Consider the following 56,659-nt stretch of genomic DNA (forward strand, 5'->3'; position numbering starts at 1 on the left):
ACACCCTCCAGCTCCAGGCCAACTACCAAGACGTCCCCCAGAACCTCATCTCCGCCATCGTCGAGGCGAACCACACCCGCAAGGACTTCGTGGCCGCGGACATCCTCGCGAGGAACCCGCGGGTCGTCGGCATCCACCGCCTGGTGATGAAGGCCGGCTCCGACAACTTCCGCGAGTCCTCGGTGCAGGGCGTGATGAAGAGGTTGAAGGCGAAGGGCATCGAGGTCCTGGTGTACGAGCCCGAGCTGCGCGCGTCGACGTTCTTCGGATCCGAGGTGCTGCACGACCTCGCCGATCTCAAGGAGCGCGCCGACGTCATCGTCGCGAACCGGCGCACCCCCGAGCTGGCCGACGTCGCCGACAAGGTCTACACCCGCGATCTGTTCGGCAGCTGCTAGACACCCGACGCGATTCAGCCGGCCGCCCGGCGTCGATGGCTAAGTTCGGGTGTGTGGAAGCCGAGTGACAACCAGGAGCCGCGCTGGCTCCCGGGCGGTCCACGACCCACGATCGATCAACCCGCACCGACTCACTCGAAGGACAAGCGTGTCGACTCTGCACGGCTCCAGCATCCTGGTCACCGGAGGCACCGGCTCCTTCGGCAAGGCGTTCATCCGCTACGCCCTGGACAACCTCGATCCGCGTCGCCTGATCGTCTTCAGCCGCGACGAGCTCAAGCAGTACGAGGCCCGTCAGCTGTTCAACGACGACCCGCGGCTGCGCTGGTTCATCGGCGACGTCCGGGACCGTGAGCGCCTGACCCGCGCCATGCACGACGTCGACTACGTCGTCCACGCCGCGGCGCTGAAGCAGGTCGACACCGGCGAGTACAACCCGTTCGAGTTCATCAAGACCAACGTCCTGGGCAGCCAGAACGTCGTCGAGGCCTCGATCGACGCCGGCGTGAAGAAGGTCGTCGCGCTGTCCACCGACAAGGCGTCCTCGCCGATCAACCTGTACGGCGCGACGAAGCTGACCGCCGACAAGATCTTCATCCTCGGCAACAACTACGCCGCCTCGTACCCGACCCGCTTCGCGGTCGTCCGGTACGGCAACGTCACCGGATCTCGCGGCTCGATCATCCCCAAGTGGAAGGCGATGGCCGAGCGCGGGGAAAAGCTCCCGATCACCGATCTTCGGTGCACCCGGTTCCTCATCACGCTGCCGCAGGCCGTGCAGATGGTCGTGGACACGTTCGACCTCATGCAGGGCGGCGAGCTCCTCGTCCCCCACATCCCGTCGCACAAGGTCGTCGACCTGGCCCGCGCGGTGGTGCCGGACGCCGAGTTCGTCGACATCGGGCTGCGCCCGGGCGAGAAGCTCCACGAAGAGATGATCAGCCCCGACGAGGGCCGCCGCGCGGTCGTCATCCAGGGCGGCAAGTACTACCTCATCGAGCCCGAGATGGCCGGCTGGGGCTATCAGCCGCTCACCGACGCGGTCCCGGTGCCCGACGGCTTCCACTGCGCCTCGGACAAGAACGACATCTGGTGGGGCGTCGACGAGCTGCGCGAGATCCTCGCCTCCGGCATCTGACCGGCGGTCGACACCAGCGTGAGGATCCTCATCACCGGGGCCGCCGGCCTGCTGGGCCGGGCGGCTGCGCTCGACCTGTCAGCGGATCACGCCGTCACCGCGTGGACCCACCGGCGCCCGGTCGAGCTGCCCGGCGTCCGGGAGGTGCAGGCCGACCTCACCGACCCGGCGTCGATCGTGACGGCGTGGCGCGCTGCGCCGCCCGACCTGGTCATCAACGCCGCCGCGGTGGCGACCCTCGAGGCCAGCGCACAGGACCCGGCGCTCGCCCAGCGGATCAATGCGGACGCGGCCGGCGAGATCGCCGCGCTGGCGCACGCGTCGGGCGCGAAGATGGTCCAGATCTCCACCGACGCGGTCTTCGACGGCACCAGGGGCGGCTACCTCGAGACCGACGCTACCGGCCCCCGCAGCGTGTACGCCGCGACCAAGCTCGCCGGCGAGGTCGCCTGTCTCGCCGCGAACCCCGCGACCCTCGTGGCCCGGGTGAACTTCTTCGGCTGGAGCGCGACGGGCAGCCGCAGCCTCGCCGAGTTCTTCCACCACGCCCTGAGCCGGGGCGAGCAGGTCAGCGGCTTCGAGGACGTGTGGTTCACCTCGCTCTATCAGCGAGACCTCATCGAGCTGATCGTGCAGGCTGCTGGGCACGACCTCGCCGGGGTCTTCCACGCCGCCTCGTCCGATCGCCTGACCAAGCTCGCGTTCGGCCGGCTGATCGCCGAGGTGTTCGGCTACGACCCGGACCTCGTCCGGCCGGCATCCGTGACGACCCTCGGCACGGACGTCGCCCGCAACCACCGGCTCGACCTCGACTCGAGCGCTCTCGCCGCCGCCCTCGGCCGCACCCTGCCCACCTTCCGCGCCGGCATCGTCAGGATGTACGAAGATCGTGCCTCCGGCTATCGATCGCTGGTCCGCTCCCACCCAGGAGGATCCCTGTGAGCTTCATGATTGGCGACCGCCTCATCGGTCCCGACCAGCCGACCTACTTCATCGCCGACATCGCCGCCAACCACGACGGGAGCCTGGCGCGCGCCAAGGAGCTGATCATGCTCGCCGCCGAGGCGGGCGCCGACGCCGCGAAGTTCCAGAACTTCAGCGCGACCAAGATCGTCTCCGACTACGGCTTCCGCTCGCTCGGCGGCCAGCAGTCGCACCAGGCCAACTGGAAGAAGCCGGTCACCGAGGTGTACGCGGACGCCTCGATCCCCGATGACTGGACACCCGAGCTCAAGGCGACCTGCGACGAGGCCGGGATCGACTACTTCTCGGCACCGTACGACCTCGAGGCGATCGACATGCTCGACCCGTACGTGCCGGCCTTCAAGGTCGGCTCCGGTGACATCACCTGGATCGAGTCGATCGAGGCGATGGCGCGCAAGGGCAAGCCGGTCCTCATCGCCACCGGCGCCGCGAACCTCGCCGAGGTCATCACGGCCGTCGACGCGGCCACCGCGATCAACCAGCAGATCTGCGTGATGCAGTGCAACACCAACTACACCGGCTCCTCGGAGAACCTGAGGCACATCAACCTCAACGTGCTGCACACCTACCGCGGCCTCTTCCCCGGTGCCGTCCTCGGTCTCTCCGACCACACCGCCGGAAGCGTGACCGTGCTGGGCGCGATCGCCCTCGGCGCCCGGATGGTGGAGAAGCACTTCACCGACGACACCGGCCGCGAGGGGCCCGACCACGGGTTCTCCATGGATCCCGCGTCGTGGCGGGCGATGGTCGACACCGCCCGCGATCTGGAGGCCGCCCTCGGCTCGACCCGCAAGCAGGTCGAGCCCAACGAGCAGCAGACCGTCGTGCTGCAGCGGCGCTGCCTGCGCTTCGCCCGCGACATCCCCGCCGGTACGCCGATCACCGAGGCCGACGTCGAGATCCTGCGGCCGGCCGTGCCGGGCGGCCTCCTGCCGAGCGACCTGCGGAGCGTGCTCGGCCGGTCCGTCCGGGCCGACGTCGTCTTCGGCCAGGAGATCCGCTGGGCCGACCTGGCCTGACGGAGGACCGTTGGCACGCATCACCTACGTCTCGCGATCCAGCGGTGCTCACGACCGTCGCTGGATCGCTCTGCTGAGCTCGGCCGGGCACGTCGTCCGCGATCTCGGCGGCCGCATCGACGTCGAGGAGATCCGGGCCAGCCCGGCCGACCTCATCGTCGCCGGTCCGGTGACCGACGCCCTGCCGGCGGCGGTCGAGGCCGCCGTGGCGCCCGTGCTGGCGATGGTCTGGGCGTTCGACCTGCTGGTGGAGGCGCGCGACGAGGCGGTGCGCGCCCGTACGGTCGAGGCCTTGCGGCGCGCGGCCGGCGTCCACGTGGACTGTGCCGCGATGCATGCGCTCGTCGCCGGCCTCGGCGTCGAGGAGCGGCGCATCTCGCAGGCCCCGTGGGGCATCGACACCGCGTTCTTCGCTCCGGGCGACGACGCGCTGCGCGTGGCGACGCCGTTCACCGTGCTGTCGACGCGCGCCTGGGAGCCGCTGTACCGGATCGACCTGGTGCTCGACGCGTTCGCCCGTGCGCGGCGCAGCGTCCCGGAGATGCGCCTGGTGCTCGCCGGCAGCGGCAGCCTCGGGCCTGAGCTGCGTGCCCGGGCCGGCGCCCCGGACCTGGCCGGGAGCGTGCGCATCGTCGGACGCCTGACGCCGGGCGAGCTGCTCGAGCGCCTCCACCACGCGGACGCGTACGTCTCCGCGGCCCAGAGCGACGGCACGTCGCTCTCCGCCCTCGAGGCGCTGAGCTGCGGCGTCCCGGTCGTCGCGCCCGCGGTCGGCGGGAATCCCGAGTGGATCAGCTCGGGCCTGCAGGGTCGGCTCTTCGCCGCGGACGATGAGGCATCGCTGGCCGACGCGCTCCTCGACCTGCGCACGGACCCGCACCTCCACGCCGCCGCCGAGCGACGCGGGTCGATCCTCGAGCGCGCCGACGGGACCCGGAACGGACAGGTCTTCCTCGACGCGGTCGAGGAGCTCCTGCACCCGCGCTAGCCCTGCTACCAGGCGGTCCAGCCGCCGTCGACGGCCAGCGTGCTGCCGGTGACATAGGAGGCACCCCGGGAGGCGAGGTAGACCACCGCGGCGGCGATCTCGTCGGGAGACCCGATGCGACGCAGCATGGTGCGGTCGGCGAGACGCTCGATGAAGGCGGGGTCCTCCTGCGCGAGCAGCGCGGGGAACGGCCCCGGGGCGATGGCGTTCGCGCGGATGCCGAGGGGGCCGAGCTCCGCGGCGGCGTAGCGGGTCAGCTGCAGGAGCGCGGCCTTCGCGGCTCCGTAGAACGGCGGGTTGCGGCCCTCCTCGGTGGCGTAGAGATGCGGCAGCGGCGCGACGATGCCGTACATCGACGAGATGTTCACGATGCTCGGGGTGCCGCCGGCCGCACGGGCCGCGACCAGCCCGTCGCGGGCCGCCTCGATGCCGCGGTGCGCGGCCGTGATCGCGAGGTCGAACGCCTCGGTGTAGTCGGCGGTCGTCGAGGTCCGCAGCGACCCGCCGCGGCCGATGTTCGCGTTGTTGACGAGGAGGTCGATGCGACCGAAGCGGGCCGAGACCTCGCCGATGACCTGGGGCCAGGAGTCCGTCATGACGTCGGCGGCCTCGGCGTGCACGTCGCCGGGCATCGACGCCATCTCGGCCTCGAGCCGCTGGCGATCGCGCGCCACGCCGACGACCGTCGCACCGTGCTCGGCGAGAGCCCGGGTCATCGGCCTGCCCAGCCAGCCGGAGGCCCCCGACACGATCGCCACGGTGCCCGTCAGGTCGAAGAGGGTGCTCATGCTGTGACCCATCGGCTGGGATCGAGGAGATCGATGGAAGGTTCGGGCAGACGTGTGCGGACGAGCTCCTGCTCGTCGGGGCGCAACGGCTCCCGGCGCGCGAGATCCGCGGTGTCGCGGACCTGGGCCGGCGTCTCGGCGCCGACCACCACGGAGCTCACCCAGCGGTGTCCGAGGACGTACGCGAGGGCCAGATCCGCCCGCGAGGACCGGCCGAGGGCGACGACCAGCTCGTCGACGATCCGCATCGTCTCGGCGACGTCGACGCCGGCGTTCGCCGGCCAGCGCGCCTGCGCGCCGCCGGTGAGCAGACCCTGGAGGTAGGCGCTCCGGACGGTGATCAGGAGGTCGGGGCGGGCGGCGAGGCCGTCCTGGACGGCCGGCGCCAGCCAGCGCCGATCCAGCAGGTTGAACGGGAGCTGGACGTAGCCCAGCTCGGGGTCGCCGAGCACCGCGAGGAGCTCGTCGGGGGCCGACAGCGAGATGCCGATGCGCCGGGCCCGCCCGGCGCGCCTGGCCTCGACCAGCGCGTCACGTACGCCCGGGCGGCTCCAGTCCGCGGCCCGGTGCACGAGGAGAGCGTCGACGCCGTCGAGGTCGAGAGCACGCAGCGACTCGGCGATCGAGGCCTCGGCGGCCGCGCGCCCCCAGCCGGGGTCGGCGTCCGTCGGGACCTCATCGAGCGGGCGCAGCTTGGTGACCACACCCAGCTGCTCGGACAGCCCGCGGCGCAGCGCGCCGCCGACCCGTGCCTCGCTCTCGCCGTAGACGCGGGCGGTGTCGACGTGCGAGACACCCGATGCGGCCGCCGCCTGGAGCACCGCCCGGGCCTCATCGGCGTCCGGCATCCCGGAGGTGTTCGCGGCACCGTACGGAAGGCCGAGCTGGACCGCGCCCAGGATGACCACGGACTGCCTCAGCTCGTCGCCGCCCCGGGTTGCGAGGCGCGGTCGAGGCCCCTCCAGGGCGGCCAGCCGATCGCAGAGATCCACCCACGACACCTCGACCGGCGCCTCCACAGCGCCGAGGACCCGCGACGCGCGGACGAAGTCGTCGAACGTGTCGATGGTCGAGCGCAGGCCGCGCCAGGCCGGGCGCTGCACCGGCGGCTCGAGCTGCCGGTCGGAGAGGTGGGAGCGGATCCACGGGGTGACGTGCTCGCGCTCGTACGGCGTGCGTGCCTCACGGTCGGCAGCGCGCAGCGCCGAGACCAGGAAGGCCTCGGCGGCGACGCCGTACGGCACGTCGAGCTCGGCCGAGCCGCCGATCCGGGCGTACGGCGCCTCAGCCGTGACCTGCCCGGCGAGGTGGTCGACGAGGGCACCGTCGGGGAAGACGTTGTCCGCGGTGAGGCGGACCACGACGTCGTCGTCCGCCAGGTCGTGCGTGGCACCGATGAAGCGGGCGAGCGGGTCGTGCAGCGAGCCGCGGACCACCCGGACGCCCGCGCTCGCGACCGTGCTCGCCAGCACGTCGTCATCGGGATGGGCGCTGGTCGCGACCACGGTGTCGGTGCCGGTGTTCGCGGCCCGCCGGGCGGCGAGGACGACCACGGGCATCCCGGCCAGCGACAGCATGCCCTTGGCCGGGAGGCGCGAGGAGCTCAGGCGCGACTGCAGGACCACACGGGTAGCCACCTGCGCTCACCGCTCCCCGTCGTGGGACCCGTGACCGGGGGCCGCCTCGAGACCGAGGCTGGCGGCGAGTCGGCGCGCGACCCGCTCACCCCACGCGCGCTGGTCAGCAGTGACCCCCACCCGCACCGCGCGCCTGATCACGTCGTCGACCTGCTCGGCGAGCGTCGCCTGCCGGGCCGGGCTCGCCAGATCGGCGCGCGCCGCCCGGGCCAGGCGCTCGCGCAGCGCCTCGTCCGCGGCGAGACGCTCGATGGCGTCCGCGAGCCCGTCCACGTCGCCGGGCGCGAAGGCCACCCCGGTCTCGCCGTCGCGCATGTACTCGCTGGGCCCGGCGACGTCGGCGTACACGATCGGCACGTCGAACGCGGCCGCCTCGAACGGCACCCGCCCGAAGGCCTCGGCGGTCGACGGCACGATCACCGCGTCCAGGCCGGAGAACATCCGCTCGCGGCTCGGCTCGAAGCCGGCGAAGTGGATGAGGTCGGTGGCGCCGCGCCCGCGCACGGCGCTCTCGAGGCTGCGCCGGGCCTCCGAGAGGCCGCCACCGAAGAGCATCACCCGGATCGGCACGCCCCGTGAGCGCAGCGCGACCGCGGCCTCGAGCATCGTCGTCTGGTCCTTGCCGGAGCGGATGTCGGCGACGACGCCGACGGTGAAGACCTCGGCGCGGCGCCGCGTCCACGAGTCGCGCTCCGCGGTGGCGCCCGGGATGACCGGCGCCGGGTGCACCACGGTGGCGCGCTCGGGGTGTCCGGGGAAGAAGTACTCCCGGACGCAGGCAGAGTTGGTGATCACCTCGGCCGCCGAGGCACCGAGCACCGCGCCCACCTCGGCCGGCGGGCCGGGCAGCACGAGACCGAGGTCGATGTCGCCGAACTCGCGGACGTACCAGACGTGCGGGATCCCGACGAGCGCCGCAGCGATGGCGCCCTGCGGGGTGAGGGCGCACTGGGTCAGCACGACGTCGGGGCGGCGCCGGCGCAGCTCCTGGACCAGGAGCGGCTGGGCCGGGCCCAGGTCGTCGACGCACAGCGGATCCGAGACCGGGACCGGGGGCTCCGCCGGCCGGCGGTACCAGACCGGCAGCGGGTCGACGAGCGTCACCGAGCCGCCGACCTCGTGCAGCAGATCACCCAGTCCGCGGTCGTACGGGAACACGGTGTCGACCATGTGGCCTTGGCGGATCAGCGCCTCAGTCATCTCCGCGTGGGAGCGCTGGCCGCCGAGCATGCCGCCCCACTGGGTGACGACGGTGACGGTCGCTGCCCCCTTCTTGCGGACGGCGTAGAGGTGCCCGAGGGGAGCGCCCGGCTCGCGCACCTCCTCCCAGCGTGCGGTGTCGTCGGCGATCGCGTAGAGCCGGAATCCGGCGGTGAGGAGACCCTTCTGCACGCCGGCGTCGACGTCGGTCCACAGGACGCGCAGGTCCGGGCCCGCGAGTGCCTCGATCCCGGGGACGGGCCGCCCGAGGAGCACCGTCTTGCGGCTCCCCTGCGTCTGGTCGAGGTCGCTGATCCGTACGTCCGGCGGCACGACCTCGCCCAGCCAGCCGAGCCAGCCCAGCAGATCGCTCCCGTCGCCCGTCAGCACCAGGTGATCGGCGTCCTGGGCGACGGTGGCGAGCAGGGCGGAGACATAGGCCGGGCGCTCGCCCGCCAGCATCTCGTCCAGGTCGCGTGTCGTGATCGAGCGCGCCGGCGCCTGCGGGTGCCAGCGCCAGGACAACTGGCGCTCCGTCCCCTGCGGCGACCCCGGCAGCTCCTCGACGCGGACCCGGCCGCCGGTGTGCTGCCTGAAGAAGTCGTACACGTTGTCGCGGTGCCCCGCGCGGCCGGCATGGAAGAGGTCGTCGGCGGGACGCAGCGAGATGATCTGCACCTCCGGGAGATCGGCGAAGATCAGCGGGAGGTTCGCCATCAACGACGTCTGCAGGCCCATCACCGCCACCGGCACGACGCCGAGCTCGAGCGTCGCCACCTCGAACGGCACGTCGAACTCGCGCACCTCGACCTCCGCGCGCAGCAGGTCGAGCTTCTGCGCCGGCTCGCGCCGGTGCGGTGCGTAGATCACGCGGCATCCCGGGAAGCGGGCGCGCGCGGCGTCGATGACCTCGAACGCGATGCGCAGGTCGTGGCCGGGCGACACGTCCGACCCCGGCACGGTGAACGGCGAGCCCAGGACGACGACCAGGTCCGGGTCCACCCGCAGGTCGGCGATCCGGGCGCGGACGTGGGCGTAGTCGTTGCGCACGATGACGTCCTGGGGGGCCGCCTTGATCGCCTGCCAGTAGGCGGTGAAGAGCGTGACGCCGCGGGGCATCCGGTTGTCCGGCAGAGGGCTCGATCGCCACTCCTCCTCCAGGAGGCGCTCCCCCTCGGTGCCGGGCCGGCGGTCGATGAGGAGCGTCGCCGCGCCGTCGTCGACGACGGTGATCTGATCGGGCCGCAGCCGCAGCAGCCGCGCGATCTGGAAGGCGGTGGTGATCCGGAAGTCGCCGACGACGAGCCGCTCCACCGGACGGCCGAGGGCGCCGATGTGCAGCAGGATCTCGGAGAAGACCTCGGCCTGCCAGTGCGGGGTGCCCTTGGCCCAGCCGTCGGTCGCGCGGACGTGGACCGCCGTCCCCGGCAGCTGCGCGAGCAGGGTGCGGATCTGCGGGATCGTCTTCTCGGGCGAGACGCCGTCCCCGATGAGGACCAGATCGACGGTGGTGCCGGTGGCCTGCGCGTACTCGATGAGGTTCAGCGCCTGCAGGGGCGAGGCGATCATCGCGACGGTGGCCGGCCCGGCGCTGGTCGCGCCCTCAGTCTTCACCGGGCGAGTATAGGAGTCGCGATCGCCTAGGATCCGCCCATGGACACCGAGGCGCGCGTGGCATCTCTCGAGGCCCGCCTGGACGCATTGGCGCAGCGTCTCGAGGCCTCGGAGAACGAGGCGCGCACCCTGAGGCGGGTGGTGGCGATGTCGTCCACCCGGTGGCTGCACTGGATCCGCCTGGAGCGTGCGGCGCAGGCCCAGGAGGAGCAGGGCGGGTGGCCCGCGTCGAGCGCCGAGTGGAACGAGCGCCGCACCGCGTACTGGACCGACGTGGCCCTCCAGTCCGGGCTGGTCGCGCTGGGCAGCCTGCGGGTCAACGACGAGTCGCTCTTCAACCCGAACGTCACCGTCGGCGACGACTTCCACACCAACGGCCTGTTCGTGCACGGCGCCGGCGAGGTGCGCATCGGCGCCCACTTCCACAGCGGGCCGCACTGCCACATCCTCACCGAGTCGCACCACTACGAGGGCGAGGCCCTCCCCTACGACGCCGAGCGGATCCTCACCACCGTCACGATCGGCGACAACGTGTGGCTCGGCACCGGCGTGATGATCCTGCCGGGCGTCACCATCGGCGACGGGGCGATCATCCAGGCCGGCAGCGTCGTCGTGCGGGACATCGCGCCGTTGGCGATCGCAGGCGGCAGCCCGGCGGTGCCGTTCGCCGCCCGCGACGCGGCGCACTACGAGCGGCTGGCCGGCCCGGGCGACCGCGGCTGAGCCTCAGCCGATCGGGACGACGATCTCCTCCCACTCGGGCAGTGCGAAGAAGTCCGCCACCTTGTGGGAGGTCGTGCTGAAGTACGCATCCGGGTAGACCGCGATCTTGCGTGCCAGCGCGGTGTGGACCAGATCGCACAGGCCGCTGCGCAGGCTGATGAAGGTGCCGGCGTGCTCGACGGCGCCGACCATCTGGGAGAGCGGTACACGCAGTGGGCGGGTGCCCGGCAGCGGCTGCTCGGCGCCGGCGACGTTCGTGTAGACCGTCCGGCCGGCGGCGGCGTGCTCGGCGACGAGGCCCTCCCAGAAGGCGAGCGGCGGCGGGACCACGCTCTTGGCGTACGGCGCGATGATCACCGAGGTGCCCTGCGGGATGCCGTCGGTGTTCTCGAAGGCGTCGAGGTAGGCCGGGACGGCCGGTCGCGCGGTGACGTCGAGGCCGTAGACGACCGAGCGGTAGTAGTCGAACAGGGTGAGGGACTCGCCCTGGAAGATCAGCGGGGAGCCGGAGCGGTCGGGCGTGAAGCCGATCGTGTACGCGGTGTCGTCGCTGAGCAGCACCGCGCGGATCAGGTCCTCCATCTCCTGGTAGGTGAGCACGGCCGCGGTGTCGACCCCGGAGAGCCGGACCACCTGCTCCGAGCCGCGCCCGACGACCACCGCGGCGGCCTGCTCGATGCCGTTCTCCGCGCAGAACGCGGGCAGGTAGGACATCAGCCAGTAGACGTCCCCCAGTCCGTTGAAGGGGCACAGCACCAGGTGCTGTCGCGGGAACCGGGCCCGGATGTCGGCGAGCAACGAGGCGCCGTAGCTCGCCCGCGCCTTGACGACGTGCTCCTCCTCGGCGGTCGGCAGCATGGTGTGGACGTCACTGCCGACGATGCGCAGGATCTCGCCCTCGAAGCCGAGCGCGCGCAGCTGGTCACGCATCACCTCGAAGTGCGGCGAGGAGATGAGCACGACCGTCCGGGTGTCGGCGCAGGTCGCGATGAAGTCGGGCTCGAGCACCGGGACGCCGTCGAACGAGGCGCCCTGCTTCATCGGGTTGTTGTCCAGGTACGCCCGGACGGCCACCCCACCCTCGGCGAGGTGGCGCTGGATCGCGGCGGTCGCGTTCGAGTGCCCGAAGAGCAGGACGGTCGCACCGTCGAGCAGGTGGATGCGCAGCAGCCGGTCGACGGCCTCGCGCAGGTCGGCGCTCACGGCTCAGGCGTCTTCCGCGCAGCTCATGATGTAGCCGTGGATGTGCGCGCCGGCGGTGCCGTCGGCGTGGGTGGTGAATGCCGCGAAGAACTCCTCCTGCCCGGGCACGATGCCGCCGTTCTCGGAGACCTTGCGCCGCAGGTAGGTGAGCGCGCCCTCGTGCAGCAGCCGCTCGGGGCGGGCGAAGCGCCGGACCTCGGGGTGGACCCAGCCGTCCGGCACCCAGTCGTCCGGCATCGGGGTGCCCGACGCGTCGTCGGTCGGCACGTGGCTCTCGAGGTTGACGATCGGCTTGCCGGTGAGCCCGAAGAGGCCCATCACCGAGCTCCACTGGCCGTAGTAGGCGTGCGCGTGGTGGATGGCGCGCTGCAGGTCGTGGCTGGTGTCGACGATGACCCGCGACATGCCTTTGGCGCGCGAGACGAGCGCGTCGTACGACGGCGCGAGGTCGGGCGCCATGCTGTCGATCGTGGCCCGCTCCAGCGGGTGCGGGCGCCACCACAGCACGAGGTCCTCGTGCTTCATCACGGCGTCCAGGACGCTGTCGAGCTTGGCCAGCATCTCGGCGCGATCGCGCAGGAGACCGTTGATCGACGTCAGCTGGAGGATGACGGTGCGGCCGGCGATCTTGTCGGACCATGCGGGCGGCAGCGCGCCACCGGCCGTACGGACGTAGTCGAACTTCGGCGATCCGAGCGGCACGATCTTGTTGCTCGACCACTGCTTGATGGCGCGCTGGGCGAACGCCTCGCTCTGGTAGATCACCTTGTCGAAGTGCTCGAAGCTGGGGTGCTGGTCGAAGTGCTCGCCGACGGGGGCCTGGGTCGACCAGTAGGGCACGTAGACCAGCTGGCCGCAATGCGGGCGCAGCCGGTCGGAGTAGTAGTCGGGGTGGACGCTGGTGACGGTGTTGAACCCGTCGTACGGGTTGTGCACGTAGACGACGTCGGGGTGCACGGCCGCGATGTCGAACGTCCGGTGGTCGACGACCGGGACCTCGGCGGGCAGGTCCTTGTCGTGCAGGCGCCACTCCTTGAGCGTGCGCTCGGGGGTGAGCTCGGCGAACGGGATCGGCACGACGATCGCCTCGCAGCGCGGGTCGGCGTCGGCGGCCTGCCAGATGGTGTGCAGGCTGTCCCACATCGAGGCGTTGTAGGGCAGGAAGACGACGGTGTACGTCACCTCGACAGCCTGCAGCTCCGCCTTCAGCTCCTGGACACGCGCGACGACGTCCGCCCCGCTGCCGCGGCCGTCGAGGAGGGCGCCGAGGGCGATCGCGACCGCCTCGGTGCGCGGGGCGATCTCGGGGTCGCCGAACAGCGGCAGGGCCTCGGCGATCTCACCGACCATCCGCGGCACGGCGTCGGGTCCGAGGTGCTCGCACTGGCGCGCGCCGTCGAGGACCGCGTCCACGATCTCCAGCAGCTGCTGCCGCACTCTGTTCTTCACGCCGTCCGCCCGCTCTCCATCACAGCTTCACACATGCCGGGTCGATGGGGTCGTCCCACACCAGCCCGTCCTTCCAGTGGTAGGCGCCGCGCAGCGTCTCCCCCGTACGGTCGTACTCGCCCTGCCGCCACTCGACCAGGCCGGCGTGCATGAAGAAGGTGTCGTCGAGGTAGAACGACTCCAGCACCGCCTCGCCGCTCAGCCGGAGGTGGTCGAAGACCATGTCGATGTTCTCCAGCTGCGGGTCGATGCCGCGTGGCACGTCGACATCGCTGCCGGCCTTGCGGCGGCCGATGAGGCCGGCCGGGGCGGCGGCGATCGTGGCACGCATGTCGGCCGGGTCGAGCGCCTCGACCAGGCCGACGTAGTCGGCCGACATCCGGGTGAAGGCGACGCCGAAGGACCAGTGGTTCTCGTAGGTCCGGTAGAAGTCGAGCGAGACGGTGTCGGCGTCGTGGGCATGGGCCCACTCCTCGACGCCGGCCAGGCGCGCCCTGATCATCGCGGGGTCGTGCAGGAAGAGCGTGTCGTCGGCGTCGATGCCCCAGAACTCCTCGAGTCCCTCGGCGGCGGCGTGCTCGAACGACGTCATGTGCGCGGCGCCCGCGTTGCGCCAGCGCGGGGCGACCTTGTCGTGCAGCAGCTCGGCCATCCGCGGCGAGGACGGCACGACGGCCTCGTACTCGAGCTCGGCGGGGACCCAGGCGGCGATGTCGTCGGCGTCCCAGTCGCACAGCAGGAAGACGCGCGCACCGGTGCCGGCCCAGGTCTGCGCCCAGAAGCGCAGGCACCGGGTCGTCACGGTCGTACGCCGGTTGATCTTGAGGTAGCAGGCGCTCAGCACGACAGCACCGCCTCGACGACCGCCAGGTCGAGAGCACTGGTGATCCGCAGGTTCATCGGGGTGCTCGGCACGACCGACGGCCTGACGCCGCCGATGGCGCACAGCTGAGCCGGGTCGTGGCTGGCGACGCCGTTGTTCTGCGCCCAGGTGTAGAGGTCGAGGATGGTGGCGAGCCGGAAGGTCTGCGGGTAGCGCGCCGTGTGCAGCTCGCGGCGCGGCGGGACCCGGTGGATCTGGGTGGTGCCGGTCTCGGCCCACACCACGCTGTCGGCGAACGGCTCGGCGCTGACCGCGGCCCGGCGCTCGCGCGCGGTGGCGATGTTCGCCGAGATCAGCGCGGCATCGATGGCCGGGCGAGCCGCCTGGTGGATGAGGACGATGCCCTCGTCGCCGACGATCGTGTGCAGCTCGCGCAGTCCGCGCAGGATCGAGTCGCCGGCGCTGGGACCGCCCACGATGACGGCGCGGACCGGGGCCTCGTCGCTCTGGGCGAGCGCCGTGACCGCGGCGGCGCGCTCCGTCGAGGTGACGATGACGATCGCCTCGACGTCCGGGTGGGCGGTGAAGTGCTCCAGGGTGTGCGCGAGCACGGGACGCCCGGCGAGCTCCTCGAGCACGAGGTCCTCGGCGGCGTCGGCGAGCAGGAGCGCGGCGACCGCGGTCACAGCGCGCCGTCGATCCGGACGGCGACCGCCGGCGCGGTGTCACGCGGCGTGCTGATCGCGAGTGCGGTGACCAGGCCCGAGGGCTTGGCGTCGTTGACCACGATCCGCTCCCCGTACGGGGCGCCGAGGATCAGGTGGTCGTACCGGATGCCGTGCTCGGCGAGGAAGGCCTCGGTCTTCTCGCGGTGGTCCTCGGTGCGGGCGGTCACCAGGACCACCATGTCACCGGCGGGGATCTGGTCGAGGAGCTCGGTGGCGCCGTCGAGCAGCGTGTCGGCACCGTCGAGCAGGTGCCCGTTGTGCTTCACCAGGGTGCCGTCGAGGTCGAGGAACCAGGTGTGGCCGAGCGGGGAGAGGACCAGCTGCGTGATCGGCTGGGCCATCAGCGCGGCTCCGGGATGCGGGCGCTGTCGAGGCGAGCGCCGATCGCACCACCGGGGTGGTTCAGGTGCAATGTGCCGATCTCCACCCCGAGGCCCTCGACCAGCTCCATCGCGAGGTGCTGGAGGACGAGGAGGTTCAGCACCGTGGAGTTGTTGGGGAGGATGTCCCAGGCATCACCCTCGTGCTCGAGCTCGAGGATCACCCGCTGCGGCACCTCGCGGTAGAGCGTGCTCTCGCGGCTGAAGGAGAGCAGCCAGATCGAGCAGCGCCGGCCCTGGGCCTTGAGCAGGTCGACCAGGTGCACCGACTCGCAGGTCTCGCCGCTCTTGCTGAGCACGACGACCAGGTCGCCGTCGCGGACCATGCCGAGGTCGCCGTGGACGGCCGAGTTGGTGTGCATGAAGGCGGCCTGGATGCCGACGGAGTTGAGCGTGCCGACGACCTTCTCGCAGATCGGGACGTTCTTGCCCAGACCCGAGAAGATCAGCTTGCCGCCGGCGGCGATGGTGGCGAGTGCGTCGGCCTTGAGGCCCTCGAACTCGTCGTCGCGCACCGAGTCGAGCGCGTCGCCGAGCAGTCGCATCGTCGCGTCGAACCGCTTCATCCCAGTGCCTCCTCGAGGTGGTACAGGCCGTTGTAGAAGGCACCGCAGACCGAGTCGTAGTCCTGCCAGGCGTACGTCGTCAGCGAGAGCCAGATGACCGCGTGCAGCAGCTTGATCGTGCGGGGATCGGCACCACTGAGCGCGAAGAAGTCGTCCTCGAGCTCCTCCCAGCGGTTCGAGACGATGTCGAGGGTGACGTCGTGCTCGCCGATGCCGAGGCGGAACTCACGCAGGTTGAATCGGTCGTAGTTCCCGACCACTGAGTAAAAGAGCTTCGCCCAGTCGTAGTTGGGGTCGCCGTACAGCTTGGTGTGGCCGAAGTAGCCGCGCGGGTCGATCAGCACCGGCTCGGTGCCGTCGCGCAGCATCAGGTTGGAGAAGGTGCAGTCGCCGTGGATGAAGGCGAAGCTCTCGCACGCGACGGCGTCGAGCGCCCGCTCGAGCTCGCCCTGGTGGAAGAAGACGTTGCGGCACACCCGGCCGTTCACGGTGATGGTGGGCTGGTCGGCGAACGGCACCAGGTCACGGATCCTGGCGAGCCGCGCCATCGTCTTGGCGAAGTACGCGTCCTTGAGGCTGAAGGAGTCGGCCGGCACCCTCTCGAGGGCGTGCAGCTCCTTCAGGGCGTCGACGAGCCGGGCGAGGATCCCGCGCTTGTCCGCCAGCGACAGGTCGCCGTACTCGTACACGTTGCCACCGTGGATCCGCTCCAGGGTGAGGGGATCGGTGCCGTAGACGGTCGGGACGTTCGTGAGGCCGCGGGCGGCGACGTACTCGTACCAGGCGCGCTCGTCGGCGGCGAGGGCGCGGCCCTGCTCGTCGATGCCCTCCTTGACCACCCGGTCCTCGGTGAGGGTCATCCGGTTGAAGGGGCGCACCTTCTCCTGCGGCAGCGCCTCGTACTCGGCCAGCAGGCCGAACTCGCGGGTGCCGGCCAGGCCGAGCTCGGAGAAGGTGAGGCCGCGCTGCTGCATCCAGCGCACCAGCTCGCCGCTCTCCGGGACACCCTCGAGGACCGTACGGTCCCGCAGGACGAAGAGGCCGGCGACGCCGTGCTCGGCCGAGCGCTCCTCGGCGAAGACGCCGTCGGTGTAGCTCCAGCGGCACTCGAACGTCTGCGAGATGCCGATGTGGTCGGCCGCCGCCTTCGGCAGCTCGAACGTCGTCGGCAGGATCAGGTCGGACCACACCAGCATGAAGGGTGCGGTCGGCGGGAGGAGCTCCAGCGCCTGGGCGACGCCGCCGCAGGTGCCGGTGCCCGAGGCGTCGACCACCTGATACTCGACCTCGGCGAAGCTGGCGAGGTACTTGCGCAGCACGTCCCCGTGATGGTCGGCGATCACGATGAACCGCTTGTCCGGGAACTGCCGGAAGAGGTGGAACAGCATCGGCAGGTTCTCGACCGGCACCAGGGCCTTCGGCTTGTTGGCGGTCAGATGACCGAGCCGGGTGCCCTTGCCGCCGGCCTGGATCACGATGTGATCCACCGTCATCACGGCTTCGAAGTCGGGGGATACGCGCGCTGCAACCACGTCTGACCATCGGCTCCTCTCAAGGAGACGTGAGGGTTCCGTGGCCGCCGTGGCACTCGTCAGAAATAAATCCGTGGTGTGACTAAGGCCGCCTCGGACAGGGCCGATCAGTCTCTCCGCAAGGCCCACGGACGGGCCCCAAGAACCCGGCTTGAATCCAGGAAGGAATCACCATGAGCCTCCGCATCAACACCAACGTCGACTCCCTGACCGCCTACCGCAACCTCAACGGCACGCAGTCCTCGATGTCGACCTCCATCGAGCGCCTCTCCTCCGGTCTGCGCATCAACAAGGCCGCCGACGACGCCGCCGGCCTCGCGATCAGCCAGGGTCTCACCGCCCAGATCAACGGTCTCGGCCAGGCCGTCCGCAACGCTCAGGACGGCATCAACGTCGTTCAGACCGCTGACGGCGCCCTCACCGAGGTCCAGTCGATCCTGCAGCGCTCGCGTCAGCTCGTCGTCCAGGGTGCGAACGACTCCAACGACTCGTACGCCAAGACGAACATCACCACCGAGCTCAAGCAGCTCTCCTCCGAGCTCGACCGGATCAAGAACACCACCGAGTTCAACGGTAAGAAGCTGCTCGACGGCTCGGCTGACCTGTTCTTCCAGGTGGGCTCCAACTCGAAGACCAAGCAGGCCGGCAACCAGATCGAGGTCAGCATCACCGACGACCTCGGCGGCTCCACGCTGCTCGGCGCGGCCGCGTCCCTCTCGGGCACCGACACCGCCGGCCAGTGGTCCAACGCGCTGGACGACCTGGACACCTCGCTGCGCTCGGTCTCCACCCTGCGAGCCAACCTGGGTGCCTACCAGAACCGCTTCCAGCACACCATCAACAACCTGTCGGTCACCCAGACCAACCTGCAGGCGTCCAACTCCGCCATCCTCGACACGGACATGGCGCAGGAGATGAGCAACTACTCCCGCACCCAGATCCTGTCGCAGGCCGGCACCTCGATGCTCAAGCAGGCCAACCAGGCTGCCCAGAGCGTCCTCTCGCTGCTCGGCTGATCCTCGGCCTGAGCGATCAGGCCGCGTAACACCTAGCAACACTGCATCACCACGTTCGGTGCCGGTGGAGCCTTCCACGGCCCCACCGGCACCGAACGTGTTTCACCGACCTAGGAGTTGTCCCGATGCCCGCGATCCAGTTCAGTGGCCTGAGCGGCCTCGACACCAGCGCCATCATCAAGCAGCTGATGGCGGCGGAGTCGGTCCCCCAGACCAAGCTCAAGAACACGGTCGCCCAGGAGCAGGCCCAGGTCAGCGCTCTCAAGAGCATCAACAGCGCGCTCTCGTCCCTCTCGACCTCTGCCGCGAGCTTCTCCACCGGCAGCACGTGGTCCCAGAAGACCGCCACCTCCTCGAACTCCGCGATCACGGTGAACGCGTCGAGCTCGGCGGTGGCCTCCTCGGTCAGCGTCGTCGTCGCCGACACGGCCACCGCCGCGTCCGCGTCGTTCAACACCACGACCACGGCGAACACCAACTTCACGATCAAGGACGGCCAGGGCAAGACGCTGGCCGCCTTCGACTCCGGCACCGGCTCGCTCACGGACATCGCCAGGGGCATCAACGCGACCAGCTCCAAGTCGAACCTGAGCGCGGTGATCATCCAGGGCAAGGACGCCTCCGGCAACGCGACGCCCGTCCTCCAGCTGACGTCGCTCAAGACCGGCAAGGCCTCGGACTTCACCATCTCGGCGACCGACGGCGTCAGCGGCGACCTCTTCGCACCCGCGGCGTACACCGCCGCGAAGCAGGCCCACGTCACGGTCAACAACGTCGACATCTACAACGACAGCAACACCATCGAGATCACGCCCGGCGTGAAGATCACCGTCGCCCCGGGCACGGCGGCGGGCACCACTGCGACGGTCGGCGTCGTCGACGACGGCAACAGCCGCGTGACGGCGATGAAGGCATTCGTCGGGCAGCTCAACGATCTGCTCAACTCGATCAACACCGCCACCGCCTACGGCCAGGTCACCAACGGCACGACCAGCGGTGGCGGCGTCCTGCCCGGCGACTCGACGCTGCGCTCCGTGGCCACCGACGTGATCAGCTCCGTCCTCACCCCGATCAACGGGCGCTCGCTGATGGGACTGGGCGTCTCCGTCGACCGCTACGGCAGCTTCTCCTTCGACCCCACCACGTTCAACAAGGCGTACGACGCCGACCCGGAGGCCGTCCAGGCCGCCCTCGTCGGCACCGGCAACAACATCGACGGCACGCCGAAGAGCGACAACTTCGCCAGCCGGATCCAGAAGGCCGCCGACCAGGCCGCCTACAGCCGGTCCGGGGCGTCCTCGCCGTTCATGAAGGGACCGATGGCCTACCAGGACGGCTACCTCACCTCGTACATCAAGGGCATGTCGAGCGAGATCGATGGTCTCAACGACGACATCGCCGCCTGGGACGACCGGCTCGCCGCCAAGCAGGCGAACTTCGAGACCGTCTACAACAACCTGACCACCGTGCTCTCCAAGCTCCAGGCACAGCAGAGCTGGATCTCCAGCCAGCTCTCCTCGCTGGACAGCGGATGGCAGCAGAACAACAACTGAGGTAGCTGACCCATGTCTCTCGCCCAGCAGGCCCGCAGCGCGTACACCAACAGCAGTCTGCGCACCGCCTCCCCCGAGCAGCTTCTCCTTCAGCTCTGGGACCGGCTCGTGCTCGACGTCGAGCGCGGGCTCCGTGCCCAGATGAAGGCCGAGTGGACCGAGGCCGGCATCCAGCTCGTCCACGCCCAGGCGATCATCACCGAGTTCCAGGCCACCCTCGAGGTCGACGGCTGGAAGGGCGGTCGCGAGCTGATGGCCCTCTACGGCTACCTCCAGACGCGGCTCATCCAGGCCAACACCCGCAAGGACCAGCGCGCCACCAAGGAGGTGCTCGCGCACGTCCGCGCGTTGCGCGACACCTGGCAGAAGGCCGCCGTTCTTGCCGCCAGAGAGCGGGCGACGACGAGTGTCTGATCCGACCGATGCCGCGGTCGTCGAGTGGACCGATGCGCTCGACGCGCTGGAGCGTGACCTCGACCTGGCCGAGGACCTCCTGGGCGATCGCCAGACGGCGCAGGAGGCCGAGATCGTCGAGTGGGCCGTGCCCGAGCTGACGACGCCCCTTCCGGCCGGCCTCGCCGACCGGGCCGCTGAGCTGGCCGCCCGGCAGCAGATCCTGATCGAGCAGCTCCCCGACGCGATCGCCGCAGTGCGACGCCAGTCCTCGGTGTCGAAGAAGATGAACTGGTCGGCGCGCTCCGCGGGCCAGGCGTCGGTCTACGTCGACACCACCGTGTGATGCCTCGTCGCCGCTTCCCCGTCTCGCTGACCATGATCGTGCGCGACGAGGCCCGCGTCCTGGCCCGCTGCCTCGAGTCCGTCAAGGGACTCGTGGACGAGATCGTCGTCGTCGACACCGGCTCCAGCGACGACACCGTCGCGATCGCCGAGTCCTACGGCGCCACCGTCCACCACTTCACCTGGATCGACGACTTCTCCGCCGCCCGCAACCACGCCCTCGCCCACGCCACCCACCCCTGGCGACTGGTCCTCGACGCCGACGAGTGGATCGTCGACCGCGACGCCGCCACGACGCTCTTCGACAGGATCGGCTCCCTGACGCCCGACTTCGCCGGCGGGATCGACATGCTCCAGCTCGACGAGAGCGGCGCCCTGATCGACGGCGTCGTGCCGCAGTCCCTCATCCGCCTGCTGCCCCGTCAGCTGAGCTACGTCGGCAGGATCCACGAGCAGCCCTTCCCCGAGATCCGTGCCGTGCGACTGCACCTGACGGTCGGTCATTCCGGCTACACGCCTTCCGCGATGGCCCGCAAGGAGGGCCGCAACGTGGAGATCCTCGTCAGCGAGCTCGAGGCCGACCCCGAGAACGCGTACCTCTGGTACCAGCTCGGCAACGAGTACGTGAGCCGCGACCGTGAGAGCGACGCGCTCCCCTACCTGGTGCAGGCCTACAACCTCCTCCACCCCGCGCAGCCGGGCGCCCAGGCCCCTCGGCAGGTCGACTGGTGGCACCGCGTCACCATGCGCCTGCTGATGGCCCTGACCGCCACCGGACGCCACGACGACGCCGTTGCCCTGGGCGAGATCGAGGCGCTGGCCTGGCCAGACTCTCCCGACCTGCACTACGTGCTCGGGTGCGCGGTGCGCGCGCAGGCCGTGAGTCTGCGCGAGACCGACCGCGCCCGCGCCGACGACCTGATGGTCTCCGCGCTGGGGCTCTGGGTGCATGCCACCACGCTCGAGGACCAGCAGCGCTACGCCGGCATCCTCGCCGGCCGCGGCACCGTCCTCGCCGCGGAGCGGGCCGCGCAGGACTATGCCGCCATGGGCCGCGACGCGGACGCGGAGCACTACCGCCGGCTCGCGCTCGGCGAGCCCGCGCAGCAGGCCGTCTGATGGGCGGGCGGCGCTTCCCGATCTCGCTCGCGATGATCGTGCGCGACGAGGCCGCGTCACTCGGCCGCTGCCTCGAGTCGGTGCAGGGTCTGGTCGACGAGATCGTCGTCGTCGACACCGGCTCGAGCGACGACACCGTCGCGATCGCCGAGTCGTACGGCGCCACGGTCCACCACTTCACCTGGGTCGACGACTTCGCGGCCGCACGCAACGTCTCCTTGGCCGCAGCGAGCCACCCGTGGCGGCTCGTCCTCGATGCGGACAACTGGGTCCTCGACCGCGAGCACGCCCGCGCCGTCCTCGACCGGATCGGACAGCAGGTCCCCGACTTCACCGGGTTCCTCGACGTCTTCCAGGTACGCGCCGAGGGCACCATCGACGACGGCGACGTCCCCGACGAGGAGGCCCGGCTGTTGCCGAGCCAGGTGCGCTACACCGGCCGCATCCACGAGCAGGTGACCCCCAAGCTCAGCGGCATCCGGCTCGGGATCCGGCTCGGGCACGACGGGTACACCGACGCGGCGATGGACCGCAAGGACGGCCGCAACGCCGACCTGCTCATCGCGAGCCTCGAGGACGAGCCCGACAACGCCTACCTCTGGTACCAGCTGGGCTCGGAGCACGTGGGCCGCCTCCAGCACGAGGCGGCGATCGCTCCGCTGATCCAGGCGTTCAACCTCCTCCACCCGGGCGACGGCACGCCCGTCGCCCACGCCCGCGCGCCGTGGGCGCACAAGCTGGTCTGCCGCCTGATGCTGGCGCTGACCGAGGTCGGCCGGCATGCGGAGTCGGTCGCGGTGGGCGAGATGCAGGCCACCAGCTGGGCGGCATCCTCCGGCTTCCACTACATCCTCGGCTGCTCCGTCCGGGCCCAGGCACTGAGTCTGCGTGACACCGACCGGGGGGCCGCCGAGGAGCTGATGATCACCTCGATGGGCCTGTGGATCCATGCCACCACCCTCGAGGACCGCCAGGAGCACGGCGGGGTCCTGAAGACCCGCCCGACCGTCCTCGCCGCGCAGAGGGTCGCCCAGGACTACGCCACCATGGGCGACCTCGACAGCGCCGAGCGCTACCGCCGGCTCGCCGAGGGCGAGCAGATCCGAAAGGCCGGTGTCTGATGGCCCGTCGCCGCTTCCCCATCTCGCTGACCATGATCGTGCGCGACGAGGCCCGCGTCCTGGCCCGCTGCCTCGAGTCCGTCAAGGGACTCGTGGACGAGATCGTCGTCGTCGACACCGGCTCCAGCGACGACACCGTCGCGATCGCCGAGTCCTACGGCGCCACCGTCCACCACTTCACCTGGATCGACGACTTCTCCGCCGCCCGCAACCACGCCCTCGCCCACGCCACCCACCCCTGGCGACTGGTCCTCGACGCCGACGAGTGGATCGTCGACCGCGACGCCGCCAAGACGCTCTTCGACGAGCTCGGCCAGAGCGTGCCGACGTTCCTCGGCACCGTCGACCTGCTCGAGTCCCGCGAGGACGGCACGCTCAACGAGGCCGCGGCGACCAGCCGGCTCGCGCGCCTGCTCCCCCGCGAGGCCAGCTGGCGCGGCCGGGTGCACGAGCAGCCCCACCCGGAGCTCAACGCGCTGCGCCTGGGCCTGCGGATCGGGCACGACGGCTACCTGGCGGCGAACAAGGAGCGCAAGGAGGGCCGCAACACCGCCCTGCTTGTCGCGAGCATCGAGGAGGACCCGCAGAACCCGTACCTGTGGTTCCAGCTGGGCAACGAGTTCTACGCCCGCGACCGGCCCGACGACGCCCTCCCCCACCTGGTGCAGGCCTACAACCTCCTCCATCCGAGCGAGGGTCCCGCGCCCGAGCAGCGGCCCTGGGCGCACGGGCTGACGCTGCGGCTGGTCCTCACGCTGACGCGCCTCGGTCGGCACGAGGAGGCCTCCGGGCTGTGCGACATCGAGGCCGACGCCTGGCCGGACTCCCCCGACTTCCACTACGTCCGCGGCTGCGCGGTGCGGGCCCTCGCGCACAGTCTCGGGGCGAGCGACGTCCAGCGCGCCGAGCGGCTCGCGGTCCAGTCCCTCGAGCACTGGGTGAAGGCCACCGGCCTGCAGGACAGGCAGGAGTACGCCGGCGTGCTGACCCAGCGCGCCACCGTGCTCGCGGCGCGCAAGGCCGCCGCGGACTTCGAGCTGCTCGGCGACGCCGAGCAGGCCGCCCGCTTCCGGGCGCTGGCCGCCGCCTGACGACGGCGACGAGGTGGCTCAGAGCTCGCCGCGCAGCACCTTGAGATTGTACTCGGCGAGGTGCGAGCCCCGGCCCACGACCGCGCCCGAGAGCTCGAGCGTGTCGCCCAGCTCGAGGCAGCGCGACCAGGCGTCGTCGATCAGCGGGAGCAGCTGGGCGCCCTGCGCAGGATGCGACGTGGCGTGCTCGAGGAGCACGTCGCCCAGCACGAAGAAGAAGTCCGCCGAGTGCTGCCAGCGGGGCAGCTCCTCCTCCGCGATCACCAGCGCGTCGGCCGTGCGGCCGGCCTTGGCGAGCGTGAACAGGTAGCGGACCACCAGGTCGTGGCGCCAGGCGGCGTCGAGCGCGGTGGCGGCGTAGGCGGCGGCGTACTGCGGTGCGGCGGCCTCGTACCGGTGGCTCACCTCGTGGTCCTTGCCGAGCTGGTAGCGGAGGTACGCGTCGCCCGGCTCGGCCTCGAGGGCCGCCTCGAGCAGGATCCGGTTGCGGCCGTCCTTGCGGTCGAGCTGCTCGCGCAGGTAGCCGTCATGCTCGAGCCTGATCCCGGTGCGCCGGGCCGGGTGGATCATCGTGGGCTGCTCGTGGATCGCGCCGGTGTACGCCACGTCGCGCGGCAGCAGCCGCGGCAGCCACGTGATCGAGCGCTGCCCGCTGCTCTGGACGTTGTCCTGGGCCACGACGCCGATGAAGTCGGGCGTCCGCGATCGCAGCGCCGCGATCTCCTCGACACCCTCGGCGAGCCACTCGTCGGCGTCCACGACGAGCCGCCAGTCGCCGGTCGCCAGCTCGAGCGCCCGGTTGCGGGCCAGCGCGAAGTCGTCCACCCACGCGAAGTGCTCGACCCGGGCGCCGGCCGCGACGGCGCGGGCGACGGTGTCGTCGACCGAGCCGGTGTCGAGGACCAGCACCTCGTCGACGTGACCGATCAGGGAGGAGACACATCGTGCGATCGAGCGCGCCTCGTCGCGCGCGAGCACGACGGCGGAGAGGGTGGCCACGGTGGCCCATCGGCCCGTACGCGGCCGTGCTGAGGAGTGGCCACGACTCCGGCCGGGCCCGACTGGTCCAGACCGCATAGTCCGTTCGGGCCACGGGTTTGCGGGGTTTGCCTCCTGCGGCGCAGGTGCCCGGCCGATGGAGCCGGATAGGAAGTGTCTGCCCACGGATGGGAACCCTCGTGAAGTCGAACCTGCAGCTCGCCGCGTCCGCAGCGGCCGCGCTCGCCGCCGTCGTGGCGCTGAGCCACCTCGCATCGATCCCGGGCCTGGGCAGCACGCCGGACCCATCGGGGTCGTCGGCCCCGCTGCGCTCCTCGGTCACCGGCTCCTCGGCCGCGAGCGGCATCGACCCGAGCGTGCCGCCGGCCGGCGCCGGTCACGTGCCGACCTTCCGGCCGCATGCCGTCGCCCCGGGCACGCGGAGCAGCGTCTCGCAGCCGGTCGACGACCTGGTCCCCGCGCCGCAGGTGCTGGCCACCGAGCCGCCGGCCTTCGATCCGGACCACGCCATCGCGATGAACGACCCGGCCAACAACACGCTGCCGAAGGCGGGCGCCCTGGCCACGGGCAAGAACCCGGGCCTCACCACCAGCGGCACGGACCTGAGCGCCACCGGGCCCGCCGGCGTCGCCCTGTCCGACACCTTCACCCTCGCGAGCCGGCCGAGCTCGACGCACACGATCTTCCTCGACCCGCGCGGCGCCACCTACACCGACCGGGCGTGGAACAACTACCCGGCCTCGTCGCTGCGCGCGAGCACGCTCACGTTCCAGGCGTTCACGTACGGAGACACCGACCCGGCCTTCGACGCCGACGACCTGGCGCAGCTCCAGACGATCTACCTCGAGGTGGCGGCCGACTACGCGGCCTTCGACGTCAACGTCACGCTGGCGCCGACGACCGACGCCCAGATCAGCCGCTCGAGCGACACCGACGACGTGTACGGCACGCAGGCGCTGCTCACCTCCAGCACGTCGACGGGCAAGGGCGGCATCGCCTGGCTCGGCGCGACCACGCACGCCACCACCGACAACCCGATGTACTGGCAGCCGGCACTCATCTTCGGCGGCTCGGGCGGCGGCTCCGGCCACATGACGGCGCAGGCCGCCTCGCACGAGGTCGGGCACACCCTCGGTCTCACCCATGAGGGTGCGAGCAGTGAGTACTACCCCGGCACGACCACCTGGGGGCCGATCATGGGCACCTCCTACAGCGCCGCGATGGGCCAGTGGTCTAAGGGCGAGTTCGCCAGCGCCCGCCTCAACGGCATGGTCGACGGCAAGAAGGTCCATCAGGACGAGATCGGCATCATCGCCTCGACCCTCGGCTACGCGGACAGCGACAACGCCGCCGATGCCTCGGCGACCAGCCTCAGCGAGGGCTCCTCCGAGGACGGAAGCATCCTCAGCGACGCCGACTCGGACACCTACACCTACACCGGTCAGGGCGGCGTGCTCATCCGCGCCACGCCCACCGCGAGCCCCACCAATCTCGACCTCGCGCTCGACGTCGTGGACACCACCGACAACGTGGCGGTCGCCGACGGGATGAACCCGAGCCTGACCATCTCCACGGCGGGCTACAGCCATCCGACCGGCGGTCTGGACACGTCCTTCTACCTGCCCGAGACCACGACGGCTCACACCTACCGCATCGTCGTCTCCGGTGGCGGCAACGGCGGTGCCCCGAACACCAACGGCATCTCCTACTCCTCCTACGGCGCCCAGGGCGACTACACGATCGAGGCGACGGCCACCGACGCACCCGGCGGCGCCGACAGCGACGACGGCTCGTTCGTCCTCGGCGACATCAACGCCCTGACCCGCACGCCCGGCATCCCGATGACGCTCCAGGTCGACTACGCCCAGGGCGACGTCCCGGCGGCCGGCACGCTGTGGGCCTGGACGAGCAACAACACGTCCTGCAGGTTCAGCGACCCGACGGTCGCCACCCCCACCCTGACCTGCCCGGCCACCGCCAAGGGATCGGTGACCGTCACCGCGCTGGTCAAGCCCTCCGGCGCGCCCGCCCAGTCGAAGAAGGCCACCTTCCAGCTGCGCACCACCGCCCAGCCCGCACCGCACCTCACGCTCGCGGTGGCGGGCCAGACCGACGCCGCGGTGGACCTCTGCACCGGCAACGCCGCCACCATCCTCGGCACGGTCACCGACCAGTACGGCCGCCCGGTCTACGGCGCGAACGCCCGCATCTTCACCGGTCTCAAGGCGACGGTGGTGCGCAGCGACATCCGCGGTCACGTCAACGCCCGTACGGCCGCCGTCCCGGCAGCCAGCTATGCGATCGACACCCTCGCCACCGGGGTCTACGCGGCCCAGGACACCAAGGTCGAGCAGAGTGTGACCGCGACACCGGCGCCGTGCTTCACCGCCGACGACACCACCCTCACCCTCGGCGACGACGTCGTCGCGATCCCCGGGGTGGCGACCCCGATCACGGCGACCGTCGCCACCGACGACGCGCCGGTCACCGGCGTCCCCGTGACGTTCAGCGTCGTCTACACCGACGCCGTGACGCACCAGGAGGTCACCCGCACCCTCGGGACCGGCACCACCGACGCCGCGGGGGTGGCGTCGTACAGCCTGAAGGCCGTCCCGACGCTCCCGGGAGGCGTGCTCAAGGCGACGATCGCGAAGTCGGCGATCGTGCCTGCCGCCATCGTCGACTCCTCGGGGCACCTGTCCGTGCTGAGCGACCCGTCGCTCGCCTTCGACGACGAGTCGTTCAACATCAACGGCGTCACCGCGTTCACCACCGACGGCTTCCACGAGGACGAGCTCATCACCAACCTCGCCACGAGCATCGCCGGTCGCCTGGTCGCCGACTACGACGGCACCCCCACCATGCCCGTGGGCATCCCGGTCACCGCGGCCATCACCTACACCGACTGGGCGGGCAAGACCGTGGTGAAGCGCATCGGTGCGACGACGGACGCCCGCGGCTGGTTCCGGATCGCGGTGAAGAACCCGGTGCCCGTCGGCGCGACCGGCACGGTCACGGTCGAGACCGCGCGGACGACCTACTACCCCGCCGTGGCCGCGATCCCGTTCGAGGACTCGACCGGGACGCAGGCCGCCATCCAGGTGAAGCCGGCAGCGCTCACGATCGTCGCGGATCCGGGCTCCGTGCCGGCCGGCGTCGCGTACATCACCTTCCGGGTGACGACGGCGAACCCCTGGCCCGACGCGTCGACACGGACCGGTGTCGTGGCACCGGCCGCGGTGCGGTTCACCGTCGCGCACGGCGGCACGGTCTACCCGGCCTTCACCACCAAGAACGGGCTCTTCGTGGCCGGTCTGAACGGACTGACCGCCGGTACCTGGACGATCACGCCGGGGGCGAGCACCGCGTACACCGGGGTGCCGACCTCCCTGACAGTGTCGTGATCAGCTAGCAGCGACGTACGAGACCTCCCGCGCAGGGCGCGGGAGGTCTTGTACGTTCGGTCAGCGGCGGACGGCGGCGGTGAGCTTGGCCGACAGCTGGACAAGAGGCAGGATCTCGGTGGCGAGTCCCGCCTGGGCGACCGCGCCGGGCATCCCCCAGACCACGGAGCTGGCCTCGTCCTGTGCGTAGATCGGGGCACCGGCCTCCTGGAGGAGGCGGACCCCCTCGACCCCGTCGTGGCCCATGCCGGTGAGGATCGCAGCGACGCACCGGCCGCCGTACACGGCGGCGGCGGAGCGGAAGAGGACGTCGACGGCCGGTCGGCAGAAGTTCTCCTGCGGGCCCTGGTCGAGCGACACCTGCACGGTGCCGGCGCGGGTCTCGACCCGCATGTGCCAGTCGCCCGGGGCGATCAGGACCTCGCCGGGCTTCGGCACGTCACCGACCGCCGCCTCCCGTACGGACAGGGGCGAGAGCTTGTCGAGTCGCTGGGCAAGCATCGCGGTGAAGACCGGAGGCATGTGCTGGACGACCAGGACCGGGACCGGCAGGTCGCCGGGGAGCGCGGCCAGCACCTTCGCCAGCGCGTCGGGCCCGCCGGTGGAGCAGCCGATGAGGAGTGCCTCCGAGGGCCCGCCCGGACGACGGCGCGCGACGACGGGCGGAGCGACCGCCGCCGGGCGCTCGGCGCGCGGCGCGCGCTGGATCGGGGCGAGTCGTCGCATCCCGGCGAGCGCGCGGATCCGCGGGATCAGCTGCTCGCGGACCGACTCGAGGCCCTCTCGGACCGAGCCGGTGTTGGTCGGCTTGGTGACGTAGTCCGACGCGCCGCGCGACAGCGCCTCGAGGGTCGCGGACGCGCCGCGCTCGGTCAGCGTCGAGAACATGATGACCGGCATCCGCGGATGCCGGCTGCGGATCTCGGCGAGCGCGCCCAGACCGTCGAGTCGCGGCATCTCCACGTCGAGGGTGATCACGTCCGGGACGAGCTCATCGCACTTCTCGATCGCGTCGATCCCGTCGCGCGCGACGCCGACGACCTCGATGTCCTGGGCCTCGGCCAGCGCCGTGGTGATCAGTCGCCGCACCAGCGCCGAATCGTCCACCACCAGCACTCGAATCACAGCAGCACCATCGGCGCGTACGGGATCCTCCTGAGTGCTCGGCTAGACCGCCGCCGACATCTGCTGGTCCCCGAGCGGGCGGGCGTACACGAAGACGTTCGTGAGGTACTCGCTGCCCGTCCAGTCGCCGCAGGTGATCAGCACCAGCCGGTTCGGGTGACGCTTCTGCCCGAAGAGCTCCGGCGCCTGGTCCGAGACGTCCTTCTTGGAGAGCGTGAAGACCTTCGTCGCCACGTACTCCTCGGTGTGCCGGTTGCGGATGATCTCGATCCGCGCACCCTTCTTGATCGTGCCGAGGTGGTCGAACTGGCCACCGCCGGTGTGCACGGTGTGGCCGGCGATGATCGTCTGGCCGTCCGTCGCGCCCGGCTTGGCCGAGTCGTCCCACCAGCCGACCTCGCGCGGGTTGGCCGGCGGCGTCAGCACCCGCGCCGGCGTCATCGCGATCGAGACGATCGGGGCGTCGATGTGCAGCGAGCTGACCACCAGGTGGTAGCCGGTCGGCTTCGTCTGCGCGGGCGAGGCGAGCGGCGGCGGGGCGTCGTCGTGCGGCGTGACGATGTAGTAGAGGAGCGCCGCGGCCAGCAGGGCCAGCACGGTGGCGACGCCGACGGCGCCCCAGCTCCGCCGAGACGAGGTCTCGCGCGGAGCCGGGGCAGGTGCGTCGGTCACGAGCGGAAGCGGCGGAACAGGTACGTCGCACCCGCGGCGTAGGTGGCGACCAGTCCGCCCAGGCCGATCATGAGCGGCATGTTGTGGCTGCCCGAGTCACCGGAGACGCCCGCGTCGACCGCGGTGGGCACGCCACCCTGCGGGGCCGCCGGGTGGTGGTGCTGCTGCGGGACGGGCTTGCCGTTGCCCTGCGGCGTGGTGGCGACCTGGCGACCGGCGTTCGGGCCACAGGTGACCTCACCGATCTGACCGCTGACCAGCGAGCTGCCGGTGAAGGAGGACGCGGCCGGCAGGACCTGCAGGTCGAGGGCGGTGACGTCGATCTTGCGGCCGCCATCGGAGACGACCTGCTTGTTGAGCGTCACGTCCAGGACGTTCTTCTGCAGCGGCTGCAGCGCCGGCTGCAACTGCTTGACCAGCTGGGTGATCAGCGAGTCCTGCAGGGTCTGCAGCCCGGTGCCGAGACCGGTGGCGAGCGCCGCGAGCGGGGTGCCCGTGCTCGGTCCGGCGAGCGTGTTGTTCAGCTGCACCTTGATCGCGTCGATCAGGGTCTGGGTCACGGTGTCGAGGTTGACCAGCAGATGGGTGTTGGCCGGCGGGTTGGCCGGCAGGTCGACGAGGGTGACCTTCTGGCCGCCGATCGTGGCCGTGATCGGGGTGTTGGCGCTGCCGCCCTGGGTGTCCACCAGGTGGGTGTCACCGGTCGCCTTGGTCGGCGTGGCGGCGCAGGTCGCCTCGATGGCGCTGAGGGTGCCACCGAGCTGCACGCTGCCGAGCGGCGAGCTCGACAGGGCGGACGTCAGCGGCGTGAGCAGGGCCTGCTGCAGCTGCTGGATGAGCGGGTCGAGGACCGTGCCCGTCAGCGGCTTGAGCGCGGCGCCGAGTGCACTCGCCGGGTCGAGGGTGGCCGTGCCGAGGTTGAGGCTCCCCAGGGAGAGGGTCAGGGGAGCCCCGTTGATGTTGCACGCGGTGTTACCGGTGTGGACGATGCCGCCGCCGGTGCCGGCGATGCCGGCGCAGGCGTACGAGGTGCCGTTGGCGTTCGCGCCCGCGTCCTGCGGGGCGACACCGGCGCCGAGCGCGTTGTTGCCCGGGAGCACACCCGCGATGGTGGGGATCGTGCTCGCGTCGTTCTTGGTCTGCGACGTGCCGTCGTTGGTGGCGGTGACGATCTGCGAGATGCCGGTGTTGCCGGCGATCGACAGCTGGAGCGACTGGGCGGTCGCCTGCGAGACGGGGTCTGCCGCGAATGCGGGGCTGGCTGCGAGGGCCGCCAGGGAGACGGCGCCGATGACGGCGCCGGCGCGAAGGCCGAGAGAGGTGTGCATGACTGGCGCAACGACTCACCGGCCATTTAGTTAGGCCTCGACCGGGTAACAGTTCCGCCTCAGACGTCGAGGGCCGCTGCCGATCCTGTTACCCGTGAGCATGGCACCCGCGAGCTTCGAGCTGATCGCGTCCCTGGTGCTCAGGGAGACGTCGATCATCTACGAGCCACGCAAGGAGTATCTGGTGGAGGCGCGCCTCCATCCGCTCTCCGTGCAGGCGGGGTGCTCCTCGATCGACGAGTACGTCCAGCTGGTGATGCGCAATCCGGTCGAGCGGCAGAAGTCGATCGACGCGCTCACCATCAACGAGACCAGCTGGTTCCGCGACAACGCGCCGTACCAGGCCTTCACCGAGACCATGCTGCCCGCGCTGCTCGCCGCGCGCGCCGACCGCCGACGCCTGTCGATCTGGTCCGCGGCCTGCTCGAGCGGCCAGGAGGCGTACTCGATCGCGATGCTCCTCGACCAGCACCTGCCGCCCGGGTGGACGGTGGACATCCTCGCCACCGACGTCTCCACGGCGATGCTCAGCCGCGTCCAGAACGCCCGCTACAGCCAGGTCGAGATGAACCGCGGCATGCCCGCGACCAGCCTGGTCAAGTACTTCAATCGCGCCGGCACCGAGTGGGAGGTCGTGCCCAGCCTGCGCTCGCTGGTCCGGACGCGTCATCTCAACCTCGCCGAGCCGTTCCCGATGATCGGGACCTTCGACCTGGTTCTGCTCCGGAACGTGCTGATCTACTTCGACCAGCCCACCCGGCATGGAATCCTGCGACGGATCCATCCCCATGTGGCCTCGGACGGCTACCTGCTGCTGGGCTCCTCGGAGACCACGCTCGACCTGCCGGCCGATCTCAACGCCATGTGGGACCGGGAGCAGATCGGCCGCGTCCAGGCGCACCGCCCGGCCACCCAGGCCGCCAGCACCATCGCCGTACCGCGGCCCCATCCACACATCGCCTCGGGGTCCCTGACAGGAGCACGACCATGACCCAGCGAGCCATGATCATCGACGACTCTCGAGCGATGCGCAGCATCCTGCGTCGCATCATCACCGGCCTCGACTTCGAGACCGCCGAGGCCGGCCACGGCCAGGAGGCGCTCGATCTGATGGAGGCCGGCTTCGCGCCGGATCTGTGCCTCATCGACTGGAACATGCCCGTGATGGACGGCTACACGTTCATCACCGAGGTCCGCAAGCGCCCCGAGTGGCGCAACGTGACGCTGATGATGGTCACCACCGAGTCCGAGCAGGGCCAGATCGTCAAGGCCCTCGCCGCCGGTGCCCACGAGTACGTCATCAAGCCGTTCACGCCTGACGCCATCGTCGAGAAGCTCGAGCTGCTCGGCCTCTCCGGAAAGGGAATCCCCGCATGACCATCGCACCTGAGATGACCGACGTCCACGCGATCGTCGAGCAGGTCTGGAGCAGCTTCCTCGGTGACGAGGAGCCGCTGCTGCCCGCCTACGACGCCGACGGCCCGTTCGGCGCCGACGACGCCTGGTCCTCGGCGGTCAGCATCCACGGCGGCTGGACCGGCACGGTCACCATCGAGCTGTCGAAGAACCTGGCGTTCAGCCTCACCCGCCTGATGATGGCGATGGACGAGAGCGAGGCCCTCGACGACGCCGAGGTCGCCGACGCCGTCGGCGAGCTGGTCAACATGGTGGGCGGCAACATCAAGAGCCTCATGCCCGGCCCGTCCGCGCTCACCCTGCCGGTGGTCGCCGCCGGTCGCGCCGCGCACTCCAGTGACCTGCGCGAGGTCTCGCGCTTCGACGCCCGCTGGGCCGGCGAGCCGGTCCGCGTCAGCGTCCACAGCCCGTCCTGAGACACTCCCCCGAGAGCCACCGATCGGGCAACCGTCTCACCCATAGCAACAAGAAGGTCGATCTACCCATGTCGAAGATCCTCGTCGCTGACGACAGCAGAGTCATGCGCCAGATCGTGGTGCGCACCCTCCGCCAGGCCGGCTACGGCGGCCACGACATCGTCGAGGCCGAGAACGGCCGCGACTGCCTCGAGAAGGCGCTTGCGGAGAAGCCGGACCTGATCCTGTCGGACTGGAACATGCCGGAGATGAACGGCATCGACTGCCTCGCCGCCCTGCGCGGCAGCGGCAGCACGATCCCGTTCGGCTTCGTCACCTCGGAGGGCTCCGAGGACATGCGCGCTCGCGCGAAGTCCACCGGCGCGCTGTTCCTCATCGCGAAGCCGTTCACCGCCGAGACGTTCCAAGAGCACCTCGCGGGTCTCATCTGATGCCCACCCATCTCCCGGTTCCGAAGCAGATCCGCGACCTGTTCGCGGATCTGCTCGACCGTGACATCACCCTCACGCCGGCGGCACCCCAGGCGCCCGGGCCGAGCACTCCGACGACGGTCGCGGTCTTCGTCGACGACCAGCTGCGCATCAGTGCGGTGATGGTCCTCGACATCGAGCTCTCGGCCTACGCCGGCGCCGCCATCGGGCTGGTCCCGGTGGCCGGTGCCGACGAGTGCATCGAGGAGGGCGAGCTCACCGACGTCCTCAAGGCGAACCTCTTCGAGGTGTTGAACATCGCCTCCGCGATGTTCAACGTGCCCAACCACGACCACCTGCGGCTGCACGAGGTGCACCCGGCCGGCAAGACGCTCTCGCCGCAGGCGCGCGCGATGGCGCTCACGCTCGGCCGGCGCGAGGACTTCCACGTCGACATCGCCGGCTACGGCGCCGGGCACGTCTCCGTCGTCCTCATGAACTAGGGCCAGCACCGCTCCCGGATCCACCGAAAGGTCGGCAGGCAGTAGTCCGTACGGACGACTGCCTGCCACTTTTCGCATTTAGGTGGCGGCCGCCTCTCAGGTGCCTGGCCGGATGGCCGAAGGACTAGGCGAGCAAGGACAGCTCAGCCCCCGCCGACGGATCGGCACATTCTCCAAGCACTCCCCGACTGGAGGCTCCCGTGTCCTTCGCCGTCTCCGACGCCGTGTCCGAGGTGCTGCACGCAGCTCTCAACGGCCTCTCGACGCGCCAGAACGTCACGTCCAACAACCTCGCGAACATCGACACCCCGAACTTCCGGGCGACCAGTGTCGACTTCGAGACCTCGCTGCGCGAGGCGATCGGCGGCGGTGCCGTCGAGGACAACGTGCTGCCGACGCTGAACGTCCAGGAGACCCCCACCGACACGCCGGTCGGGGCCAACGGGAACAACGTGGACCTCCGCAAGGAGCAGGTCGCGATGATCCAGACCCAGTACCAGTACCAGGTGCTCGGCCAGGCGATCGCCGCCCACTACCAGCTGACCCAGCAAGCGACGGTGATGTGACGATGAGCGCTTTCAACATGCTTCGGATCGCCAGCGAAGGCCTCGGCGCCCACCAGGTCTGGCTCGACGCGATCGGCAACAACATCTCGAACGTGAACACGTACAAGCCCACCAGCGAGAACGCGTTCCAGGTCCAGTACCCGATCTTCCAGGCCGACTCCACCGGCGGCGTCCGCGTCACCGGCATCGCCGAGGGCGACCCGAACGGCCGGATGGTCTCGATGCCGGACAACCCGCTCGCCGACGCCAACGGCTACGTCCGCGCACCCGACGAGGACCTGTCGGCGCAGATGGGCGACCTGATCATGGCGCAGCGTGGCTTCCAGGCGTCGGTCTCGGTGACGAAGACCGCCCAGGACGTCTACCAGGCCGCTATCGCGATCGGACAGAAGTGATATGAGCGTCTCCGGGATCGAGGCGATCGGTGGCGCCCTGGCAGCGATGCCGGCCACCCCCACCGCCGACTACCTGAGCGATGCCCAGGCCGCTGCGGCCGGCGGCGCCGGTGCCGCGAACGGTGCCAGCTTCGACGCGCTGCTCAACGCGGCCGGCGGATCGACGCCGACCGACGCGGTGCAGGCCACGGACACCGGATCGCAGGCGATCGCAGCCAGCCAGGCCCAGGGTCTGGCCGCGACCGCGCCGAGTGCCGGCTCCGGCTCCGGCGCTGAGTTCGGGTCGCTGCTCTCCCAGGGCGTCGACCGCCTCGAGGGCCTGCAGAACACCAGCTCCAACCTCTCCGTGCAGGCCGCTACCGGTGACCTCAACGCGATCCACGACTACACGATCGCGGCCGCTGAGGCCTCGACCGCCACCCAGCTGACCGTCTCGCTGAAGAACGCTGCGGTGCAGTCGTTCCAGTCGATCATGAACATGCAGGTCTGAGGCCGAAACCATGCGCGAGAACCTGACCCAGTTGCTGGGCCGCTACCGGCGTGCCTTCAGCGAGTTCAGCAACGGCCAGAAGGCCGTCGCCATCGTCGGCTCCGGCGCCCTGCTGTTGGCCGCCTTCCTCGTCTTCCGGTGGGTGTCGGCGCCCTCGTACGCGCCGCTCTACACGAACCTGTCGGGCTCGGACGCCTCCGCGGTGATCGACGAGCTCAACAAGGAGGGCGTCGCCTACCAGCTCGGTGACGGCGGCGCGACGATCGAGGTGCCACAGAAGGAGGTCTACTCGACCCGCATCGCGCTGGCCGGCCAGGACCTCCCCGCCGGCAACAGCACCGACAGCGGCTACAGCCTGCTGGACAAGCAGAGCCTGTCGACCTCCGACTTCAAGGAGCAGACCGACTTCAAGCGCGCGATGGAGGGCGAGCTCGACAACACCCTCGAGGCGATCGACGGCGTGCAGACCGCGGTCGTCCACCTCGCGATCCCGGAGAAGAAGGTCTTCTCCGACACCCAGGACCCGACCACCGCCTCCGTGCTGCTCTCGCTGAAGCCCGGCACCACGCTCAGCAGCGAGCAGGTCCAGGCGGTCGTCCACCTCGTCGCCGCGAGCATCGACGGCCTCGATCCCAACGACGTCACCGTCACCGACCAGCTCGGCAACGTCCTGACCACGCGCGACGACACCCCGGAGGGGATGGCCTCGACGCAGGCCGAGGCCACCGCCGCGTACAACGCCGGTGTGCAGAAGCAGATCCAGGACGCACTGGACCCGGTCATCGGCGTCGGCAACGCGACCTACAGCGTCAACTCGGTCCTCAACTTCGACCAGCAGACAACCGACTCGCTGACGTACGGCAAGGACAAGAACCCGCCGGCGCTCACCCAGAGCGCGAGCGAGGAGAACTACAAGGGGGCGGGCGCAGGCACCCAGGCCGGCGGCATCGTCGGTCCGGACGGCCAGATGGACCCGACCACCACCGGTGGCGCGAACTCGACCTACAACAAGCGCGACTCGTCCTCGACCAACGCGGTCGACCAGACCCGCCAGAAGACCATCAAGGGCCCGGGCACGCTCGAGAGCCAGCACATCGGCGTCGTGCTCGACACCGCCGCCCTGGGCGCGATCTCGCCGGCGCAGGTCAAGACGCTGATCGCCAACGCCATCGGCATCAACGCCGCCCGCGGGGACACGATCGACGTCACCACGATGCCGTTCAACCACGCTGCCGAGCAGGCCGCCCAGGCCCAGATCAAGGCCGCCCAGGCCGCTGCCGACCACGCCCAGCGGATGAAGCTGATCCGCGACGGTGGCATCGCCGGCGTGATCGCCCTGATCATCCTGCTCGCCTGGATCCGTGGTCGCCGCCGGGCCAAGGCCCGCGAGGACGCCACCTCGTACGTGGTCGAGCAGCTGCGCGCCGACGCCGCCGCCCGAGCCGCCGAGCTGGAGGAGCCGAACCCGGCCATCGCCGCCCTCGAGGCCGCTGCGGCCGCGGAGGACGAGCACGCCAAGTCGCTGCGCTCCGAGCTCAACCAGCTCGTGGACAGCCAGCCGGAAGACGTCGCCTCGCTGCTGCGCGGCTGGCTGGTGGAGCGTTCCTGATGAGCGACCCTAGCCAGCGGACCATCCACCACCGCGTGCATCGAGCCTCATCGGCACCCGGAGCGCAGCGCCTTTCGAGCCGGGGAGTACGTCGATGAGTGTCATGACCATGGGCGGTGGCGCCAACAGCGCGATCGGACAGCTCGGCGTCCGCAAGGCCGCGATCGTGCTGATCCAGCTCGGCAAGGAACGTGCCGCGCAGGTGATGGAGCACCTCAGCGACGGCGAGGTCGAGACCATCTCGGCCGAGATCGCGCGCCTGGACCGGATCTCCTCCTCGGAGACCGACAGCGTGCTGACCGAGTTCCGGGACCTGATGTCGGCGCACGCCCACATCTCGCAGGGCGGCTTCGCCTTCGCCCAGTCGGTGCTGGAGCAGTCGCTGGGCCCGGAGCGGGCCCGCGAGATCATGGAGCGGCTGCACGCCGCCCACGTCCAGATGCCCTTCCAGTTCCTGCACCGGGCCGACCCGGCCCAGCTGCGCGGCTTCATCGCCGACGAGCACCCGCAGGTGATCGCGCTGGTGCTGGCCCACATGACCCCGGACAAGGCCTCGCTGCTGATGTCGGGCCTCCCGTCCTACCAGCAGGCGATCGTCGCCCACCGGATCGCGGTGATGGACCAGACCAACCCCGACATCATCCGTACCGTCGAGTCGATCCTGGAGCGCAAGCTCTCCTCGATGCTGCAGCCGGCCGAGATGTCCCGCGTCGGCGGCATCGAGTCCCTGGTCAACGTCATCAACCGCTCCGACCGCCCGACCGAGCGCTCCATCATCGACGGCCTCGAGGGCCTCGACCCGGACCTCGCCGACGAGGTCAAGAGCCGGATGTTCATGTTCGGCGACATCATCGGCCTCGACGACCGCTCGGTGCAGCAGGTGCTGCGCCAGGTCGACGCCGGCGACCTCGCGCTCGCCCTCAAGGGCGTCAGCGAGGCGGTCAAGACCAAGATCACCTCGAACCTCTCGGCGCGTGCCGCGGAGAACCTCATCGAGGAGGTCGAGCTGCTCGGCGCCGTCCGCCTCGCGCAGGTCGAGGAGGCCCAGCAGGCCGTCATCCGTACCATCCGACAGCTCGAGGAGCAGGGCCAGATCATGGTCCGGCGCGGAAATGACGATGAGTTCGTCGTCTGAGGAGAGCCACGCGCGCGGCGCCCTGTTCGGGGGCGTCCCCGCCCACCCGTACGGCGGTCCCACCCTCGGGGCCAGCCACCAGGGTGCGCTCCTGCGCGGCGGCGAGCACGGCGAGGACGCGTACGACGCGCTGGCCACCCCGGACCTGAAGCAGGGCACCGCGGACCGGCGCGGCGACTCGATGCTGCTCGCCACCGAGCTCGCCGACTCTCTGCTCGGCCAGGTCGCCGAGCAGGCCCGGGCCACCGCCCGGGCGCAGGGCTACTCGGTCGGCTGGGCCGAGGGCCGTCGGGCCGCGGCCGCCGAGGCTGCGCAGGTGGCGCAGGACATCGCCGAGCTCAACGCCGAGACCGAGGCGCATCGCGCCCAGGAGCATGAGGCGGCCGTCGCCGGTCTGGTGAAGGCCGCGAACGAGGTGCGCTCGCTGCTGCAGAGCCTCGCCACCCGCATCGAGGGACAGGCCAGCGGCCTGGCCTGGGAGCTCACCGCGGCGCTGATGGACCGCGAGGTCGCGGTCGCGGAGAGCTCCGACGTGGTCCGCCGCGTCCTCAAGGTCCTGCCCGACGCCGGTCTCGCGACCGTCCGGCTGCACCCCTCCGTCGTCACCGACCACGCCGTCGCGCAGCTGCGCGAGGCGGGGGTCACGCTCGTCGCCGACCCCTCGCTCAGCCGCGTCGACGCCCTCGTCGAGACCGACGGCAGCATCGCCGATCTCCGCATCTCCGAGGCGACCGAGCGGGTCCGCCAGGTCCTCTCGTGACGATGGCCGTCCTGACTCCGGAGCTGCGCGCGAAGGCCCTCGCTGCCGCGCTGCCGCGCACCCTCGGCACCGTCGTCGAGCTCGCCGGCCTCCACCTGCTCATCACCGGCCTCCCGCTCGCCTCCGGCGACCTCGTCGAGGTCCTCCGCAACACCCCCGGCGAGCGCGAGCTGCTCGCCGAGGTGGTCGCGCTGCGCCCCGAGGGCGCCGTCTGCCTGCCGCTGGGCCCGCTCAACGGCGTCCGGATCGGCGACCGCGTCCGGCACACCGGAGGCCCGCTGCGCATCCAGGTCGGCGAGGCCCTGCGCGGGCGCGTGCTCGACGGCCTCGGCCGCCCGATCGACGACGGCCCTCCGCTGGACGGGCTCGGGCTCGAGTCGGTCAGCGTCGACGCCGACACTCCCAATGCGCTGAAGCGCCCGCTGATCAAGGAGCCGCTCGGGCTCGGCGTACGCGCCCTCGACGCGCTCGTGCCGGTCGGCCGCGGCCAGCGCCTCGGCATCATGGCCGGCTCCGGCGTGGGCAAGTCCTCCCTGCTCTCGATGATCGCCCGCGGCACGGACGCGGAGATCTCGGTGATCGCGCTGGTCGGCGAGCGCGGCCGCGAGCTGCGCGAGTTCTTGGAGAACGACCTCGGACCCGAGGGCCTGGCCCGCTCGGTCGTGGTGGTGGCGACCTCGGACGCGCCCGCCGTCGAGCGCCTGCGCTCCGCCTTCGTGGCGACCCGGATCGCCGAGTGGTTCCGCGACTCCGGCAAGGACGTCGTGCTGATGATGGACTCGCTGACCCGCGTGGCCATGGCCCAGCGCGAGATCGGCCTCTCGGCCGGCGAGCCGCCCGCCACCCGCGGCTACCCGCCGTCGGTCTTCGGCCTCATGCCCCGCCTGCTCGAGCGCGCCGGCACCTCCCCGGAGGGCTCGATCACGGGCCTGTACACCGTGCTCGTCGAGGGCGACGACCTCCAGGACCCGATCGGCGACACCGCCCGGTCGATCCTCGACGGCCATGTCGTGCTCTCGCGCGAGCTCGCCACGTCCGGGCACTTCCCCTCCATCGACGTCCTCGAGTCGATCTCGCGACTCACCTCGGCGGTCTGCACCCCCGAGCAGAAGGAGGACGCCCGCTCCGTACGACGGATGCTGGCGGCGTATCGCAACGTCAAGGAGCTCGTGGAGATCGGCGCGTACGTCGCCGGCACCGACCCGGTCGCGGACGCGGCCATCGCCCGGATGTCGCACATCGAGGCCTTCCTGCAGCAGGCGATGGACGAGTCCTCCCCCACCGATCGGACCTGGGCCGAGCTCGCCTCGATCGCCCGCTGATTCCTCTCGTTTGGATCCGAACGAGCGGCTAGCATGAGGCGCATGCGCGCGCTCGTCGTGGCCCACGACCACACCTCCCCCATCGGCCCCATCGGCGAGCAGCTCGAGCGCCGCGGCTACCAGCTGGAGCACTTCCTCGCGATCCCACCCGAGCACTTCGACGCCCCCGGGATCGCGGTGGACTTCCCCGACTTCACCGCCTACGACGCCGTCGTCGTCCTGGGCGCGATCTGGTCCGTCTACGACGAGGCCACGATCGGCGCCTGGATCCACGACGAGATCGCGCAGGTGCGGGCGGCCGACGCCGCGGGCGTGCCGGTGCTCGGGATCTGCTTCGGCGGCCAGGTTCTCGCCGCCGCGCACGGCGGCTCGGTCGAGCGGGCCGCGCACGCCGAGATCGGCTGGACCGACGTGCACTCCGTGGATGAGTCCGTGGTGCCCGGCGGGCCGTGGTTCCAGTGGCACTTCGACCGGTGGGTGACACCGCCGGACGCCGAGCTGCTCGCCAGCAACGGCGCCGCGCCGCAGGCCTTCGCGCTGCGGCGCAACCTGGCCGTGCAGTTCCATCCCGAGCTGACGGGCGCCTCCCTGCTCGGCTGGCTGGACAACGGCGGCTACGCCGGCGCCCGCGCGGCCGGATTCGACGCCGGGATGATGCTCACCGAGACGGACCGCCTCCAGGCCGACGCCGCCGGGCGGGCCGCACTTCTGGTCGACGGATTCCTGGACCGGATCGCGCCGCGCTGATATCGTTTGGGTACGAACGATATGCCGAAGGAAGGCGCCCCCATGAGCCAGGCACTCGCTGAAGCCCGTACGGTCACCGAGCCCGAGATCGCCGCCGTCGTGCTGGCGGTCGACCTCGCCGCCGATGACGTGGTGCTGCTGACGCTCGGAGAGCGCGACGGCTCCGAGCTACCGGCCTGGGCGCCCGGCGCCCACCTCGATCTGGTGCTGGGCGCCGATGAGGGCGGGGACGATCTGGTCCGCCAGTACTCCCTCTGCGGCGACCCCGCGGACCGCACCCGCTACCAGGTGGCCGTGCTGCGCGCCGCCGACTCCCGGGGCGGATCCGTGGCCGCCCACGAGCTGGTGCCCGGCTCCGAGCTGATCCTGCGCGGTCCGCGCAACCACTTCGCCCTCAAGCCGAGCCTCCGCTACGTCTTCATCGCCGGCGGCATCGGGATCACCCCGATCATCCCGATGATCGCCCAGGCCGAGGCGGCCGGCGCCGACTGGACGCTGCACTACGGCGGGCGCACGGCCGGCTCGATGGCGTTCTGCGACGCGCTGGCGACCTACGGCGATCGGGTCCGGCTGGTCCCCCAGGACGAGCACGGCATGCTCGACCTGGCCACGATCCTCGGCACGCCCGCGGCCGGCACGCTGGTCTACTGCTGCGGCCCCGAGCCGCTGCTGAGGGCCGTCGAGGAGCACTGCGGGAAGTGGCCGGTCGGCTCACTGCACGTGGAGCGCTTCGATGCTCTCGACATCGACACCTCGGGCGACACCGCCTTCGAGCTGGTGCTGGAGCGGTCCGGCAAGACGCTCACGGTCGGCGCCGATGAGACCGTCCTCGAGGTGATGCGCGCCGCCGGCATCCACGTGCTGTCGTCGTGCCAGGAAGGCACCTGCGGCACCTGCGAGCAGACCGTCCTCGAGGGCGAGATCGACCACCGCGACGCCGTCCTGGACGACGAGGAGAAGGCCGAGGGCGAGTGCATGATGGTGTGCGTCTCGCGCTGCAAGGGCCCCCGCCTGGTGCTCGACGCCTGAGCGACCCGTATATAGATGAGCACGGCCTGGCATCTCGCCGGACCGTGCTCATCTTTATAGGCCCCTATAAAGATGAGCACGCCGGCCCCGTAGGACCGGCGTGCTCATCTGTATACGCGTCAGGACGCCTCGGTGATCCTCACCGGGAAGGCCTTGATGCCGTTGACGAAGTTGGAGCGGACCCGCTTGACCTCGCCGTCCAGCTCGATCGAGGCCAGCCGCGGCAGGAGCTCCTGGAACATCAGCTTGATCTCCATCCGGGCGAGGTTGTTGCCCAGGCACAGGTGCGGGCTGCCCTTGCCGAAGGTCATGTGGTCGACGTTCGTCCGGGTCACGTCGATCCGGTACGGGTCGGGGAAGACCCGCTCGTCGCGGTTGCCGGAGGCGAACCACATCACGACCTTGTCGCCCTCCTTGATGGGCTGACCGGCCAGCTCCAGGTCACGGGTCGCGGTCCGCCGGAAGTGGAAGACCGGCGAGGCCCAGCGCAGCAGCTCCTCGACCCCGGTCTCCATCAGCGCCGGGTCGGCCGCGAGCATCTCGAGCTGGTCGCGCTGCTCGATCAGCCCGAGCATCGACTGGCTGATCGCGTGCCGGGTGGTCTCGTTGCCCGCGATCACGAGCAGCGAGAAGTAGTTGTTGAAGTCCTCCTGCGACAGCGGCACACCGTCGGAGGGCATCTTGTTCGCCAGGATCGACACCAGGTCCACCCCGTCGCCGCCCACCCGGGCCTCGCGCAGCTCGTTGCCGTACGCCCACACGTCGAGCACCGTCGGCGAGCGGAACGGGAGATGCTTGTACTTCTCCGACTCCGGGTCGTCGAGCCGCACCTTCGCGTAGTCGGGGTCGGCGTTGGCGACCATCTCGTTGCCCCAGGCGATCAGCTGGGGCGTCATCTCCGCCGGCACGTCCAACAGGCGCGCGAGCACCTGGATCGGGAAGTCGGCGCTGATCAGCTTCACGAAGTCGATCCGGCCGTCGTTCTCACGCGCGGCGGCGAAGGCCCGGTCGACCGTCTGCTTGGTGAGCTCGCGCAGGAAGGACTCGTAGTTCTTCATCAGGTTGCGCGGGCTGAACTCGCGGTGGATGAGGTGGCGCAGCGCCGCGTGCCGGGCGCCGTCGGTCTCCAGCAGCGAGCGGCGGGCATCGGCGAGGTCGTCATCGATGTCCTCGAGGTTGACGAACTTCGTCGAGGTGAAGGTCTCCGCATCACGGTCGACGGTCCAGATGTCCTCATAGCGCGTGACGGCCCAGAAGCCCTTGCCGTCGGACTCCTCGGTCCAGTGGACCGGAGACTCCGCGCGCAGGGTGTCGAACTGGGCGTAGCCGCGCTCGTCGGCGAAGCCGTCGATGTCGGCGAGGTTCACCTCGGCGAGAGGTACGGGGGCGTGGCGGGGCATGGTGGTCTCGGTTCCTCTCGGAGAGATCAGAGATGGGTGGCGTACTCGCGGAACTCCCAGTCGGTCACGGCCGACCGGAAGCGCGCGATCTCGTCGCGCTTGTAGGCGAGGAACGCGGTGGTGAAGGGCGTGCCGAGCAGGTCCCCGATCTCCTTGTCGGCCTCGAGCGCGTCGAGGGCGGCGTCCAGGCTCTGCGGCAGCATCTCGGAGCGCTCCGGGTCGTAGCCGTAGCCGACCAGCGCGGCCGGCGGCTCGATCTTGTTGCGGATGCCGAGGAGGGCACCGGCGAGCAGACCGGCGATGGCGAGGTACGCGTTGGCGCTCGCGTCGCCGAGGCGGAGCTCGAGGCGGGTGGAGCCGCCACGCTCGGGCGGCACCCGCAGCATCGCGCTCCGGTTGTCCAGGCCCCAGTCGATCAGCCACGGCGCGAGGGTGTCGGGACCGAAGCGCTTGTACGAGTTGATGGTCGGGTTCGCGATCGCGGCGATGGCCGGGGCGTGGGCCAGGATGCCGCCGATCGCGTGCCGGGCGAGCTCGGAGAGGCCGTCCTCGACCCCGGGGTCCGCGAAGAGCGAGCCACCGGCGTCGTCGACCAGGGAGAAGTGCAGGTGGAAGCCGGAGCCGCCCTCGTCGTTGAAGGGCTTCGGCATGAAGGTCGCCATCCGCCCACTGCGCCGGGCGAGCTCCTTGACCGCGTCCTTGAACCGGTGGGCGCGGTCGGCGGCGTCGAGCGCCTCGCTGTGCCACATGTTGATCTCGTACTGACCCGAGGAGAACTCGTGGTTGGCGGCGAAGACCTCGAGGCCGTAGTCGCCGAGGAGGCGCAGCGACTCGATAAGGGTGTTCTCCGGGTCGCCCTTGCGGCCGGTCGTGTAGACGTTGCCGGTGCTCTCGCCGTACCGCCGCCACCCGTTGGGCGCGGCGGCGTCCTGCTCCATCACGTAGAACTCGAGCTCGGGCCCCACGATCGGGCTGAGGCCGAGCTGCTTGAACTGCTCGACGAGCTGGCGCAGCACGTGGCGCGGGCTCTCCTGCGAGGGCGTGCCGTCGGGGTTGAAGAGGTCGGCGATGCAGTGCGCGACGCCCGGCTCCCACGGCACCGCCTGCAACGTGCTGACGTCGGGGAAGGCCACGATGTCGGGCAGGCCGGCCGAGAGGCCGCCCTCGAAGTCGACCACGCCGCCGAGCGGGGTGGTGGTGTAGACCGAGCGGCAGAAGGCGACACCGCCGCCGACACTGCGCGCGAAGCGGTTCACCAGCACGTCACGGCCGCGGTCGACGCCGAGCAGGTCGGCATAGCCGAGGCGGACGACGTCGATGCCGTCACTCGCCAGGGCGTCCTGCGCGCTCGGGAGTCCGGAGGTGTCGAAATGGCTCAACGGAGGATCCTTCCAAAACTCGTTTGGCTCCAAACAGTATGACGGTGAGGCGGATCACACAACCCCTTGTCGTGCCTCGCTGGATCTCGTAACGTTCGTACCCAAACGATTTCAGGAGTGCATCGTGCAGCAGCTCACCGGCTTCCTCTACCCGCGTACGGCGACGGGGCGCGCCACGCTCATCCCCGACCCGCAGTGGCAGTACTCCGGCGACCTTCTCACCGTCGAGTATCGGACGGATCCGGCCAAGGTGCGGGCCCTTCTGCCCGAGCCGTTGGACCTGGCGCCGGAGGATCCGGGTGCGGTCGCGCTGATCTGGGCCGACTGGCAGTCCTGCTCGGCGTCGCGCGAGGAGCTGCTCGACCCGATCCGCTCCCAGTACAAGGAGGCGTTCGTCGTGGTGCGCTGCTCCTTCCGCGGCGTCACCTACTCCCGCTGCGTCTACATCTGGGTCGACAAGGACTTCGCGATCGGGCGCGGCATCCACCAGGGCTACCCGAAGAAGATCGGGTCGATGCACCAGACCCGCCCCCACCGCTTCGGCCAGGCGGCCCCGCAGATCGAGGCCGGCGGCGTCTTCGGCGCCACCCTCGCCGCCGGCGATCGCCGCCTGGCCGAGGCCGTGCTGACCCTGCGCGAGGAGTCCGAGACCAACGGCTTCGTGAACAGCCACCCGATGGCCCACCACCGCTGGGTGCACAGCATCGACGGCCCGGGCGACGCGTACGCCGAGCTGATCTCGTCGGGCGCCGCCTCCTTCGAGGCTGGTCCGGCCTGGTCCGGCGACGTGGACGTGCGCCTCTTCGACTCCCCCACCGAGGAGCTCGCCGACCTCACCGTCGACGAGGTCATCGGCGGCTACTACCGCCAGGTCGGCGTGGTCTGGAACGGCGGGGCGACCCTCGCGCGCCGGCAGCCGGACGGGACGTGGTCCTGATCGGGCCCGGGACCATGACCCGTGCCCTAGGGTTCGAGCATGCCTGACCGCCACACCCTCGCCGAGGTCGAGCGGGCGACCCGCGAGCGGGTCGAGCACCTGCCCCTGGACTTCACCGCCTCGCACGCGCTGCTCAGCCTGTACCGCGCCGCCAACGCGGTCCGAGGTCGCCTGACCAACACGGTGCTGCGGCCCAACGACCTCACCTGGACGGGCTTCCTGGTGCTGTGGACGCTGTGGATCTGGGACTCGATGGAGACCCGTGAGGTCGCCGACTCGGTGGGGATCAGCAAGGGCACGCTGACCGGCGTCGCCAAGACCCTGATGGCCCGTGACCTGATCGAGCGGATCCCCTCGGTCGAGGACCGCCGCCTGGTCAGCCTCAAGCTCACGCCCGAGGGCGTGCGGCTGATGGAGGAGATCTACCCCGAGTTCAACAAGACCGAGTCGACCATCGTCGGTGACGTCAGCGCCGAGCACCTGACGGTGATGACCGACTCGCTGCGCACGCTGGTGGAGTCCTCCGAGGCGGAGTGACGTCCGACGGAGCGGGCCGGCCCTCCGGGGAGGACCGGGCCCGCTCCGCCCTCGAAGAGCGCGCTCAGAGAGCCGGCTCGGCCGCCCCCACCGGCGGCACCGGCGGCTCGGGCACGTCGATGGTGTGCACCGGCCCGGTGAACCAGTTCTTCGCCGAGACCGACCACCAGATCGCGAGCAGCACCAGCACGCCGACCGTCATGACGGGGGCGTAGTTGACGCTGGCCCAGTCGAACTCGTCGCGCCAGGGAGCGCCGAGCGGCGAGGTCGGCAGCATCAGCACGACACCGACGATGACGATCTCCAGCACCGCGATCGGGTTCATCCAGCGATAGCGCCGGCCGTTGTTCCAGCTGCCGAGCTCGAACTTCTCGCCGTGGCGCCACCGCAGGAAGATCGGGATGGCGAAGGAGAAGTAGAGCCCGATCACCGAGACCGACGTGACCGCGTAGAACGCCGTCGGGATGCCGTTGACCGACTTGAGCGCCGGCAGCGTGATGAGCGCCGCGACGACCGCGGCGGCGATGACGGCGTTCACCGGCGTGCGGTGGTGGTTGACCCTCGACCACAGGTGCGATCCGGGGACGGCCCGGTCACGGCTGAACGCGAACATCATCCGCGAGGTGGAGGTCAGGCAGGCGGTCGCGCAGAAGAGCTGGGCGACCGAGGAGATGAAGAGCAGCGTGCCGGCCCAGTGCGCGCCGAGCGAGGTGTCGAAGATGTACGCCACCCCGCCGGCCGGGATGCTGCCGTAGTCCGGGGTGCCGTCCGCCGCCTTCGGGATGGCGAAGGTGATCGCGAGCAGCAGGATGTAGCCGCCGACGGCGGAGTAGAAGATCGACTGCCAGATGCCCTTCGCGGCGGTGCGGGCTGCTCCCTGGGTCTCCTCCGACAGGTGGACCGAGGCGTCGAAGCCGGTGATCGTGTACTGCGTCAGGATGAAGCCGAACGGGATGATCGCCAGCCAGAAGCCGACCGTGCTGGTCGAGCCGTCGGCCTGCCAGCCCGACGCGTTGAACCGGTCGGTGAAGACCTGGGACAGGCTGAGGTGGTCGTCGGGGATGACGATCAGCGCGACGATCAGCACTGCGGCGCCGGCCACGTGCCACCAGACCGAGACGTTGTTGAGCAGGGCCAGCAGGTGGCTGGAGAAGATGTTGATCAGGGCGATCAGGAACAGGATCACCAGGAAGAACACGAAGACCCGGTTGAGCGAGAAGCCGTCGGTCCAGCCCCACTCCTCGAAGGTCAGCTCGAAGAACGTCGCACAGCCGTACGCCACCGAGGCGGTCACCGCGACCAGGCCGATCAGGTTGAGCCAGCCGGTGAAGAACCCGGCGCGTGGGCCGCCGAGCTTGGAGGCCCAGTAGTAGATGCCGCCCGAGGTCGGCATCGAGGAGACCAGCTCGGCCATCGTCAGGCCGATGATCAGGATGAAGATCGAGATGATCGGCCACGACCACGAGATCGACACCGGGCCGCCGTTGGCGATGCCGGCGCCGTAGGTGGTCAGACAGCCGGCGAGGATCGAGATGATCGAGAACGAGATGGCGAAGTTGGAGAAGCCGGACCAGGTCCGCGAGAGCTCCTGCTTGTAGCCCAGCTGCGCGAGATGGGCCTCGTCGTCCAGGTGGACGTCGGATTCGTGTCCTTCGGGCATGCGATTCTCCTGGAATCAGTGTCGGGGGCCATGCAGACGTGGATCACACCGAGCTTCCTCGGAACCTAGCCCCGCGCTCGTCAGGGTGTAAACAGGTCACGGAAAATTGGTATGAACCCAGACCATTAACCTCTTCTCAACCGTTGACGCCCGACCAGGGAGCGCCCCAGACTGGCCGCCATGCAGGCCGCCCGCGACACCGCCCAGGGCTCGATCCAGGCCGTGTTGCCCGGAGCCGTGCTGCGACCGGTGCGCAGCCACGCGTTCGAGGCCTGTGTCGAGCAGCTCGCCACCGCGATCCGGCTCGGGGTCTATCCACTCGGCAGCACCCTGCCGCCCGAGCGCGAGCTGGCTGAGCAGCTGCACGTCTCGCGGGCGACGCTCCGCGAGGCGATGGCGGCGCTGCGCCAGGCCGGGCTGGTACAGACCACCCGCGGCCGGGGCGGCGGCACCGTCGTCATCCTCAAGCCGCCGACCCCGTCCGCCCGTGCCGCTGCGCGCACCACGCCCGCCCAGCGCGCCGAGTGGCTCGACGCGCTGGCCTTCCGTCGCATCATCGAGCCCGGGGCCGCCGCGACGGTCGCCGCCAGCGAGCTGAGCGACGAGGCCCGCCGCCAGCTGATCGCCGCGCACGAGGAGGTCGACGCCGCGACGAGGGCGGCGCACTACCGTCAGTCCGACTCGCGCTTCCACCTCACGATCGCGGCACTGACGGGCTCGAGCCGGGTGATCGACGCCGTGACCTCGGTGCAGGCGACCGTGCACGAGATGCTGCTCGCCATCCCCCAGCTCCCGACCAACATCGCGCACTCGGACGCGCAGCACACCGCCGTCGTACAGGCGATCCTGGAGGGCCGGCCCGACGCCGCCCGCCGGGCGATGGAGCAGCACTGCGACGACACGGCCGCGCTGCTGCGCGGCCTGCTCACCTGAGGAGAGGCGCCATGACCGAGCCCGCGACCGACACGCTCCGCAACGACCGTCACCTGAGCATGGAGGCGCTGCGGGCCGCGGTCGAGACCGGCGAGATCGACACCGTCATCGTCGCCTTCACCGACATGCAGGGCCGGCTCCAAGGCAAGCGCCTGCACGGGCACTACTTCATCGAGCACGTCCTGGGCCACGGCACCGAGGGCTGCAACTACCTGCTCGCCGTCGACGTCGAGATGAACACCGTCGGCGGCTACGCGATCTCCTCGTGGGAGCAGGGCTACGGCGACATGGAGTTCGTCCTGGACGGGCGGACCGCACGGCGCCTGACCCACCTGCCCGGGACGGCGATGGTCCAGTGCGATCTCGCGTGGCCCGACGGGTCTCCGGTTGTGCAGTCGCCGCGCGCGATCCTCACCCGGCAGCTCGACCGGCTCGCCGAGCGCGGCTGGGTGGCGCTGGCCGGCACCGAGCTGGAGTTCATCGCCTTCGAGGACACCTACGAGGAGGCGGCGCGGGCGGACTGGCAGGAGCTCAAGCCCGTCAACGAGTACAACATCGACTACTCGATCCTCGGCACGACCCGCGTCGAGCCGCTGATCCGCGACATCCGCACGCACATGTACAACGCCGGCCTGGACGTCGAGGGCTCCAAGGGCGAGTGCAACCTCGGCCAGCACGAGATCGGCTTCCTCTACAACGACGCGCTCACCACCGCGGACAACCACGCCGTCTACAAGAACGCCGCCAAGGAGATCGCGGCCCAGCACGGCCGCTCGATCACGTTCATGGCGAAGTTCAACCAGCGCGAGGGCAGCTCGTGCCACATCCACCTGTCCCTGCGCACCGCCGACGGCGGGCTGCTCTTCTGGGACGCCGAGAACGGGCCCCAGAACGGGCACGGCGTACGGACTCCTCTCTACGACCACTTCATCGCGGGCGTGCTGGCCACCATGGCCGACCTGACGCTGCTCTACGCGCCGAACATCAACTCCTACAAGCGCTTCGCGGCCGGCTCGTTCGCGCCGACCACGATCGCGTGGGGCGAGGACAACCGCACCTGCGCGGTGCGGCTGGTCGGCCACGGTCACGGCGCGCGCCTCGAGAACCGGGTCCCCGGCGCCGACGTGAACCCGTACCTCGCGCTGGCCGCGATGATCGCCGGCGGCCTGCACGGCATCGACGCCGAGCTCGCGCTGCCCGACGCCCTGGTCGGCAACGCGTACGCCAGCGACCTGCCGAAGGTCCCGGCCACGCTCCTCGAGGCCCGGACGGCGTTCGCCGGCTCTGCCTTCGCCCGCGAGGCGTTCGGGGACGCGGTGGTCGACCACTACGTCAACACGGCCGACGTCGAGCTGGCCGCCTACAACGCCACCGTCACCGACTGGGAGCTGCGCCGCGGCTTCGAAAGGATGTAGGTCCGCACCTCATGAGCGATCTCTTCACCGTGATCAACCCGTCGACCGCGCAGCCGATCGCCGATGTCCCGCTCGCCTCCGTCGAGCAGGCCGACGCCGCGATCGCCGCCGCCCACGAGGCCTTCCAGTCCTGGCGAACGGTGGCGCCCGGCGAGCGGGCCCGGCTGCTGCGCCGGTTCGCCGCCGTCGTGGAGGAGCACCTCGACGAGCTGGCCGAGATCGAGGTGCGCAACGCGGGTCACACCTGGGGCAACGCGCGCTGGGAGGCCGGGAACGTCCGCGACCTGCTCAACTACTACAGCGGCGCTCCCGAGCGGCTGACCGGCCGGCAGATCCCGGTCGCCGGCGGCCTCGACGTCACCTTCCACGAGCCGCTCGGCGTGGTCGGGATCATCGTGCCCTGGAACTTCCCGATGCCGATCGCGGCCTGGGGCTTCGCGCCCGCACTGGCTGCCGGCAACACGGTCGTGCTCAAGCCCGCCGAGCTGACCCCCCTGACCGCGATCCGGCTCGGCGAGCTGGCGCTCGCGGCCGGCATCCCCGAGGGCGTGCTCACCGTGATCCCTGGTGCGGGACCGGTCGTCGGCGAGCGCTTCGTGACACATCCGCTGGTGCGCAAGGTCTGCTTCACCGGCTCGACCGCGGTCGGCAAGCGGATCATGGCCGGCTGTGCCGAGCAGGTGAAGAACGTGACCCTCGAGCTCGGCGGGAAGTCGGCCAACATCGTCTTCGCCGACACCGACCTGGCCGCCGCGGCCGCGGCCGCCCCCTACGCCGTCTTCGACAACGCCGGGCAGGACTGCTGCGCCCGCTCGCGGATCCTGGTCGAGCGCAGCGCGTACGAGGAGTTCATGGCGCTGCTCTCGCCCGCCGTGCTTGGGATCCGGGTGCTCGACGTGAGCGACGAGGCCAGCGAGATGGGTCCGCTGATCTCGGCGACCCAGAAGCAGCGCGTGACCGGCTACCTCGACGGCGTCGACGTCGCGATCCAGGGCACGACCCCCGGCGGGGCGGACAACCCGGGCTTCTGGGTGCCGCCGACCGTCGTGCCCGTGGAGGACCCGGCGATGCCGATCTGGCGCGAGGAGGTCTTCGGGCCCGTCGTCGCGGTGATGCCGTTCGACGACGAGGGCGACGCGATCGCCAAGGCCAACGACACCGAGTACGGCCTCTCCGGCTCGATCTTCACCACCGACCTCGGTCGCGGGCTGCGGGTCGCGCGCGGCGTCCAGGCCGGCAACCTCAGCGTCAACTCGCACTCCTCGGTGCGCTACTGGACGCCGTTCGGCGGCTTCAAGCAGTCCGGCCTCGGCCGCGAGCTGGGCCCCGACGCGCCGTATGCGTTCACCGAGGAGAAGAACGTCTTCATCGCCCACTGAGCCCCACCCCAAGGAGAGAAATGACTGGCAGGATCCAGGACCGCGTCGCCGTCGTCACGGGCGGCTGCTCGGGCATCGGGCTGGCGACCGTACGGCGCTTCGTGGCCGAGGGCGCGAAGGTGGTCATCGGCGACATCGCCGACGCGGCCGGCGCGGCCCTCGTCGAGGAGCTGGGCGGCGCGGCGGTGGCGACGTACGTGCATGTCGACGTGACCTCCAAGGAGGAGGTGGACGCGCTCTTCAAGACCGCGAAGGACACCTACGGCTCGGTCGACATCGCCTTCAACAACGCCGGGATCAGCCCGCCGGAGGACGACTCGATCCTCGACACCGACCTGGACGCGTGGCGCAAGGTGCAGGAGGTGAACCTGACGTCGGTCTACCTGTGCTGCAAGGCGGCGCTCCCGTACATGCTCGAGCAGAAGAAGGGCTCGATCATCAACACCGCCTCGTTCGTGGCGGTGATGGGCGCGGCGACCTCACAGATCTCCTACTCGGCCTCCAAGGGCGGGGTGCTGTCGATGACGCGCGAGCTCGGCGTTCAGTTCGCGCGCGACGGCGTCCGGGTCAACGCGCTGTGTCCGGGGCCCGTGAACACGCCCCTGCTGCAGGAGCTCTTCGCCAAGGACCAGGAGCGGGCCGCGCGCCGGCTGGTGCACATCCCGATGGGCCGCTTCGGCGAGCCCGAGGAGATGGCCGCGGCGGTGCTGTTCCTGGCCTCGGACGACTCGTCGTTCATGACCGCGAACACGTTCCTGGTCGACGGCGGCATCTCCGGCGCGTACGTCACGCCGCTGTGACGGCCGCACCTCGATGAACGCGCCCCTGATCGGGCTCTCCACCTACCGGGAGCAGGCGGCGTGGGGGGTCTGGGACCAGCCCGCCGACCTCCTGCCGGCGCTCTACGCGCAGGCGGTCGAGGCGGTCGGCGGCGTGCCGGTCCTGCTGCCGCCGGTCGCCGCCGCGGGGGCGGCGGCTGCGGCGGTGGCGCGGCTCGACGGGCTCGTGATCAGCGGCGGCGCCGACGTGGATCCTGGGCGCTACGGCGAGGCCCCGCACGCCCGCACGTCGAGCTGGCGGCCCGACCGGGACGCCTGGGAGCTCGCCCTGCTGGCGGCCGCCGACGACGCGGGGCTGCCGGTGCTCGGCGTGTGCCGCGGGATGCAGCTGATGGCGGTGCACGCCGGCGGAGCGCTCGACCAGCACACCCCCGACCTGGTCGGCCACGAGCAGCACTCCCCCGGCGGCGACGCGTACGGCTCGGTGTCGGTCGCGGTCTCTGCGGGCTCGCGGCTCGCGACGCTGGTCGGCCACGACGTCACAGTGAACTGCCATCACCACCAGTCGGTGCGCTCCGCGCCGGGCTTCGCATCGGTGGCGACAGCGGCCGACGGCACCCTCGAGGCCATCGAGCTCCCCGGCGACCGCTTCTGCGTCGCGGTGCAGTGGCATCCCGAGACGGCCGCGGACGTGGGCCTGCTCGCGGGCCTCATCGCCGCCGCGCGCTCGCGCTAGATCAGCGCGCGGCCTCGACCAGGGCGCGGAAGACGGCGAGCTGGCTCGCGTTGGTCGACCAGGTGTCCTCGGGGTGCCACTGGACACCGAGGAACCAGCCCTTCGCCCCGTCGAGATCGACGGCCTCGACGACGCCGTCGTCCGCGGTGGCGATCACCCTCAGGCCCTCGCCCGGTCGATCGATGCACTGGTGGTGGTAGCAGCTCACGTCCACCAGCTCGCCGACGATGCCGGCGAGCCGGGTGCCGGCCTCGACCTTCACCTCGTGCGCCCGGTGGCGGTGGTGACGCGCCTCGCCGTACGTGCTGTCCATGTCCTGCACGACGGTGCCGCCGAGCAGGGCGTTGACGACCTGTAGCCCGCGGCACACCGCGAGCAGCGGCAGTCCCTGCCCCAGCACGACCCGGGCGACGGCCAGGTCGAACGCGTCCTGGACCTCGTCGATGTCGTACATCGTCGGGTGGTGCTCCTGGCCGGTCCACTGCGCCGCCAGGTCTCCTCCGCCGGGCAGGAGGACGCCGTCGGCGAGCGCGAGCCGCTCGGCGATCTCGGCGTCCGTCCCGGTCGCGGGGTGGATCATCAGCGGCTCGCCGCCGGCGGCCCAGACCGCCTCGACGAGCGCGCGCGAGGTCACCTCGGCCCGGTATCGCAGCGCGGACGCGGAGTCGGAGAACCGGGCCGGGATGAGGATCCGAGGACGAGCAGTCATCGCTGTCCCCAGCTCAGTGCGCCGGCGGGAGGGGCTTGCGGATCCCGCGGAACTCCCAGTCGCCGCCCTGGGCGGTCGAGAGGACCTCCTCGGACTCCGTCGGCTGGGCGCCGACGTCGCTCCGGATCGCGGTCGGGCCCGAGACGATGTGGTTGCGCAGCGTGCCGAGCCCCTCGACCTCCACCTCGACGACGTCGCCGGGGTAGACGGTCCGCGAGATGGCCGGGGTGCCGGACAGCAGGAGGTCGCCGGGGTGCAGGGTGATGGTGCGGGCGATGTCGGCGACGAGGTAGTGCATGTCCCACTCCATCTCGTCGGTGGAGCCGTCCTGCTTCACCTCGCCGTTGACGCGGGTCTGGATCCGCTTGCCGCGGAAGTCCCAGCCCTCGATGACGCCGGGGCCGACGGGGCACAGCGTGTCGGCTCCCTTGACCCGCAGCATCGAGCCGGCGTCGGTGTCGCGGAAGTCGTGCAGCCCATAGTCGTTGGCCACCGTGTAGCCGCGGATGTAGTCGCCCGCCTCGGCCGGCGAGATGTTGCGTGCGGTGCGGCCGATCACGATGGCGATCTCGCCCTCGTAGTTGAGCCACTTGCAGCCCTCGGGCCGGATCACGGCCGCGTCGTACGCGTTGAGCGCGGTGACCGGCTTGTGGAAGTACGTCGGCGCGGGCGGAAGGCTGACCTGCAGCTCCTTCACCCGGCTGATGTAGTTGAGGTGGACGCAGATGATCTTCTGCGGCGTCACCGGCGGCAGGTGGATCGCGTCGGCGATCGAGACGACGCGGCCGTCGCCGGCGACGAGGCTCTCCCCATCGCGTACGACGTCGACGGCGTTGCCGTCCAGCAGGATGCGGCGGGTCTCGCGGATGCTCATGTGCCTGTCTCTCTTCAGCCTGCGGCAGGGATGTCGGGGAGCCCGGTCTGGCGGGCGAAGCCGGGGTCGAGCGGGGTGTGCTTCGGCGGCGGGAAGCCGCCCTCGGGGCGGTCGAACCACAGGTGCACCTGGCCGGTGCCGACCGAGTTCTCGTACTCCCCGAACTGGCGGCCCGCAGCGGTGCAGGCCTCCTCGCCGAGGGCGCCGATCATCATCAGGTAGTGCATGAACTTCGCCTCCGGCTTGAACCGGTAGAAGTCGTCCATCGTCGCCAGTACCCGCGCATGGTCGCCTGCCTTGAACCACTCGATCCGCTCGAGGTCGGCGGCCAGTGCCTCGGGCGTGAAGATGTGCTCGTGGCCGGCGGCCTCGTGGTCGCGCAGCTTCCGCAGCGGCCAGAACGTGTGCGAGAGCGCGCCGGAGGCGAGGATCAGCACCTTGCGGTCCGACTCCGCGATCGCCTCGCCGACGGCCCGGCCGAGCCGGAAGCAGTCCTCCGCGTCGGCCGTCTGGCACACGCCGATCGAGATCCAGCGCTTGTCGGGCATGCCGTCGCCGAGGAACTCCCACAGGTTCGTGGTGGCGTAGAAGATCGGCAGGTGGTGGTCGTCGATCGCGGTCACCCACGTGGAGTGCGCCGGTGCCTTGCTCGCGATCAGATGCGCGAGCTCGGGGTCGCCGGGGAAGTCGTACGGCCGGCGCTGCATGCCGCGCGGCAGCTCCTCGGAGGTGAAGAGCCCGCTGCGCCGGTCCTGCGCGGTGACGACGTACTCGACGGTGGTCGCCCAGTGCGAGTCCATCACCAGCACCGTGTCGTACTCGAGGGTCTCGAAGACCTCGCGCCGCAGCTCCCGCAGCCCTGAGACCAGCGTCGAGTCCTCGCCGTTGTTGAGCTCGCGGCGGATCTCCTCCGGCAGCATGATCGTCGGGACATGCGCCAGCAGGCCGGCGCCGACCACCTCACCCATCGCCCTACTCCTTCCAGCCCGTGGGGCTGAAGACGCTGTTCTTGATGTCGGTATAGAAGTCGAACGACCAGAGGCCGCCCTCGCGGCCGATGCCCGACTTCTTGTTGCCCCCGAAGGGCGCCTCGAGATCGCGGACGAAGAAGCAGTTCACCCACACCGTGCCGGCCTCGAGCCCGGCCGAGACCCGCTCCGCGCGCTCGCGCGAGCCGGTGACGAGCGTGGCGGCGAGACCGAAGCGGGTGTCGTTCGCCTTCCGCACGGCATCCTCCTCGTCGGCGAAGGTCTGGATCGTGACCACCGGCCCGAAGACCTCCTCGGTCATGATCTCGGCGTCCTCGGGGGCGTCGACCAGGATCGTCGGGCGGAAGTAGAGGCCACCGAGATCGTCGTTGGGCCCGCCACCCAGGAGCGGGCGGGCACCGTCCGCGAGCGCGCGCTCGACGAAGCCGCTGATCTGGTCGAAGTGGCGGCGCGAGATGAGCGCGGAGACGTCGGTGGCCTCGTCGCGCGGGTCACCCTGCACCAGCTTCTCGGCGCCCTCGACCACGCGCCGGGTGAACTCCTCGGCGAGTGACTCGTGCACCAGCATCCGGGCGGCCTTGAGGCAGACCTGGCCGGCGTTGTCGAACTGCTCGACGGCGATCTCCACGGCCAGGTCGAGGTCGGCGTCCTCGAAGACGAGCAGCGGGGACTTGCCGCCCAGCTCGTACGAGAGCGGCACGATGTTCTCGGCCGCCGCCTTCGCGATCGTCCCGGCGGTCGGCACCGAGCCGGTGAACGCCAGCCGGTTGATGCCGGGATGCGCGGTGAGCGGAGCAC

The 56,659-nt window shown here is 70.7% G+C and carries 55 protein-coding genes and 1 pseudogene (1 of these 56 cut by a window edge); 35 read left to right on the plus strand and 21 right to left on the minus strand.

The window, feature by feature from the left end; genetic code table 11:
* The 5 genes from KSO98_RS15140 to KSO98_RS15160 all read left to right on the plus strand — a co-directional run.
* Positions 1-398: UDP binding domain-containing protein (locus tag KSO98_RS15140; protein ID WP_308012775.1), on the plus strand; the 398-nt coding region annotated here is incomplete at its 5' end.
* Positions 399-546: 148 nt separating this feature from the next.
* On the plus strand, positions 547-1,536 hold the full coding sequence (gene pseB / locus KSO98_RS15145) for a UDP-N-acetylglucosamine 4,6-dehydratase (inverting) (protein WP_225286512.1): 990 nt from the start codon (positions 547-549) through the stop codon (positions 1,534-1,536).
* Between the two features lie 18 nt (positions 1,537-1,554).
* Positions 1,555-2,478: an SDR family oxidoreductase gene (locus KSO98_RS15150; protein ID WP_225286513.1), complete on the plus strand. Its 924-nt coding sequence runs from the start codon at positions 1,555-1,557 to the stop codon at positions 2,476-2,478.
* 5 nt (positions 2,479-2,483) lie between these two features.
* A complete protein-coding gene (locus tag KSO98_RS15155; protein WP_225286643.1) occupies positions 2,484-3,539 on the plus strand; it encodes an N-acetylneuraminate synthase family protein in 1,056 nt (351 codons plus the stop codon).
* A gap of 10 nt (positions 3,540-3,549) precedes the next feature.
* On the plus strand, positions 3,550-4,527 hold the full coding sequence (locus KSO98_RS15160; protein ID WP_225286514.1) for a glycosyltransferase: 978 nt from the start codon (positions 3,550-3,552) through the stop codon (positions 4,525-4,527).
* A 5-nt stretch (positions 4,528-4,532) separates the two neighbouring features.
* On the opposite strand, the gene KSO98_RS15165 is transcribed toward KSO98_RS15160, so the two are convergent.
* From KSO98_RS15165 to KSO98_RS18985, 3 genes are read right to left on the minus strand one after another with little or no spacing between them, the layout of a single operon-like run.
* Complete coding sequence (locus KSO98_RS15165; protein ID WP_225286515.1) at positions 4,533-5,315, minus strand: SDR family NAD(P)-dependent oxidoreductase; 783 nt, start codon at positions 5,313-5,315, stop codon at positions 4,533-4,535.
* Positions 5,312-6,952 (minus strand): aldo/keto reductase, encoded by a 1,641-nt coding sequence (locus KSO98_RS15170; RefSeq protein WP_225286516.1) that lies wholly within the window; start codon positions 6,950-6,952, stop codon positions 5,312-5,314. Before KSO98_RS15170 ends, KSO98_RS15165 begins: the two co-directional genes overlap by 4 nt.
* 6 nt (positions 6,953-6,958) lie before the next feature.
* A complete protein-coding gene (locus KSO98_RS18985; RefSeq protein ID WP_225286517.1) occupies positions 6,959-9,766 on the minus strand; it encodes a glycosyltransferase family 4 protein in 2,808 nt (935 codons plus the stop codon).
* 519 nt (positions 9,767-10,285) lie between these two features.
* Between KSO98_RS18985 and KSO98_RS19075 the strand changes: the two are divergent.
* A pseudogene (locus tag KSO98_RS19075) lies at positions 10,286-10,423 on the plus strand (DapH/DapD/GlmU-related protein); the annotation flags it as partial.
* Between the two features lie 69 nt (positions 10,424-10,492).
* Here the strand turns inward: KSO98_RS19075 and KSO98_RS15185 are convergent.
* Genes KSO98_RS15185 through KSO98_RS15215 form a run of 7 tightly spaced genes read right to left on the minus strand, consistent with a single transcriptional unit; the run spans position 10,493 to position 17,131 of the window.
* A complete protein-coding gene (locus KSO98_RS15185) occupies positions 10,493-11,692 on the minus strand; it encodes a hypothetical protein (RefSeq protein ID WP_225286519.1) in 1,200 nt (399 codons plus the stop codon).
* A gap of 3 nt (positions 11,693-11,695) precedes the next feature.
* On the minus strand, positions 11,696-13,141 hold the full coding sequence (locus tag KSO98_RS15190) for a CDP-glycerol glycerophosphotransferase family protein (protein WP_225286520.1): 1,446 nt from the start codon (positions 13,139-13,141) through the stop codon (positions 11,696-11,698).
* A gap of 19 nt (positions 13,142-13,160) precedes the next feature.
* Positions 13,161-13,985 (minus strand): hypothetical protein, encoded by an 825-nt coding sequence (locus KSO98_RS15195; RefSeq protein WP_225286521.1) that lies wholly within the window; start codon positions 13,983-13,985, stop codon positions 13,161-13,163.
* Positions 13,979-14,650, minus strand: coding sequence for an IspD/TarI family cytidylyltransferase (locus KSO98_RS15200; protein WP_225286522.1), 672 nt, complete (start codon positions 14,648-14,650; stop codon positions 13,979-13,981). The genes KSO98_RS15195 and KSO98_RS15200 overlap by 7 nt, the downstream gene beginning before the upstream one ends.
* Positions 14,647-15,033: an HAD family hydrolase gene (locus KSO98_RS15205; protein ID WP_225286523.1), complete on the minus strand. Its 387-nt coding sequence runs from the start codon at positions 15,031-15,033 to the stop codon at positions 14,647-14,649. Before KSO98_RS15205 ends, KSO98_RS15200 begins: the two co-directional genes overlap by 4 nt.
* A complete protein-coding gene (locus tag KSO98_RS15210; protein WP_225286524.1) occupies positions 15,033-15,638 on the minus strand; it encodes an SIS domain-containing protein in 606 nt (201 codons plus the stop codon). The genes KSO98_RS15205 and KSO98_RS15210 overlap by 1 nt, the downstream gene beginning before the upstream one ends.
* Positions 15,635-17,131: a phosphotransferase gene (locus KSO98_RS15215; RefSeq protein WP_225286525.1), complete on the minus strand. Its 1,497-nt coding sequence runs from the start codon at positions 17,129-17,131 to the stop codon at positions 15,635-15,637. Before KSO98_RS15215 ends, KSO98_RS15210 begins: the two co-directional genes overlap by 4 nt.
* A 212-nt stretch (positions 17,132-17,343) precedes the next feature.
* Between KSO98_RS15215 and KSO98_RS15220 the strand changes: the two genes are divergently transcribed.
* From KSO98_RS15220 to KSO98_RS15250, 7 genes are all read left to right on the plus strand, one after another.
* Positions 17,344-18,186 (plus strand): flagellin N-terminal helical domain-containing protein, encoded by an 843-nt coding sequence (locus KSO98_RS15220; RefSeq protein WP_225286526.1) that lies wholly within the window; start codon positions 17,344-17,346, stop codon positions 18,184-18,186.
* 125 nt (positions 18,187-18,311) lie between these two features.
* Entirely contained in the window at positions 18,312-19,739 is a 1,428-nt protein-coding gene (fliD, locus tag KSO98_RS15225; RefSeq protein WP_225286527.1) for a flagellar filament capping protein FliD, read from the plus strand.
* 12 nt (positions 19,740-19,751) lie between these two features.
* Positions 19,752-20,153, plus strand: a complete 402-nt coding sequence (gene fliS / locus KSO98_RS15230; RefSeq protein WP_225286528.1) for a flagellar export chaperone FliS — start codon at positions 19,752-19,754, stop codon at positions 20,151-20,153.
* On the plus strand, positions 20,146-20,478 hold the full coding sequence (locus KSO98_RS15235; RefSeq protein WP_225286529.1) for a hypothetical protein: 333 nt from the start codon (positions 20,146-20,148) through the stop codon (positions 20,476-20,478). The genes fliS and KSO98_RS15235 overlap by 8 nt, the downstream gene beginning before the upstream one ends.
* Positions 20,478-21,596 (plus strand): glycosyltransferase, encoded by a 1,119-nt coding sequence (locus KSO98_RS15240; RefSeq protein ID WP_225286530.1) that lies wholly within the window; start codon positions 20,478-20,480, stop codon positions 21,594-21,596. Before KSO98_RS15235 ends, KSO98_RS15240 begins: the two co-directional genes overlap by 1 nt.
* Complete coding sequence (locus KSO98_RS15245; RefSeq protein WP_225286532.1) at positions 21,596-22,717, plus strand: glycosyltransferase family 2 protein; 1,122 nt, start codon at positions 21,596-21,598, stop codon at positions 22,715-22,717. Before KSO98_RS15240 ends, KSO98_RS15245 begins: the two co-directional genes overlap by 1 nt.
* Positions 22,717-23,808 (plus strand): glycosyltransferase family 2 protein, encoded by a 1,092-nt coding sequence (locus tag KSO98_RS15250; protein WP_225286533.1) that lies wholly within the window; start codon positions 22,717-22,719, stop codon positions 23,806-23,808. Before KSO98_RS15245 ends, KSO98_RS15250 begins: the two co-directional genes overlap by 1 nt.
* Before the next feature lie 18 nt (positions 23,809-23,826).
* On the opposite strand, the gene KSO98_RS15255 is transcribed toward KSO98_RS15250, so the two are convergent.
* Positions 23,827-24,807: a glycosyltransferase gene (locus KSO98_RS15255; RefSeq protein WP_225286534.1), complete on the minus strand. Its 981-nt coding sequence runs from the start codon at positions 24,805-24,807 to the stop codon at positions 23,827-23,829.
* Positions 24,808-24,974: 167 nt separating this feature from the next.
* Here KSO98_RS15255 and KSO98_RS15260 point away from each other — a divergent pair, with 167 nt between their 5' ends.
* Positions 24,975-28,211, plus strand: a complete 3,237-nt coding sequence (locus KSO98_RS15260) for a M12 family metallo-peptidase (RefSeq protein WP_225286535.1) — start codon at positions 24,975-24,977, stop codon at positions 28,209-28,211.
* Between the two features lie 60 nt (positions 28,212-28,271).
* On the opposite strand, the gene KSO98_RS15265 is transcribed toward KSO98_RS15260, so the two are convergent.
* From KSO98_RS15265 to KSO98_RS15275, 3 genes are read right to left on the minus strand one after another with little or no spacing between them, the layout of a single operon-like run.
* Positions 28,272-29,336, minus strand: coding sequence for a protein-glutamate methylesterase/protein-glutamine glutaminase (locus tag KSO98_RS15265; protein WP_225286536.1), 1,065 nt, complete (start codon positions 29,334-29,336; stop codon positions 28,272-28,274).
* A gap of 42 nt (positions 29,337-29,378) precedes the next feature.
* On the minus strand, positions 29,379-30,008 hold the full coding sequence (locus KSO98_RS15270) for a class F sortase (RefSeq protein WP_225286537.1): 630 nt from the start codon (positions 30,006-30,008) through the stop codon (positions 29,379-29,381).
* On the minus strand, positions 30,005-31,336 hold the full coding sequence (locus KSO98_RS15275) for a hypothetical protein (RefSeq protein WP_225286538.1): 1,332 nt from the start codon (positions 31,334-31,336) through the stop codon (positions 30,005-30,007). The genes KSO98_RS15270 and KSO98_RS15275 overlap by 4 nt, the downstream gene beginning before the upstream one ends.
* Before the next feature lie 100 nt (positions 31,337-31,436).
* Here KSO98_RS15275 and KSO98_RS15280 point away from each other — a divergent pair, with 100 nt between their 5' ends.
* From KSO98_RS15280 to KSO98_RS15345, 14 genes are all read left to right on the plus strand, one after another.
* On the plus strand, positions 31,437-32,327 hold the full coding sequence (locus tag KSO98_RS15280; RefSeq protein WP_225286644.1) for a CheR family methyltransferase: 891 nt from the start codon (positions 31,437-31,439) through the stop codon (positions 32,325-32,327).
* On the plus strand, positions 32,324-32,713 hold the full coding sequence (locus KSO98_RS15285; RefSeq protein ID WP_225286539.1) for a response regulator: 390 nt from the start codon (positions 32,324-32,326) through the stop codon (positions 32,711-32,713). The genes KSO98_RS15280 and KSO98_RS15285 overlap by 4 nt, the downstream gene beginning before the upstream one ends.
* The gene (locus tag KSO98_RS15290) at positions 32,710-33,168 is read left to right on the plus strand and encodes a chemotaxis protein CheX (RefSeq protein WP_225286540.1); all 459 of its coding nucleotides are present in this window, start codon (positions 32,710-32,712) and stop codon (positions 33,166-33,168) included. Before KSO98_RS15285 ends, KSO98_RS15290 begins: the two co-directional genes overlap by 4 nt.
* A 68-nt stretch (positions 33,169-33,236) precedes the next feature.
* The gene (locus tag KSO98_RS15295) at positions 33,237-33,599 is read left to right on the plus strand and encodes a response regulator (protein WP_225286541.1); all 363 of its coding nucleotides are present in this window, start codon (positions 33,237-33,239) and stop codon (positions 33,597-33,599) included.
* Positions 33,599-34,081 (plus strand): hypothetical protein, encoded by a 483-nt coding sequence (locus tag KSO98_RS15300; protein ID WP_225286542.1) that lies wholly within the window; start codon positions 33,599-33,601, stop codon positions 34,079-34,081. Before KSO98_RS15295 ends, KSO98_RS15300 begins: the two co-directional genes overlap by 1 nt.
* A gap of 200 nt (positions 34,082-34,281) precedes the next feature.
* Positions 34,282-34,647, plus strand: coding sequence for a flagellar basal body rod protein FlgB (gene flgB / locus KSO98_RS15305; RefSeq protein ID WP_225286544.1), 366 nt, complete (start codon positions 34,282-34,284; stop codon positions 34,645-34,647).
* A 2-nt stretch (positions 34,648-34,649) separates the two neighbouring features.
* Entirely contained in the window at positions 34,650-35,042 is a 393-nt protein-coding gene (locus tag KSO98_RS15310; RefSeq protein ID WP_225286546.1) for a flagellar basal body rod protein FlgC, read from the plus strand.
* A gap of 1 nt (position 35,043) precedes the next feature.
* The gene (gene fliE / locus KSO98_RS15315) at positions 35,044-35,532 is read left to right on the plus strand and encodes a flagellar hook-basal body complex protein FliE (protein ID WP_225286548.1); all 489 of its coding nucleotides are present in this window, start codon (positions 35,044-35,046) and stop codon (positions 35,530-35,532) included.
* A gap of 10 nt (positions 35,533-35,542) precedes the next feature.
* The gene (gene fliF / locus KSO98_RS15320; RefSeq protein ID WP_225286549.1) at positions 35,543-37,141 is read left to right on the plus strand and encodes a flagellar basal-body MS-ring/collar protein FliF; all 1,599 of its coding nucleotides are present in this window, start codon (positions 35,543-35,545) and stop codon (positions 37,139-37,141) included.
* A 94-nt stretch (positions 37,142-37,235) separates the two neighbouring features.
* Positions 37,236-38,276, plus strand: a complete 1,041-nt coding sequence (fliG, locus tag KSO98_RS15325; RefSeq protein WP_225286550.1) for a flagellar motor switch protein FliG — start codon at positions 37,236-37,238, stop codon at positions 38,274-38,276.
* Positions 38,260-39,036 (plus strand): FliH/SctL family protein, encoded by a 777-nt coding sequence (locus KSO98_RS15330; RefSeq protein ID WP_225286551.1) that lies wholly within the window; start codon positions 38,260-38,262, stop codon positions 39,034-39,036. The genes fliG and KSO98_RS15330 overlap by 17 nt, the downstream gene beginning before the upstream one ends.
* Positions 39,037-39,038: 2 nt before the next feature.
* Entirely contained in the window at positions 39,039-40,358 is a 1,320-nt protein-coding gene (locus tag KSO98_RS15335; protein WP_225286552.1) for a FliI/YscN family ATPase, read from the plus strand.
* 42 nt (positions 40,359-40,400) lie between these two features.
* Positions 40,401-41,105, plus strand: coding sequence for a type 1 glutamine amidotransferase (locus KSO98_RS15340; RefSeq protein ID WP_225286553.1), 705 nt, complete (start codon positions 40,401-40,403; stop codon positions 41,103-41,105).
* A gap of 42 nt (positions 41,106-41,147) precedes the next feature.
* On the plus strand, positions 41,148-42,134 hold the full coding sequence (locus tag KSO98_RS15345; RefSeq protein ID WP_225286554.1) for a PDR/VanB family oxidoreductase: 987 nt from the start codon (positions 41,148-41,150) through the stop codon (positions 42,132-42,134).
* 119 nt (positions 42,135-42,253) lie between these two features.
* Here the strand turns inward: KSO98_RS15345 and KSO98_RS15350 are convergent, their stop codons facing one another.
* Together KSO98_RS15350 and KSO98_RS15355 are read right to left on the minus strand one after the other, a co-directional pair.
* On the minus strand, positions 42,254-43,534 hold the full coding sequence (locus KSO98_RS15350) for a cytochrome P450 (RefSeq protein WP_225286555.1): 1,281 nt from the start codon (positions 43,532-43,534) through the stop codon (positions 42,254-42,256).
* A 26-nt stretch (positions 43,535-43,560) separates the two neighbouring features.
* Positions 43,561-44,913 carry a glutamine synthetase family protein gene (locus KSO98_RS15355; protein WP_225286556.1) on the minus strand — a complete coding sequence of 451 codons (1,353 nt, stop codon included), beginning with the start codon at positions 44,911-44,913 and terminating at the stop codon, positions 43,561-43,563.
* Between the two features lie 124 nt (positions 44,914-45,037).
* Between KSO98_RS15355 and KSO98_RS15360 the strand changes: the two genes are divergently transcribed.
* A complete protein-coding gene (locus KSO98_RS15360) occupies positions 45,038-45,850 on the plus strand; it encodes an acetoacetate decarboxylase family protein (protein WP_225286557.1) in 813 nt (270 codons plus the stop codon).
* Positions 45,851-45,889: 39 nt separating this feature from the next.
* Positions 45,890-46,387: a MarR family winged helix-turn-helix transcriptional regulator gene (locus KSO98_RS15365; RefSeq protein ID WP_225286558.1), complete on the plus strand. Its 498-nt coding sequence runs from the start codon at positions 45,890-45,892 to the stop codon at positions 46,385-46,387.
* A 64-nt stretch (positions 46,388-46,451) separates the two neighbouring features.
* Here the strand turns inward: KSO98_RS15365 and KSO98_RS15370 are convergent, their stop codons facing one another.
* Positions 46,452-48,047, minus strand: a complete 1,596-nt coding sequence (locus KSO98_RS15370) for an amino acid permease (protein WP_225286559.1) — start codon at positions 48,045-48,047, stop codon at positions 46,452-46,454.
* 180 nt (positions 48,048-48,227) lie between these two features.
* Between KSO98_RS15370 and KSO98_RS15375 the strand changes: the two genes are divergently transcribed.
* Genes KSO98_RS15375 through KSO98_RS15395 form a run of 5 tightly spaced genes read left to right on the plus strand, consistent with a single transcriptional unit; the run spans position 48,228 to position 53,289 of the window.
* Positions 48,228-48,980, plus strand: a complete 753-nt coding sequence (locus KSO98_RS15375; protein ID WP_225286560.1) for a FadR/GntR family transcriptional regulator — start codon at positions 48,228-48,230, stop codon at positions 48,978-48,980.
* A gap of 11 nt (positions 48,981-48,991) precedes the next feature.
* On the plus strand, positions 48,992-50,395 hold the full coding sequence (locus KSO98_RS15380) for a glutamine synthetase family protein (RefSeq protein WP_225286561.1): 1,404 nt from the start codon (positions 48,992-48,994) through the stop codon (positions 50,393-50,395).
* A gap of 11 nt (positions 50,396-50,406) precedes the next feature.
* Complete coding sequence (locus KSO98_RS15385) at positions 50,407-51,774, plus strand: aldehyde dehydrogenase family protein (protein WP_225286562.1); 1,368 nt, start codon at positions 50,407-50,409, stop codon at positions 51,772-51,774.
* Positions 51,775-51,794: 20 nt separating this feature from the next.
* Complete coding sequence (locus KSO98_RS15390) at positions 51,795-52,574, plus strand: 3-oxoacyl-ACP reductase (protein ID WP_225286563.1); 780 nt, start codon at positions 51,795-51,797, stop codon at positions 52,572-52,574.
* A 13-nt stretch (positions 52,575-52,587) separates the two neighbouring features.
* Positions 52,588-53,289 (plus strand): gamma-glutamyl-gamma-aminobutyrate hydrolase family protein, encoded by a 702-nt coding sequence (locus tag KSO98_RS15395; protein ID WP_225286564.1) that lies wholly within the window; start codon positions 52,588-52,590, stop codon positions 53,287-53,289.
* A 1-nt stretch (position 53,290) separates the two neighbouring features.
* Here KSO98_RS15395 and KSO98_RS15400 read toward each other — a convergent pair whose 3' ends face one another.
* The 4 genes in view from KSO98_RS15400 to KSO98_RS15415 are tightly spaced (at most 14 nt apart) and all read right to left on the minus strand, a layout consistent with a single transcriptional unit that may run on beyond the window.
* A complete protein-coding gene (locus KSO98_RS15400; RefSeq protein ID WP_225286565.1) occupies positions 53,291-53,998 on the minus strand; it encodes a gamma-glutamyl-gamma-aminobutyrate hydrolase family protein in 708 nt (235 codons plus the stop codon).
* A gap of 13 nt (positions 53,999-54,011) precedes the next feature.
* On the minus strand, positions 54,012-54,872 hold the full coding sequence (locus tag KSO98_RS15405; RefSeq protein WP_225286566.1) for a fumarylacetoacetate hydrolase family protein: 861 nt from the start codon (positions 54,870-54,872) through the stop codon (positions 54,012-54,014).
* A 14-nt stretch (positions 54,873-54,886) separates the two neighbouring features.
* Positions 54,887-55,840 carry a DODA-type extradiol aromatic ring-opening family dioxygenase gene (locus KSO98_RS15410; protein ID WP_225286567.1) on the minus strand — a complete coding sequence of 318 codons (954 nt, stop codon included), beginning with the start codon at positions 55,838-55,840 and terminating at the stop codon, positions 54,887-54,889.
* A 4-nt stretch (positions 55,841-55,844) separates the two neighbouring features.
* A protein-coding gene (locus tag KSO98_RS15415) for an aldehyde dehydrogenase (RefSeq protein WP_225286569.1) crosses the window boundary here: on the minus strand, positions 55,845-56,659 show its 3' portion. The gene runs 661 nt beyond the window's last position; only the last 815 of its 1,476 coding nucleotides appear in the window; its start codon lies beyond the right edge, outside the window; its stop codon occupies positions 55,845-55,847.

The organism is Nocardioides nematodiphilus, assembly GCF_020216525.1.
GTDB lineage: Bacteria > Actinomycetota > Actinomycetes > Propionibacteriales > Nocardioidaceae > Nocardioides > Nocardioides nematodiphilus.

Coding starts and splice junctions, on each gene's coding strand:
- KSO98_RS15350 (WP_225286555.1), bottom strand. CDS start 43,534: ATGCCCCGCCACGCCCCCGTACCTCTCGCCGAGGTGAACCTCGCCGAC.
- KSO98_RS15290 (WP_225286540.1), top strand. CDS start 32,710: ATGACCATCGCACCTGAGATGACCGACGTCCACGCGATCGTCGAGCAG.
- KSO98_RS15280 (WP_225286644.1), top strand. CDS start 31,437: ATGGCACCCGCGAGCTTCGAGCTGATCGCGTCCCTGGTGCTCAGGGAG.
- fliS (WP_225286528.1), top strand. CDS start 19,752: ATGTCTCTCGCCCAGCAGGCCCGCAGCGCGTACACCAACAGCAGTCTG.
- KSO98_RS15400 (WP_225286565.1), bottom strand. CDS start 53,998: ATGACTGCTCGTCCTCGGATCCTCATCCCGGCCCGGTTCTCCGACTCC.
- fliF (WP_225286549.1), top strand. CDS start 35,543: ATGCGCGAGAACCTGACCCAGTTGCTGGGCCGCTACCGGCGTGCCTTC.
- KSO98_RS15155 (WP_225286643.1), top strand. CDS start 2,484: ATGATTGGCGACCGCCTCATCGGTCCCGACCAGCCGACCTACTTCATC.
- KSO98_RS15295 (WP_225286541.1), top strand. CDS start 33,237: ATGTCGAAGATCCTCGTCGCTGACGACAGCAGAGTCATGCGCCAGATC.
- KSO98_RS15370 (WP_225286559.1), bottom strand. CDS start 48,047: ATGCCCGAAGGACACGAATCCGACGTCCACCTGGACGACGAGGCCCAT.
- KSO98_RS15375 (WP_225286560.1), top strand. CDS start 48,228: ATGCAGGCCGCCCGCGACACCGCCCAGGGCTCGATCCAGGCCGTGTTG.
- KSO98_RS15245 (WP_225286532.1), top strand. CDS start 21,596: ATGGGCGGGCGGCGCTTCCCGATCTCGCTCGCGATGATCGTGCGCGAC.
- KSO98_RS15240 (WP_225286530.1), top strand. CDS start 20,478: ATGCCTCGTCGCCGCTTCCCCGTCTCGCTGACCATGATCGTGCGCGAC.
- KSO98_RS15275 (WP_225286538.1), bottom strand. CDS start 31,336: ATGCACACCTCTCTCGGCCTTCGCGCCGGCGCCGTCATCGGCGCCGTC.
- KSO98_RS15410 (WP_225286567.1), bottom strand. CDS start 55,840: ATGGGTGAGGTGGTCGGCGCCGGCCTGCTGGCGCATGTCCCGACGATC.
- KSO98_RS15340 (WP_225286553.1), top strand. CDS start 40,401: ATGCGCGCGCTCGTCGTGGCCCACGACCACACCTCCCCCATCGGCCCC.
- KSO98_RS15215 (WP_225286525.1), bottom strand. CDS start 17,131: ATGACGGTGGATCACATCGTGATCCAGGCCGGCGGCAAGGGCACCCGG.
- KSO98_RS15205 (WP_225286523.1), bottom strand. CDS start 15,033: ATGGCCCAGCCGATCACGCAGCTGGTCCTCTCCCCGCTCGGCCACACC.
- KSO98_RS15165 (WP_225286515.1), bottom strand. CDS start 5,315: ATGAGCACCCTCTTCGACCTGACGGGCACCGTGGCGATCGTGTCGGGG.
- KSO98_RS15260 (WP_225286535.1), top strand. CDS start 24,975: ATGGGAACCCTCGTGAAGTCGAACCTGCAGCTCGCCGCGTCCGCAGCG.
- fliE (WP_225286548.1), top strand. CDS start 35,044: ATGAGCGTCTCCGGGATCGAGGCGATCGGTGGCGCCCTGGCAGCGATG.
- KSO98_RS15250 (WP_225286533.1), top strand. CDS start 22,717: ATGGCCCGTCGCCGCTTCCCCATCTCGCTGACCATGATCGTGCGCGAC.
- KSO98_RS15220 (WP_225286526.1), top strand. CDS start 17,344: ATGAGCCTCCGCATCAACACCAACGTCGACTCCCTGACCGCCTACCGC.
- fliD (WP_225286527.1), top strand. CDS start 18,312: ATGCCCGCGATCCAGTTCAGTGGCCTGAGCGGCCTCGACACCAGCGCC.
- KSO98_RS15345 (WP_225286554.1), top strand. CDS start 41,148: ATGAGCCAGGCACTCGCTGAAGCCCGTACGGTCACCGAGCCCGAGATC.
- KSO98_RS15390 (WP_225286563.1), top strand. CDS start 51,795: ATGACTGGCAGGATCCAGGACCGCGTCGCCGTCGTCACGGGCGGCTGC.
- KSO98_RS15210 (WP_225286524.1), bottom strand. CDS start 15,638: ATGAAGCGGTTCGACGCGACGATGCGACTGCTCGGCGACGCGCTCGAC.
- KSO98_RS15330 (WP_225286551.1), top strand. CDS start 38,260: ATGAGTTCGTCGTCTGAGGAGAGCCACGCGCGCGGCGCCCTGTTCGGG.
- KSO98_RS15300 (WP_225286542.1), top strand. CDS start 33,599: ATGCCCACCCATCTCCCGGTTCCGAAGCAGATCCGCGACCTGTTCGCG.
- KSO98_RS15380 (WP_225286561.1), top strand. CDS start 48,992: ATGACCGAGCCCGCGACCGACACGCTCCGCAACGACCGTCACCTGAGC.
- KSO98_RS15395 (WP_225286564.1), top strand. CDS start 52,588: ATGAACGCGCCCCTGATCGGGCTCTCCACCTACCGGGAGCAGGCGGCG.
- KSO98_RS15405 (WP_225286566.1), bottom strand. CDS start 54,872: ATGAGCATCCGCGAGACCCGCCGCATCCTGCTGGACGGCAACGCCGTC.
- KSO98_RS15385 (WP_225286562.1), top strand. CDS start 50,407: ATGAGCGATCTCTTCACCGTGATCAACCCGTCGACCGCGCAGCCGATC.
- KSO98_RS15285 (WP_225286539.1), top strand. CDS start 32,324: ATGACCCAGCGAGCCATGATCATCGACGACTCTCGAGCGATGCGCAGC.
- KSO98_RS15310 (WP_225286546.1), top strand. CDS start 34,650: ATGAGCGCTTTCAACATGCTTCGGATCGCCAGCGAAGGCCTCGGCGCC.
- fliG (WP_225286550.1), top strand. CDS start 37,236: ATGAGTGTCATGACCATGGGCGGTGGCGCCAACAGCGCGATCGGACAG.
- KSO98_RS15335 (WP_225286552.1), top strand. CDS start 39,039: ATGGCCGTCCTGACTCCGGAGCTGCGCGCGAAGGCCCTCGCTGCCGCG.
- KSO98_RS15365 (WP_225286558.1), top strand. CDS start 45,890: ATGCCTGACCGCCACACCCTCGCCGAGGTCGAGCGGGCGACCCGCGAG.